General features: G+C 73.7%; 47 protein-coding genes and 1 tRNA gene (2 of these 48 running past the window's edge). 26 read left to right on the top strand and 22 right to left on the bottom strand.

Annotated features, from left to right (window positions below):
- From thrB to DEJ43_RS25075, 6 genes are all read right to left on the bottom strand, one after another.
- Positions 1-849: the 5' portion of a homoserine kinase gene (thrB, locus tag DEJ43_RS25100; protein WP_015036193.1), read on the bottom strand. The gene continues 69 nt to the left of window position 1, outside the view; 849 of the gene's 918 nt are visible here — the first part of the coding sequence; its start codon is at positions 847-849; its stop codon lies off the left edge, out of view.
- 304 nt (positions 850-1,153) lie between these two features.
- Positions 1,154-2,224, bottom strand: a complete 1,071-nt coding sequence (thrC, locus tag DEJ43_RS25095) for a threonine synthase (RefSeq protein WP_015036192.1) — start codon at positions 2,222-2,224, stop codon at positions 1,154-1,156.
- Between the two features lie 6 nt (positions 2,225-2,230).
- Positions 2,231-3,523, bottom strand: coding sequence for a homoserine dehydrogenase (locus tag DEJ43_RS25090; protein WP_015036191.1), 1,293 nt, complete (start codon positions 3,521-3,523; stop codon positions 2,231-2,233).
- 134 nt (positions 3,524-3,657) lie between these two features.
- Positions 3,658-5,049 carry a diaminopimelate decarboxylase gene (gene lysA / locus DEJ43_RS25085; RefSeq protein ID WP_015036190.1) on the bottom strand — a complete coding sequence of 464 codons (1,392 nt, stop codon included), beginning with the start codon at positions 5,047-5,049 and terminating at the stop codon, positions 3,658-3,660.
- 12 nt (positions 5,050-5,061) lie between these two features.
- The gene (gene nrtL, locus DEJ43_RS25080) at positions 5,062-6,024 is read right to left on the bottom strand and encodes an ArgS-related anticodon-binding protein NrtL (protein WP_015036189.1); all 963 of its coding nucleotides are present in this window, start codon (positions 6,022-6,024) and stop codon (positions 5,062-5,064) included.
- Between the two features lie 77 nt (positions 6,025-6,101).
- A complete protein-coding gene (locus DEJ43_RS25075; protein WP_233448080.1) occupies positions 6,102-6,551 on the bottom strand; it encodes a response regulator in 450 nt (149 codons plus the stop codon).
- A 205-nt stretch (positions 6,552-6,756) separates the two neighbouring features.
- Between DEJ43_RS25075 and DEJ43_RS25070 the strand changes: the two genes are divergently transcribed.
- Positions 6,757-6,828: transfer RNA gene (locus DEJ43_RS25070), tRNA-Arg, on the top strand.
- Between the two features lie 79 nt (positions 6,829-6,907).
- Here the strand turns inward: DEJ43_RS25070 and ku are convergent.
- Entirely contained in the window at positions 6,908-7,948 is a 1,041-nt protein-coding gene (gene ku / locus DEJ43_RS25065) for a non-homologous end joining protein Ku (RefSeq protein WP_015036187.1), read from the bottom strand.
- A gap of 60 nt (positions 7,949-8,008) precedes the next feature.
- Between ku and ligD the strand changes: the two genes are divergently transcribed.
- The 7 genes from ligD (at position 8,009) to DEJ43_RS25030 (ending at position 17,873) form a co-directional block, all read left to right on the top strand.
- Positions 8,009-8,893, top strand: a complete 885-nt coding sequence (gene ligD / locus DEJ43_RS25060; protein ID WP_015036186.1) for a non-homologous end-joining DNA ligase — start codon at positions 8,009-8,011, stop codon at positions 8,891-8,893.
- The gene (locus DEJ43_RS25055; RefSeq protein WP_015036185.1) at positions 8,890-10,071 is read left to right on the top strand and encodes an ATP-dependent DNA ligase; all 1,182 of its coding nucleotides are present in this window, start codon (positions 8,890-8,892) and stop codon (positions 10,069-10,071) included. Before ligD ends, DEJ43_RS25055 begins: the two co-directional genes overlap by 4 nt.
- Positions 10,072-10,393: 322 nt before the next feature.
- Complete coding sequence (locus DEJ43_RS25050; protein ID WP_015036184.1) at positions 10,394-12,505, top strand: hypothetical protein; 2,112 nt, start codon at positions 10,394-10,396, stop codon at positions 12,503-12,505.
- Between the two features lie 344 nt (positions 12,506-12,849).
- Positions 12,850-13,668, top strand: a complete 819-nt coding sequence (locus DEJ43_RS25045) for a hypothetical protein (RefSeq protein ID WP_015036183.1) — start codon at positions 12,850-12,852, stop codon at positions 13,666-13,668.
- Positions 13,665-14,945: a sensor histidine kinase gene (locus DEJ43_RS25040; RefSeq protein WP_015036182.1), complete on the top strand. Its 1,281-nt coding sequence runs from the start codon at positions 13,665-13,667 to the stop codon at positions 14,943-14,945. The genes DEJ43_RS25045 and DEJ43_RS25040 overlap by 4 nt, the downstream gene beginning before the upstream one ends.
- A 79-nt stretch (positions 14,946-15,024) precedes the next feature.
- Entirely contained in the window at positions 15,025-16,401 is a 1,377-nt protein-coding gene (locus tag DEJ43_RS25035) for an FtsW/RodA/SpoVE family cell cycle protein (protein WP_015036181.1), read from the top strand.
- Entirely contained in the window at positions 16,398-17,873 is a 1,476-nt protein-coding gene (locus tag DEJ43_RS25030) for a penicillin-binding transpeptidase domain-containing protein (protein WP_015036180.1), read from the top strand. Before DEJ43_RS25035 ends, DEJ43_RS25030 begins: the two co-directional genes overlap by 4 nt.
- Before the next feature lie 39 nt (positions 17,874-17,912).
- Here the strand turns inward: DEJ43_RS25030 and DEJ43_RS25025 are convergent, their stop codons facing one another.
- Positions 17,913-18,794: a hypothetical protein gene (locus tag DEJ43_RS25025; RefSeq protein ID WP_145953718.1), complete on the bottom strand. Its 882-nt coding sequence runs from the start codon at positions 18,792-18,794 to the stop codon at positions 17,913-17,915.
- Positions 18,795-18,894: 100 nt separating this feature from the next.
- The gene (locus tag DEJ43_RS25020; protein ID WP_015036178.1) at positions 18,895-20,004 is read right to left on the bottom strand and encodes a ferritin-like domain-containing protein; all 1,110 of its coding nucleotides are present in this window, start codon (positions 20,002-20,004) and stop codon (positions 18,895-18,897) included.
- A gap of 248 nt (positions 20,005-20,252) precedes the next feature.
- Between DEJ43_RS25020 and DEJ43_RS25015 the strand changes: the two genes are divergently transcribed.
- The 4 genes from DEJ43_RS25015 (at position 20,253) to DEJ43_RS25000 (ending at position 23,929) form a co-directional block, all read left to right on the top strand.
- Positions 20,253-21,197 carry an AurF N-oxygenase family protein gene (locus DEJ43_RS25015; RefSeq protein ID WP_015036177.1) on the top strand — a complete coding sequence of 315 codons (945 nt, stop codon included), beginning with the start codon at positions 20,253-20,255 and terminating at the stop codon, positions 21,195-21,197.
- Positions 21,198-21,349: 152 nt separating this feature from the next.
- Positions 21,350-22,072 carry a TetR/AcrR family transcriptional regulator gene (locus DEJ43_RS25010; protein WP_041662869.1) on the top strand — a complete coding sequence of 241 codons (723 nt, stop codon included), beginning with the start codon at positions 21,350-21,352 and terminating at the stop codon, positions 22,070-22,072.
- 28 nt (positions 22,073-22,100) lie between these two features.
- The gene (locus DEJ43_RS25005; RefSeq protein ID WP_015036175.1) at positions 22,101-22,409 is read left to right on the top strand and encodes a hypothetical protein; all 309 of its coding nucleotides are present in this window, start codon (positions 22,101-22,103) and stop codon (positions 22,407-22,409) included.
- Positions 22,410-22,483: 74 nt separating this feature from the next.
- Positions 22,484-23,929 carry an NlpC/P60 family protein gene (locus DEJ43_RS25000; protein WP_015036174.1) on the top strand — a complete coding sequence of 482 codons (1,446 nt, stop codon included), beginning with the start codon at positions 22,484-22,486 and terminating at the stop codon, positions 23,927-23,929.
- A gap of 20 nt (positions 23,930-23,949) precedes the next feature.
- Here the strand turns inward: DEJ43_RS25000 and DEJ43_RS24995 are convergent, their stop codons facing one another.
- From DEJ43_RS24995 to DEJ43_RS24970, 6 genes are all read right to left on the bottom strand, one after another.
- A complete protein-coding gene (locus DEJ43_RS24995) occupies positions 23,950-24,477 on the bottom strand; it encodes a DUF6584 family protein (protein ID WP_015036173.1) in 528 nt (175 codons plus the stop codon).
- Between the two features lie 65 nt (positions 24,478-24,542).
- Positions 24,543-25,778: a styrene monooxygenase/indole monooxygenase family protein gene (locus DEJ43_RS24990; protein WP_015036172.1), complete on the bottom strand. Its 1,236-nt coding sequence runs from the start codon at positions 25,776-25,778 to the stop codon at positions 24,543-24,545.
- A gap of 38 nt (positions 25,779-25,816) precedes the next feature.
- Positions 25,817-26,446 (bottom strand): GTP-binding protein, encoded by a 630-nt coding sequence (locus DEJ43_RS24985; RefSeq protein ID WP_041664197.1) that lies wholly within the window; start codon positions 26,444-26,446, stop codon positions 25,817-25,819.
- Between the two features lie 88 nt (positions 26,447-26,534).
- Complete coding sequence (locus DEJ43_RS24980; RefSeq protein WP_041662867.1) at positions 26,535-26,957, bottom strand: DUF742 domain-containing protein; 423 nt, start codon at positions 26,955-26,957, stop codon at positions 26,535-26,537.
- A gap of 5 nt (positions 26,958-26,962) precedes the next feature.
- Positions 26,963-27,454, bottom strand: a complete 492-nt coding sequence (locus DEJ43_RS24975) for a roadblock/LC7 domain-containing protein (RefSeq protein WP_015036169.1) — start codon at positions 27,452-27,454, stop codon at positions 26,963-26,965.
- Entirely contained in the window at positions 27,451-30,354 is a 2,904-nt protein-coding gene (locus DEJ43_RS24970) for a sensor histidine kinase (RefSeq protein WP_015036168.1), read from the bottom strand. The genes DEJ43_RS24975 and DEJ43_RS24970 overlap by 4 nt, the downstream gene beginning before the upstream one ends.
- A gap of 359 nt (positions 30,355-30,713) precedes the next feature.
- On the opposite strand from DEJ43_RS24970, the gene DEJ43_RS24965 reads away from it, so the two are divergent.
- Positions 30,714-31,505 (top strand): hypothetical protein, encoded by a 792-nt coding sequence (locus tag DEJ43_RS24965; RefSeq protein ID WP_041662865.1) that lies wholly within the window; start codon positions 30,714-30,716, stop codon positions 31,503-31,505.
- Positions 31,506-31,509: 4 nt separating this feature from the next.
- Here DEJ43_RS24965 and DEJ43_RS24960 read toward each other — a convergent pair whose 3' ends face one another.
- On the bottom strand, positions 31,510-32,100 hold the full coding sequence (locus tag DEJ43_RS24960; protein WP_015036166.1) for a MarR family winged helix-turn-helix transcriptional regulator: 591 nt from the start codon (positions 32,098-32,100) through the stop codon (positions 31,510-31,512).
- A 266-nt stretch (positions 32,101-32,366) separates the two neighbouring features.
- Here DEJ43_RS24960 and DEJ43_RS24955 point away from each other — a divergent pair, with 266 nt between their 5' ends.
- Together DEJ43_RS24955 and DEJ43_RS24950 are read left to right on the top strand one after the other, a co-directional pair.
- Positions 32,367-33,197, top strand: coding sequence for a lysozyme (locus DEJ43_RS24955; protein WP_015036165.1), 831 nt, complete (start codon positions 32,367-32,369; stop codon positions 33,195-33,197).
- A gap of 191 nt (positions 33,198-33,388) precedes the next feature.
- Positions 33,389-34,276, top strand: coding sequence for a lytic polysaccharide monooxygenase auxiliary activity family 9 protein (locus tag DEJ43_RS24950; RefSeq protein ID WP_015036164.1), 888 nt, complete (start codon positions 33,389-33,391; stop codon positions 34,274-34,276).
- A gap of 53 nt (positions 34,277-34,329) precedes the next feature.
- On the opposite strand, the gene DEJ43_RS24945 is transcribed toward DEJ43_RS24950, so the two are convergent.
- Positions 34,330-34,938: a DUF4240 domain-containing protein gene (locus tag DEJ43_RS24945; RefSeq protein WP_071892500.1), complete on the bottom strand. Its 609-nt coding sequence runs from the start codon at positions 34,936-34,938 to the stop codon at positions 34,330-34,332.
- 122 nt (positions 34,939-35,060) lie between these two features.
- On the bottom strand, positions 35,061-37,472 hold the full coding sequence (gene lon, locus DEJ43_RS24940; protein WP_015036162.1) for an endopeptidase La: 2,412 nt from the start codon (positions 37,470-37,472) through the stop codon (positions 35,061-35,063).
- A 130-nt stretch (positions 37,473-37,602) separates the two neighbouring features.
- On the opposite strand from lon, the gene DEJ43_RS24935 reads away from it, so the two are divergent.
- The 11 genes from DEJ43_RS24935 to DEJ43_RS24885 all read left to right on the top strand — a co-directional run bounded on the left by DEJ43_RS24935 (position 37,603) and on the right by DEJ43_RS24885 (position 50,352).
- Positions 37,603-38,256 (top strand): GNAT family N-acetyltransferase, encoded by a 654-nt coding sequence (locus DEJ43_RS24935; RefSeq protein WP_015036161.1) that lies wholly within the window; start codon positions 37,603-37,605, stop codon positions 38,254-38,256.
- A 44-nt stretch (positions 38,257-38,300) separates the two neighbouring features.
- Positions 38,301-38,912, top strand: a complete 612-nt coding sequence (locus tag DEJ43_RS24930) for a hypothetical protein (protein ID WP_015036160.1) — start codon at positions 38,301-38,303, stop codon at positions 38,910-38,912.
- Between the two features lie 56 nt (positions 38,913-38,968).
- Complete coding sequence (locus DEJ43_RS24925) at positions 38,969-39,559, top strand: RNA polymerase sigma factor (protein WP_015036159.1); 591 nt, start codon at positions 38,969-38,971, stop codon at positions 39,557-39,559.
- Positions 39,556-40,701, top strand: a complete 1,146-nt coding sequence (locus tag DEJ43_RS24920) for a hypothetical protein (protein WP_015036158.1) — start codon at positions 39,556-39,558, stop codon at positions 40,699-40,701. The genes DEJ43_RS24925 and DEJ43_RS24920 overlap by 4 nt, the downstream gene beginning before the upstream one ends.
- Entirely contained in the window at positions 40,698-41,495 is a 798-nt protein-coding gene (locus tag DEJ43_RS24915) for an ABC transporter ATP-binding protein (RefSeq protein ID WP_015036157.1), read from the top strand. The genes DEJ43_RS24920 and DEJ43_RS24915 overlap by 4 nt, the downstream gene beginning before the upstream one ends.
- A 31-nt stretch (positions 41,496-41,526) precedes the next feature.
- On the top strand, positions 41,527-42,849 hold the full coding sequence (locus DEJ43_RS24910) for a hypothetical protein (RefSeq protein WP_015036156.1): 1,323 nt from the start codon (positions 41,527-41,529) through the stop codon (positions 42,847-42,849).
- Positions 42,846-43,457 (top strand): hypothetical protein, encoded by a 612-nt coding sequence (locus DEJ43_RS24905; RefSeq protein WP_015036155.1) that lies wholly within the window; start codon positions 42,846-42,848, stop codon positions 43,455-43,457. The genes DEJ43_RS24910 and DEJ43_RS24905 overlap by 4 nt, the downstream gene beginning before the upstream one ends.
- Positions 43,458-43,665: 208 nt before the next feature.
- Entirely contained in the window at positions 43,666-44,337 is a 672-nt protein-coding gene (locus tag DEJ43_RS24900) for a spermidine synthase family protein (protein WP_015036154.1), read from the top strand.
- A 71-nt stretch (positions 44,338-44,408) separates the two neighbouring features.
- Entirely contained in the window at positions 44,409-45,146 is a 738-nt protein-coding gene (locus DEJ43_RS24895) for a response regulator transcription factor (protein ID WP_015036153.1), read from the top strand.
- 29 nt (positions 45,147-45,175) lie between these two features.
- Positions 45,176-46,261, top strand: coding sequence for a HAMP domain-containing sensor histidine kinase (locus DEJ43_RS24890; protein ID WP_051026157.1), 1,086 nt, complete (start codon positions 45,176-45,178; stop codon positions 46,259-46,261).
- Positions 46,262-46,551: 290 nt separating this feature from the next.
- A complete protein-coding gene (locus DEJ43_RS24885; protein ID WP_015036151.1) occupies positions 46,552-50,352 on the top strand; it encodes a multifunctional oxoglutarate decarboxylase/oxoglutarate dehydrogenase thiamine pyrophosphate-binding subunit/dihydrolipoyllysine-residue succinyltransferase subunit in 3,801 nt (1,266 codons plus the stop codon).
- An 83-nt stretch (positions 50,353-50,435) separates the two neighbouring features.
- On the opposite strand, the gene fxsT is transcribed toward DEJ43_RS24885, so the two are convergent.
- From fxsT to DEJ43_RS24865, 4 genes are all read right to left on the bottom strand, one after another.
- Entirely contained in the window at positions 50,436-53,459 is a 3,024-nt protein-coding gene (gene fxsT / locus DEJ43_RS24880; protein ID WP_015036150.1) for an FxSxx-COOH system tetratricopeptide repeat protein, read from the bottom strand.
- Between the two features lie 58 nt (positions 53,460-53,517).
- Positions 53,518-54,798: an HEXXH motif domain-containing protein gene (locus DEJ43_RS24875; RefSeq protein ID WP_015036149.1), complete on the bottom strand. Its 1,281-nt coding sequence runs from the start codon at positions 54,796-54,798 to the stop codon at positions 53,518-53,520.
- A gap of 87 nt (positions 54,799-54,885) precedes the next feature.
- Positions 54,886-55,083: a hypothetical protein gene (locus tag DEJ43_RS24870; RefSeq protein WP_015036148.1), complete on the bottom strand. Its 198-nt coding sequence runs from the start codon at positions 55,081-55,083 to the stop codon at positions 54,886-54,888.
- A 148-nt stretch (positions 55,084-55,231) separates the two neighbouring features.
- Positions 55,232-57,671 carry the 3' portion of an SAV_2336 N-terminal domain-related protein gene (locus tag DEJ43_RS24865; protein ID WP_015036147.1) on the bottom strand. 833 nt of this gene lie beyond the right edge of the window, so 2,440 of the gene's 3,273 nt are visible here — the last part of the coding sequence; the start codon falls outside the window, past its right edge — the gene reads right to left on this strand; it ends in the stop codon at positions 55,232-55,234.

The following is a 57,671-nucleotide window of genomic DNA, read 5'->3' as shown; positions in this document are numbered from 1 at the left end:
GCCCGCGAGGCGGGCGACCTTGTCGGCCGTCCCGTGTTCGGCCAGCGCGAGGACCGTGGGGCCCGCGCCGGAGATGACCGCGGGGACGCCGTCCGCCCGCAGCCGGTTCACCAGGGCGATGCTCTCGGGCATCGCGGGAGCGCGGTACTCCTGGTGCAGCCGGTCCTCGGTGGCCGCGAGCAGCAGCTCGGGGCGGCGGGTCAGGGCCTCGACGAGGAGGGCGGCGCGCCCGGCGTTGGCGGCGGCGTCCACGTGCGGGACGGTGCGCGGCAGGAGTCCGCGGGCGGTCTCGGTCAGCACCGGCTTCCCGGGGACGAAAACCACCGGAACGATGGAATCCGAGGGATCCATCCTGATCGCCCGCGCGGCACCGGACTCGGTCCAGGCGAGCGTGAATCCGCCGAGCAGACAGGCGGCGACGTTGTCGGGGTGGCCCTCGATCTCGGTGGCCAGTTCGAGGAGGGCCGCCTCGTCGAGCCTGGCGTCCCCGCCTATGGTCACGGCGCGGGCGGCGACGATGCCGGCGCAGATGGCGGCGGAGGAGGAGCCGAGGCCGCGGCCGTGCGGGATGCGGTTGGCGCAGACGACCTCGAGGCCGCGGGGCTGTCCGCCGAGCAGGTCGAAGGCCGTGCGCAGGGAGCGTACGAGCAGGTGGCTCTCGTCGCGCGGGAGCGTCTCGGCGCCCTCGCCGGCGATGTCGACGTGCAGCCCGGAGTCGGCGACCCGGACGACGACGTCGTCGTAGAGCCCCAGCGACAGGCCGAAGGCGTCGAAGCCCGGACCGAGATTGGCGCTGGTGGCGGGGACGCGCACCCGTACGGCGGCGGCGCGGAACGCTGGACCGGCCATCGCTCGATGACTCTCCTTGATTGCGACAACGGGTTGTTCGGGAACAGCGGGTGGTGCGGGAGAAGCAGGTGTTTCGAGAGAAGTACGGGAAACCCGGGGGCCGTTTCGGCCACGGAGGCGACAACGGCAACGACACGACGCATATGCGTCGGGGCGGGTTCGGTACAGCCTATCGAAGGAAGGTTCTGCCGCGACATAGGGCGCACAGGAGGCGCACGATGCGTGTCGCGAGCCAACCTGTGCGCCTATGTACGTTCCTGATCGGGTTTCGATCAGCGTGTTTCCCCGGGCGGAGGGGTGAGGATCAGGCCAGACCGAGGCGCTCGGCGGCGGCGGCCGCGTCGACCGGGACGGTGACCGGCTGCGGCGCGCCGGCGACGGCCCAGTCGGGGTCCTTGAGGCCGTTGCCGGTGACCGTGCAGACGATCCGCTGGCCGGGGTCGACCTTGCCCTGCGCGGCGGCCTTCAGCAGACCGGCCACCGAGGCGGCCGACGCGGGCTCCACGAAGACGCCCTCCTGCGAGGCCAACAGGCGGTAGGCCTGCAGGATCTCACGGTCCGTCACCTCGTCGATGAAGCCGCCCGACTCGTCGCGCGCGGCGATCGCGTAGTCCCACGAGGCCGGGTTGCCGATCCGGATCGCGGTGGCGATCGTCGACGGGTCCTTGACGACCTCGCCGCGCACCAGCGGGGCGGAGCCGGAGGCCTGGAAGCCCCACATGCGCGGGCGGTGCGTCGCGAGGCCGTCCGCGGCGTACTCGCGGTACCCCTTCCAGTACGCCGTGATGTTGCCGGCGTTGCCCACGGGCAGCACGTGGATGTCGGGCGCGTCGCCCAGCATGTCCACGATCTCGAAGGCCGCGGTCTTCTGGCCCTCGATGCGGACCGGGTTCACCGAATTGACCAGCGCCACCGGGTAGTTCTCGGAGAGCGCGCGGGCCAGGGTGAGGCAGTCGTCGAAGTTGCCGTCGACCTGGAGGATCTTCGCGCCGTGCACGAGGGCCTGGCCCATCTTGCCGAGCGCGATCTTGCCCTGCGGCACGAGGACGGCCGACACCATCCCGGCGCGCACCGCGTAGGCCGCGGCGGAGGCGGAGGTGTTGCCGGTGGAGGCGCAGATGACGGCCTGCGCCCCCTCCTCCTTGGCCTTGGAGATGGCCATGGTCATGCCGCGGTCCTTGAAGGAGCCGGTGGGGTTGGCGCCCTCGACCTTGAGGTGCACCTCGCAGCCCGTGCGCTCGGAGAGGACCTGAGCGGGTACGAGCGGCGTGCCGCCCTCACGGAGCGTGACGACCGGCGTCGTGTCCGTGACCGGAAGGCGGTCCCGGTACTCCTCGATGATGCCGCGCCACTGGTGGGTGCCCTTGTGGGTCATGGGTCCTTACTCCCCTTCAACACGCATGATGCTGGCGACACCGCGCACGGTGTCGAGCTTGCGCAGCGCCTCGACGGTCCCGGAGAGGGCGGCGTCGGGCGCGCGGTGGGTGACGACGACGAGGGAGGCCTCGCCGTCCTTGCCCTTCTGGCGCACCGTATCGATGGATACGCCGTGCTCGGCGAAGACCGTCGCGACCTGGGCGAGGACGCCCGGCTTGTCGGCCACGTCGAGACTGATGTGGTACCGCGTGACGACCTCGCCCATGGAGCTCACGGGCAGCTGGGTGTACGCGGACTCGCCGGGGCCCGTCGCCTCGTTGAGACGGTTGCGGCAGACGGCGACGATGTCGCCGAGTACGGCCGAGGCGGTCGGCGAGCCGCCCGCCCCGGGGCCGTAGAACATGAGCTGCCCGGCGGCGTCGGCCTCGACGAAGACCGCGTTGTACGCCTCGCGGACGGAGGCCAGCGGGTGGCTGAGCGGGATCATCGCCGGGTGCACGCGCGCGGTGACGGACTCGCCGTCGGCGGCCCGCTCGCAGATGGCGAGCAGCTTGATGGTGCAGCCCATCTGCTTGGCGGAGGCGAAGTCGGCGGCGGTGACCTCGGTCATGCCCTCGCGGTAGACGTCGTCGAGGCGCACGCGCGTGTGGAAGGCGATGCCGGCGAGGATGGCGGCCTTGGCGGCGGCGTCGAAGCCCTCGACGTCGGCGGTCGGGTCGGCCTCGGCGTACCCGAGGGCGGTGGCCTCGTCGAGCGCCTCGGAGTAGCCGGCCCCGGAGGTGTCCATCTTGTCGAGGATGAAGTTCGTCGTGCCGTTGACGATGCCCATCACGCGGTTGATCTTGTCCCCGGCGAGCGACTCGCGCAGCGGACGGATGAGCGGGATGGCGCCGGCCACGGCGGCCTCGTAGTAGAGGTCCTGTCCGTGCTCCTGGGCGGCGGCGTACAGGCTCGCGCCGTCCTGGGCCAGCAGCGCCTTGTTCGCCGAGACGACGGAGGCGCCGTGCGCGAAGGCGGTGGTGATGAGGGTGCGGGCCGGCTCGACCCCGCCGATGACCTCGACGACGACGTCGATGTCGCCCCGTTTGACGAGGGCGGTGGCATCGGTGGTGATCAGCTCCGCCGGGATGCCCGCACGGACCTTGTCGGGGCGGCGGACCGCCACGCCGGCGAGCTCGACCGGGGCGCCGATGCGCGCGGCGAGGTCGTCGGCGTGCGTCGTCATGATGCGCGCCACCTCTGAGCCGACCACTCCACAGCCCAGCAGCGCCACCTTCAGCGGACGCGTACGCATCATCCGACCTCTTTCCCGTCCTGCTTCGTATCTCTACGGTTTCGTATCTCTACGCGGAACCAGTCTCACTCACCGGACGGGGGATTCCGCCCCTCGTCCGGATCCTGAGACATCTATTTCATCACTCGACTATTTCATCACCCGACGTCGAGACGCAGGAGATCTTCCTCCGTCTCGCGCCGCACGATGACCCGCGCCTCGCCGTCCCGGACGGCCACGACCGGCGGCCGCTGCGCGTGGTTGTAGTTGCTGGCCATGGAGCGGCAGTACGCGCCGGTGGCCGGCACGGCGATGAGGTCGCCGGGCGCCAGGTCCGAGGGCAGGAAGGCGTCCCGTACGACGATGTCGCCGCTCTCGCAGTGCTTGCCGACGACCCGGGAGAGCATGGGCGCGGCGTCGCTGGTCCGCGAGACGAGGCTGACGCTGTACTCGGCGTCGTAGAGCGCGGTGCGGATGTTGTCCGACATGCCGCCGTCCACGGAGACGTACGTCCGCAGCCCCTCCAGCGGCTTGACCGTCCCCACCTCGTACAGGGTGAAGGCGGTGGGGCCGACGATGGCGCGCCCCGGCTCGACGGAGATGCGGGGGGTGGCGAGACCGGCGGACTCGCACTCCCGCGTGACGATCTCACCGAGGGCCTTGGCGATCTCGTGCGGCTCGCGCGGGTCGTCCTCGGAGGTGTACGCGATGCCGAGGCCGCCACCGAGGTCGATCTCGGGCAGCTCCACGCCGTGCTCGTCGCGGACCTCGGCGAGCAGCTGGACGACGCGCCGCGCGGACACCTCGAAGCCGGCCATGTCGAAGATCTGCGAACCGATGTGCGAGTGGATGCCGATGAGCTCCAGGCCGTCGAGCTTCAGCGCGCGCCGGACGGCCTCGGCGGCCTGCCCGCCGGCCAGCGCGATCCCGAACTTCTGGTCCTCGTGGGCGGTGGCGATGAACTCGTGGGTGTGGGCCTCGACGCCGACGGTCACCCGGATCTGCACCCGCTGCCGCTTGCCGAGCGACTGCGCGATGTGCGCGACGCGCACGATCTCCTGGAACGAGTCGAGCACGATCCGGCCGACCCCGGCCTCGACGGCCCTGCGGATCTCCGCCTCGCTCTTGTTGTTGCCGTGGAAGGCGATGCGCTCGGCGGGCATCCCGGCGGAGAGGGCCGTGGCGAGTTCGCCGCCGGAGCACACGTCGAGGTTCAGCCCCTCCTCCTTCAGCCACCGCACGACGGCCCGCGAGAGGAACGCCTTCCCGGCGTAGAAGACGTCGGCGTCCTTGCCGAAGGCCTCGGCCCAGGCGCGGCAGCGGGCGCGGAAGTCGGTCTCGTCGAGGAAGTAGGCGGGCGTCCCGAACTCCTCGGCGAGCGCGGTGACGCCGATCCCGCCGACGGTGACGACGCCCCGCTCGTCCCTGGCGACGGTCCGCGACCACACCTTGGGGTCGAGGGCGTTGAGGTCGGCGGGGGGCGCGGTGTAGTGGCCCTCGGGGAGGACGTCGGCGTGGCGGGGCCCTGCGGGGTGGGCGGAACGACTCATGACGGGGCTCTTTCAGATCCGATCGGGTGCGCTGATGCCGAGCACGGAGAGGCCACCGGCGAGCACCGTCCCGGCGGCTTCGGCGAGCGCGAGCCGGGAACGGTGGGCGGCCGAGGGTTTCTCGTCGCCGAGCGGCAGGACCGTGTGCTGGAACGCGAGCAGCGCGTCGGCTACGGCTTCCAGGTGCCGGGCGACCCGGTCGGGGGCGCGGTGGCGGGCGGCGGCGAGCAGGACGACGGGGTGGTCGCCGAGGACGCCGAGCAGTCCGGGTACGGGGACGGGGGTCTCGTACGCGGGCCCGAAGCCGAGCTGCGCCGCGTTGACGAGCAGCCGCCGGGCGCGGGAGTGGGCGTACCGGACGCGGAAGAGGGAGTTGCGCTCGTGCTGGACGAGCAGGGGCGCCGGGTCGAGGGGCCGGTCGCCCGGGGCGGCCCGGAGCAGGGACCACCGCGCGGCATCGGCACCGAAGGTCTCGTCCCGGTACGCCCCGGGACGCACGTGGATCCGCTCGTCGCCGCCGAACGCGGCGTCGGCGCCCTGGGACCGGAGCAGCCGCAGGACGGTCCGGCCGACGAGCAGGGCGCGCGACTCCGTCACCTCGGCGAGGCGGACGACGGTCCCGGCGAGGGCGGTCCCGCTCCCGTAGGAGGTCCCGGCCTCGCGGATGGCGTGGACGAGTTCGGCGCCGGAGTCGCGGCCGAGGACGAAGTTCAGGAACCCGGGGCCGGTGACGGCGACCTCCCGGAGCCCGGGGACGTCACGGAGCCGCTCCTGCAGGATGCCGGCCACGTCGAGGGCGGTGCGGCCGGAGGGCCGCGCGAGGGTGAGGGCGATGCTGCTTGCGTACTCCCCGGTCCCGCCGGGCCGGGCCCGCTCGACCTTGACGCGCGCCGGGACGTCGACCCGCAGCACGCCGTCGTCGACCGCGTCGCGCACGGCGCGCAACACGGTGAGGGAGAGGTCCGCGGGGGTCACGGGACAAGCCTAGGGGAGGAGGGGGGTCCCTACGCGAACCGGTTTCGCCATCCGGGCAGCCGGGTACGGGGGCGGCCTCAGCGCGGGGTGGTGGAACTTCCGGCACGGCGGGGATCGCGGCGGGGATCGGGGCGGCCGTCGACCGCGGCCGGTTCCTCTCCCCCGTCGGGCCCCGCCGCCTCCGGCCGCTCGCGCCGCTCACGGTGCATCAGCTGCCGGACGACCCGTACGAGCTCGGCCGGTTCGAAAGGCTTGGCCAGGAAGGCGTCGACACCGGAGGCGGCCCCGCCGGCCACCTCGTGCTCACCACAGGCACTGATGATCGCGACCGGCAGATGACTGGTCCGGGGATCGGCCCGCAGCCGCTCGGCGGTCCTGATCCCGTCCAGTCGGGGCATGACGACGTCCAGGGTGACGACATCAGGACGAACCCGATGAACGACATCCAGACACTCGGCACCATCGGCCGCGGTCACGACCTCGAACCCCTCGAGTTCGAGATTGACCCTGATCAACTGCCGGATCACCTTGTTGTCGTCGACAACGAGCACCCGACCGGACACGCCTGACACACGAACGAGAGTAGGCGGCCCCGAACGGCTGCGTCCGGGTTTTACCCACTTCTGACCCGTGCGGGGGACCACCCCCCTGATGACACCCCGGAAATACCTGTTCACAGCCACTCCCGCGGAGCTGGTAGGGTTCTACCCGTCGCCGCCGAACGCGGCGGACGCCCCCGTAGCTCAGGGGATAGAGCAACGGCCTCCGGAGCCGTGTGCGCAGGTTCGAATCCTGCCGGGGGCACTTCGCAGAAGTGCCACACAGACCCCGTCGACAGCGGAAACGCTGCGGACGGGGTCTTGTCGTATGTGCCGGGCGCCGGTCAGGCCGTGCGTTTGCGGGGGGTTGCCTTCTTCGCCTGGGTCTTCTTCGTCTGGGTCTTCTTCGCGGTGGACTTCGCCGTCGACTTCGTCGGGGTCTTCGCCGTCGTCTTCTTCGCCGTCGACGTCGACTTGCGTGCCGGGGACGCCGTCTTCTTCGCCGCCGTCTTCGCCGTCGACTTCTTCGTGTCCGTCGACTTCGGCGTGCGCGTACGGCCCTTCAGCGGGGTGACGTCCGCCGACTCGCCCTCCGGCTCCTCCCCGCGTGCCTGCTTCGCCGCCCGGACGCTGTTCTCCAAGGCCGCCATCAGGTCGATCACCTGGCCACCGCCCGGCTCCTCCGGGCTCGGGGCCGCGACCCCCTCGCCGCCCTCCGCCTTCGCCGCGATCATCTCCTCGACCGCCGTGCGGTAGTCGTCGTGCAGGGTGCTCATGTCGACCTCGCCGAGCGTGGCCATCAGGGCGTCCGCCAGGTCGAGTTCTGCGTCCCGCACGCTCACCGGGTTCTCCGGGGCCACGCCCTCGGGGGCCCGGATCTCGTCCGGCCAGAGCAGGCCGTGCATCGCGATCACGTCGTCGACGACCCGGAGCATGCCGAGCCGTTCCCGTCCCCGCAGCGCGTACTTGGCCACCGCCACCTTGTCGCTGCGCTTCAGCGCCTCACGGAGCAGGGTGTACGGCTTGGCCGCCGGGACACCGTTCGCCGAGAGGTAGTACGCGGCGTCCATCTGGAGCGGGTCGATGTCGCCGGCCGGCACGAAGGCGACGATCTCGATCGTCTTCGCCGTGGGGAGCGGCAGCGCGGCCAGATCCTCCTCGGTGATCGGGATCATGGTGCCGTCGGCGTCCTCGTACGCCTTGCCGATCTCCGCCTGGGAGACCTCCTCGCCGTCGAGCTCGCACACCTTCTTGTAGCGGATGCGGCCGCCGTCCTCGGCGTGGATCTGGCGGAAGGAGACGGAGTGGCTCTCGGTGGCGTTCACCAGCTTGATCGGGATGCTCACCAGCCCGAAGGATATGGCGCCGTTCCAGATGGATCGCACGATTCATTCCCTCCGGGTGGGATAAGGACGATTTGTCGCCAATCGTGGGATTCTCATCGTATGACGCCGATCACAGAGGTGGAGGGACGGCGCCTGGCGCTGAGCAACCTGGCGAAGGTGATCCACCCGGTCACCGGGACCACCAAGGGCGAGGTGCTCCACTACTACGCGACCGTCGGCCCCGCGATCCTGCCGCATCTGCGGGATCGTCCGGTGTCCTTCCTGCGCTATCCGGACGGTCCGGACGGCCAGCTGTTCTTCACCAAGAATCCTCCGCCCGGCACACCCTCCTGGGTGAGGACCACCCCCGTGCCCCGCTCCGAGGACCCCCGCGCCCGGCAGGTGGTGATCGAGGACCTGCCTTCGCTGATGTGGGCGGCCAACCTGGTGGTGGAGTTCCACACGCCCCAGTGGCGGGCCTCCTCCCCCGCCGTCGCCGACCGGCTCGTCTTCGACCTCGACCCCGGGCCGCCCGCGACGGTCGTCGAGTGCTGCCGGGTCGCGCTGCACCTGCGCGAGCGGCTCGCGGCGGACGGTCTCGAGGCCTACGCCAAGACCTCCGGCTCGAAGGGGCTGCACCTGCTGGTGGCGGTCGTCCCGACGCCGTCCGCCGACGTCTCGGCGTACGCGCGCCGGCTCGCCGTCGAGGCGGAGGCCGCGCTGCCGGGTCTCGTCACCCATCGGATGGCCAAGGCCCTGCGGCCCGGGAAGGTCTTCGTCGACCACAGCCAGAACGCCGCCGCCAAGACCACCGCCACCCCCTACACCCTGCGGGCGCGGGCCCGGCCGGCCGTCTCGGCGCCGGTCACCTGGGACGAGGTGGCCGACTGCGCCGACCCCGAGTCCCTCGTCCTCCTCATGGACGACATCGCGCCACGTCTGGAGCGGTACGGGGAGCTCCTGGCGCCCCTTTTCGCGCCCGAGCACGCCGGGGAGGTCCCATGAGCCGGGCTCCGGACGGCATCCGGGGGGACCACGGGGCGGGCGCCGGGGCGGGCGCCGGGGTGGGCGCCGGGGTGGGCTCCTGGGGGCCGTCCGGCGCGGCCGGCGCCGGCGGGCCGGAGGGGGGTGGCGGCGCCGGGCCCGCCCGGAACGGTGGCCCCGGCCGTGCCTCTGCCGCCCCTGCCGCCTCTGCCCGAGGACCCGAAGGCGGCAGCGGTGACCCCGCCGACGGCCCCGGCCCCGCCCGTGACCCCGGCCGGGCGGGCCGCGGGCCGGCCGCCGGGCGGGGCGGGCTCGTCGTCCACCCGCCCGTCGGCGTCATGCGGCCCCGGGCCGCCGACGAGCTCCCCCCGCAGGCCGCGCCGCCCCGGGAACTCCAGTACTCGCTCAAGCTGGACGGCTTCCGCGCGCTCGCCTTCGTCCTCGACGACGGCAAGGTCGTGCTGCAGTCCCGCTCCCGCCGCGACCTCGCACCCGAGTTCCCCGGGATCGCCGCGCACCTGGCGGACCAGCTGCCGCCCGGCGTCGTCCTCGACGGCGAGCTCTGCGCGTACCGGGACGGGCGGCTGAGCTTCACCGACCTGCTGCGGTCGCCCGCCGACCGGGCCCGTGCGGGCGTCCCGGTCTCGTACATCGCCTTCGACCTGCTCGCCGTACCCGGGCGTGACGTGCGCGGTCTTCCGCTCCGTACCCGCTGGGAGCTGCTCGGCGCGGCCCTGAGCGAGGCCGAGCCGCCGCTCCAGCGGGTCCTCGCCACGCTCGACGAGGAGACCGCGCGCGGCTGGTTCCGCGACCTCCAGGACGCCGGGGTCGAGGGGATCGTCGCGAAGACCCTGAGCTCGACCTACCGCGCGGGCTCCACCTGGGCCTGGCGGAAGATCCGCCACACGGACACGAGCGACGGGCTGCTGCTCGGCGTCGTCGGCCCGCCCGGCCGGCCCCGGTCGCTGCTCGTACGGCTCGCCGACGGTCGTACGGTGCCCACCGCGCCCCGGCTCACCCCGGCCCAGTCCCGCGAGGTCGGCGCCCTGGCGGGTGACCGCGCCGGGCCCCTCGTCCAGGACCCCGAGCACGGGCCCGTGCGGTGGGTCGATCCGCCGCTCCCCGTCGAGCTGCGGCAGCTGGCGGTGCGGCAGCGCCAGGACTACGCCACCTTCATCCGGGTCCGGTCGGAGGGGTGAGGCGTCGGCGCCGGGCCCCGGAGGGGATCCCGGTCGTCCGCATGCCCCGGTACTCCCCGTGCCCCGGCCGTTCGCCGGCCGAAGCGTCGCGGGCCGAGGCGTCGCCGGCCGAGCGGCGGCCCGCCGCGCCCTCGCCCGCCCGCCGAGCCGCGTCCGCCGCCGCGTACTGAGCGCAACTACCCTGCTCCGTACCGTACATGGCGCAAAGAGGCCGCAACTCGGGGTCCGTGCGCAGCCGGTGTCGCCGGTAAGGCCTTGCTGTCCGTCCCGTGGTGCACACTTGCTGCCTGGTACAGCGCTCACGGGGAAGGCGGCCTGGCAAATGCTGACGGGGATCGAGGAGGTCGACTGGGCCTCGTTGGGGCATGCGTACGGCCCCGCGGACGACGTGCCGGAGCTGCTCCGCGGACTCGCCTCCGCCGATCCCGCGGAGCGGGAGACCGCCCTCGACGGCATGTACGGGGCCGTCCACCACCAGGGCGACGTCTACGACTCCACGCTGGCCTGCATCCCCTTCCTCCTCGAACTCGTCGCCGACCCCGCCGTCCAGGACCGCGGCTCCATCGTCGAGCTGCTCACCAGCATCGGCGGCATCGAGCTCGACGACGACGAGGAACTGCTGGACGAACTCGACCCGGACGACGAGGAGTTCATCCCCGCCGCCAACTATGCGATGGCCGCGGCCGCCATCGCCGCCGGTGCCGACGTCTTCCTCGGGCTGGTCGCGGACCCCGACCCCGAGGTGCGGCTCGCCGCGCCCTGCGCGCTCGCCTCGCTGCACCCCGAGCCCGCCCGGGCGCTCTGTCTGCTGCGCGAGCGGCTCACCGTCGAGCGGGACACCGAGGTGCGGCTCGCCCTCGTCGCCGCCGTCGGCCGGATCGCCCTGCGGCACGCCTCGCTGCGCGCCGAGACCGTCGACTGGCTCGGCTGGCTCGCCCGCGCCGCCCAGGACCCGGGGCTGCGGCTCGCGGCCCTGGCCCAGCGGGCGCGCTGCGCGCCCGCCGACATCCCGGACGACGTGGTGCCGTGGGTGACGGGCCTCCTGGAGGAGATCAGGGTCGCGGCGCAGGGTCCGGCCGCCGGGTCCGTCGAGCGGGGGGCCACGCCGACGCTCATCGGGCAGGTCCGGGAGCTGCTGGAGGAGCACGCCGCCGGGCGTCCGGCCCCCTGGACGGAGGAGCTGCTCCGTACGCTGCACGCCGCACTCGACGACCGGGTGGACGACCGGATCGCGCTGATCCTGGCGCAGCTGCGCAGCCCCGACTGGGGGCAGCGTTCGGACGCGATCTGGTTGTGCGGCGGGTTGATACGGATCTGGCGCGGGCGGTACGAGGAGGTCGTCCGGCTGGTCGGCGCCCAGCTCAGCGATCCCGAGCCGCGGCTCCGGGAGGCGGCGACCTCGTTCCTGGAGCGGCTCTTCGAGCTGGGCGCCCCCGCCGCCGACGCCCTCGCCGCCCGCCTCGCCCCGACCGGGCAGGGCGCCGGGCGGGGCGCCGGGAGCGGTCAGACCGGGTTCGTCGGGCGGTCCGGGCGCGACGGGGCGCTCCTCGCGCTCGCCCGTGCGGGCGACACCCGTGCCGTGCCGCTGCTCGCCCGGGCCCTGGAGGAGCGCGAGGTGCGGCGCGAGCTGCTGTACGCCATGGACGGCCTGGGGCCGAGCGCGGCGATGCTCGCCCCGCTGCTGCGGCGCCGGCTCGCCGAGGTCGAGCTCGACGAGCGGCTGCACGACCGGGCGGCGCCCCTGCTGTTCGCGCTGGGGGCGGTACGGGGCTCCCAGGCCGTGCCGGAGGTCCTGCGGGTCCTGCGCGGCGCGCCGTCGAACCGGCGCGACTGGGTGCGGGAGGCCGCTCTGCGGACCCTCGCGGCCTTCGGCCCGGCCGCCGAGGCCGCCGTACCGGACATGAGAAGACTCCTGGCGGCCGAGTCGGCCGCCGTCGCCACGGCGGCGGCGCTCGCCCTGTGGTCGGCCGAGGGCGACCGGGGCGAGGTGCTGCCCGCTCTGGAGCGCTGGCTGCGGCCCGGCACCTCGGGTGCCGACTGGTGCGCGGCCGCACAGGCCCTCGGCGAGATCGGTCCGGCCGCCGCCGTGGCGGCGCCCGCCCTCCGGCCGGGGCTCACCTCCCGGGACCTGTGGGTGCGGGTCCGCAGCGCCGCGGCCCTGTGGCGGGTGTCCGGGGACGCGGCGGCGGCCCTGCCGGTGCTGCTCGCGGCCTGGGAGGAGAACCGGCACGCGCGCATGGACATCGCCGAGTGCCTGGCGGAGATGGGCCCGGCCGCGTCGGGGGCGCAGCTGGTGATCCTCACGGAGCTGACCCGCCGGCGCCGTCACAACGCCCGTGAGGGCGCCTCGGGCAGCCATGACATCCACCTCGACGAGAAGCTCCTGACCGTGTGCCGGGCCGCGCTGGCGCGGATGGAGCGGGGGGCGTTCTAGGGGGTGTGATCGGCGCGGGGGTGGTGTGGGCCGTGGGTGCCGAGGTGGCCCCGGCGCCGGGCGCGGCGCGCCGCCGCGCGTAACCTGCGCTCAGCCCCGAGGGCCCGGCGTCCGGCGCTCGAAGCCTGCGCGCGCCCCCGCGCCGTCGGCCTCCCCGCCCCGGCGGCCGCCCGGCGGCCCCCGGCGTGCCCCGCCCGCCGGTCAAACGGCGGCCGCCTGTCACCCGGTGTCCGCCGGACAATCTCATGAGTAGACAAAAAGGACTTCTCTCCGAATAAGGTCTACTGGAGTGGGCCCGGACACCGGGCCCGCCCCCCGTACGGAGCCGAAGGAGCCGGAGCAGAGTGAGACCGCGCGGACGGAAGGTCGCCGCCGGTGTCCTGTGTGCCCTCGTGCTCGGCGGCGGGCTCGGCGGAGGACTCGTCGGCTGCGGGCGGAGCGAGGGCGGGCTCGCCAGCGCCGGCCCCACGCCGACCGCCGTGGGGCCGGTGCGCCTCTGGCCCGATCTGCCGCCCGCGACGAATCCGCCGGTCGACTACGGGGAGTCCGACACCCAGCGGGTGCCCGGGATCGACGTCCCCGACAACGACGTCCACTCCCTCGACGCCGTCGCGGTCGTGGCCGCCGAGGTGCGCGCCCATCCCGGCACGTACTCCGGCGCCGACGGGCTGTACGAGCAGACCGCCCGGGCGATCCTGGCCTGCGGCACGGCGCCGGCCGCCTGCCCGGTCATGCGGCCGTACTACCGCGACCTCACCGGCAACGGCCGGGACGAGCTGATCGTCGGCATCCGGATGCCCGACCAGCAGGTCGGGGTGCGGGTCTACCTCGCCGAGAACGGCGGCCTCACCCGCATCATGGCCACCGTCGACCAGGTCATCAGCGTGGAGCTGGCCGGCCGGGACCTGATCATGCGGGTCGGTTCGGCGGGCATCCCCGGCTACGAGTACCGCACCGCCTGGTCCTGGGACGAGCAGCAGCACAGCATGCTGCCCACCCGGGACGAGATCGTCCGGGTGAAGCCCGCGGGCTCCGGGCCCTCGACCGTGCCCGCGCCCCGCCTGGTGAGCCCGACCCCGACGCCCACACCGGGCTCGCCGGACGGGCTCACCGACGGTCCCGCACCCGTGCCCGCGCCCGTCCCCGTCGAGCCGAGCCCGTGAGGGCGCCCCGGCTGCCCGCCTGGACCGCGACCCTCACCTGGAAGGCCGCGGTCTTCATCGCGGTGATGTGCTGCGCCCTCGCCGCGCTGCTCGGCGTCCTGGTCCACGTCTCGGTGACCGGCCAGACCGTGAACGACTCCCGCGAGAAGGCCCTCGCGCGGCTCACCGACGTCACCCGGCTCTACGAGGCGGGCGAGCCGCTCCCCCGGTTCGCCGGGGTCGACCCGGCCGGGCTGCCGTCCTCGCTGCGGGCGCTCGCCGTCCGCGGCGAGCGCGGCACGATGGTCACCGACGACCAGGGCCGGCCGACGATGTGGGCGGCGGGTCCGGCGGACGGCCGCGCCCTCGCGGTACGCGTCGACTACACGCAGAGCGCCGAGACGATCGAGGCGCTCGACCGGTCGATCCTCGGCTCCTCCGTCCTCGCCATCGGCGCGACGCTGCTCGTTGGCGCCTTCGCGGTCACCCGGGTCACCCGGCGGCTGCACCTCACCGCGCAGGTGGCCCGCCGGATCAGCGCGGGTGATCTCGACGCGCGCGTCGCCGATCCCCGTACGAAGGACCCCTCGCGGCCGCAGGACGAGGTGGCCACGGTGTCCGGGGCGCTCGACACGATGGCCTCCTCGCTGCAGAGCAAGCTGCAGAGCGAGCAGCGGTTCACCGCCGACGTGGCGCACGAGCTGCGCACCCCGCTGACCGGTCTTTCGGCGGCGGCCGAGCTGCTGCCCGAGGGGCGGCCCTCGGAGCTGGTACGGGACCGGGTGCGGGCGATGCGCGGGCTCACCGAGGACCTGCTGGAGATCTCCCGGCTCGACGCCCGCACCGAGACCGTGGACCTGGCCGTGCACGAGCTCGGTCCGCTCGTGGAGCGGGTGGTGCGGGCGATGCGCGCCTCGGGCACGGAGACCGGGGTGCGGATCGTGCGGGACGCGACCGTGGAGACGGACCGGCGGCGTCTTGAGCGGGTGCTGGGGAACCTGATCGCGAACGCGCACAAGCACGGGGCGCCGCCCGTGGTCGTGACGGTGGACGGCCCGGTGGTGTCCGTGCGGGACCACGGGCCGGGCTATCCGGCGTATCTGCTGGAGTCGGGGCCGCAGCGGTTCCGTACCGAGAGCGGCGGCAAGGGGCACGGCCTGGGGCTGACGATCGCGGTGGGGCAGGCGGCGGTGATCGGCGCGGAGCTCGTCTTCGCCGAGGCGGAGGGCGGCGGCGCCGAGGCGCTGCTGCGGCTGCCCGAGTACGTGGCCCTCATGGACCCCGGGGCGGAGGACTGACCGCGGGGACGGAACGGTGCTGCACGGCACACCGTCACACAAAAGGGACATAGGGCATACCGCTTGCTACGTTGCGGCCATGACCGCACCGCGCACGGACGCTCCCCCGCCGGGGGTTCGCCTGCCGAAGCGCCGCGGCGTGGAACTCTCCCTCCTCGTCTGCGCCGTCCTCATCTCCGTCTGCGGCTACGCCGAGGTCGGCCTCGCCCGCAGCGGAGCCGTACCGCCGGACGCCGTCCGCTACGGAGCCGGGCTCGGGCTGCTCGCGCTCGTCGCCCATCTCGCGGTCCGGTTCCGGGCCCCGTACGCCGATCCGCTGCTGCTGCCGATCGCGGTCCTCCTCAACGGCCTCGGCCTGGTGCTGATCTACCGCCTGGACCTGGAGACGCCGAACGACCAGGCGGCGGCGACGCAGCTCGTCTGGTCGACGCTCGGGGTGGCGCTGTTCATCGTGGTCGTCCTGCTGCTCCGCGACCACCGCACGCTCCAGGGGTACGCGTACGTGTCGGTGGCCGCCGCGCTCGCCCTGATGATCCTGCCGATCTTCTTCCCCGCCGTGAACGGGGCGAAGATCTGGATCCGGATCGGCGGTCTGTCGTTCCAGCCGGGCGAGTTCGCCAAGATCCTGCTCGCCGTCTTCTTCGCCGCGTACCTCGCCGCCAACCGCAACGCGCTCGCGTACACCGGCCGCCGGATCTGGATCTTCCAGTTCCCGACGGGGCGGGTGCTCGGGCCGATCGTGGCGATCTGGCTGCTGAGCGTCGGGGTGCTCGTCCTCGAACGGGACCTCGGCACCTCGCTGCTCTTCTTCGGCCTGTTCGTGATCATGCTGTACGTGGCGACCGGCCGCACCGGCTGGATCGCGGTCGGACTCGTCCTGGCCTCCGCCGGGGCGTTCCTCGTCGGCTCGCTCGAACCCCACGTCCACAGCAGGGTGCAGGACTGGCTCGACCCGTTCGCCTCGATCCGGGCCGGGGACGGGCCGGGGCAGCTGGCCCAGTCCCTGTTCTCCTTCGCCGCCGGCGGGATGCTCGGCTCGGGACTCGGCCTCGGCCACTCCGTCCTCATCGGCTTCGCCACCAAGTCCGACTTCATCCTGGCCACCGCGGGAGAGGAACTGGGACTCGTCGGCCTCACCGCGCTGTTCCTGCTGTACGCGCTGCTCGTCGCCCGCGGCTACCGCGCCGGCCTCTCCCTGCGCGACCCCTTCGGGCGGCTCCTGGCGATCGGGCTCGCCTCGATCGTGGCGCTCCAGGTCTTCGTGATCGCGGGCGGGGTGATGGGGCTGATCCCGCTGACCGGCATGGCGATGCCGTTCCTCGCCCAGGGGGGTTCGTCGGTGGTGACCAACTGGGTGATCGTGGCGCTGCTGATCCGGGTCAGCGACTCGGCGCGCGCGCCGCAGCCGGACGACGCCGACACGGGGACGCTCGCGCCGGTCAAGGAGGCCGCGTGATCCGGTACGCCCGGCGGGCCGCCGCGCTCTGTCTGGTGCTGCTCGTGGCGCTGCTCGTCAACTCCGCCCGGGTGATGGTCTTCGAGGCCGAATCGCTCGACGACAACCCGGCCAACCGGCGGATCGCGATCAACCGCTACGCGCAGCCGCGCGGCGAGATCGTCGTCGACGGGAAGCCGGTCACCGGCTCCCGCGACAGCGGACAGCAGCTGCGCTGGGAACGGACCTACCGGCAGGGGCCGTTGTACGCGCCGCTGACCGGCTACTCCTCGCAGACGTACGGCACCACCCTGGTCGAGCACGCCGAGGACGACGTGTTGTCGGGCACCGAACCGATGCTGGCGCCGCTGCCCCTCTGGAACGACCTCACCCGGGGCCGGCAGCCCGGCGGGGACGTCGTGACGACGATCCGCGCCTCGATGCAGGAGGCCGCCTTCCGGGGACTCGACGGCAAGCGGGGCGCGGTCGTGGCGGTGGAGCCGCACAGCGGCCGCATCCTGGCGCTGGTCAGCTCGCCCTCGTACGACCCCGGTGTCCTCTCCGGTACGGGCCCGGGCGTCAAGGAGGCCTGGCGGCGGCTCAACACCTCGCCGAACCAGCCGATGCTGAACCGGGCGCTGCGGCAGACGTACCCGCCGGGCTCCACGTTCAAGATCGTGACGGCCGCGGCGGCGCTCGACGCGGGAGTGGTACGGGACGTGGAGGCGCCGACCGACACCCCGGACCCCTTCGTGCTGCCCGGCACCCGGCAGGTGCTGCCGAACGAGGCGACGGGCTGCGGCGACGCGTCCCTCGCGTACGCGATCCAGTGGTCGTGCAACACGGTGATGGCCGGCCTCGGGGTGGAGGTGGGCCTGGCCGGGATGGTCGACGCGGTGGAGCGCTTCGGCTTCAACGACACGGCGCTCCGCGTGCCGTCCTGGGTGGCGAAGTCCAACTTCGACCGGGAGATGAGCCCGGACCAGCTGGCGCTCTCGTCGATCGGGCAGTTCGACACGACGGCCACGCCGCTGCAGATGGCGATGGTCGCGTCGGCCGTCGCCAACAACGGGGAGATCGCCCAGCCGTACCTCGTCGACCGGACGACGACCTCGGGCGGGACGACCGTCGACCGCACCGGCCGCCGCAGTTACCGGCAGGCCATGAACCCGGCCACCGCGATGCAGCTCCAGCGGCTGATGCTGAAGGCCGTGGCGGACGGCACCGGGACGAACGCGGCGATCCCCGGGGCCCGGGTCGGCGGCAAGACCGGCACGGCCCAGCACGGCTTCGGCAACACCGGTACTCCGTACGCCTGGTTCATCGCCTGGGCCCAGGCCGAGGACTCGGCCCAGCCGGCGGTCGCGGTGGCGGTCGTGGTCGAGGACGCGGAGGCCGCGCGGACGGACATCAGCGGGGGCGGGAGCGCGGCCCCGATCGCGAAGGCGGTGATGGAGGAGGCCTTGCGCCTCGAGGCGAAGGCGCGGGGGTGACCGGGGCGTGGCCCGCCTCCGATCACCCCGCCGGCCGTGTCAGGCGATCGGCTTGCGGATCTCCGCGCGGATCTTGGCCGTCTTCCCGGCGAGCGCGGCCAGGTCGACGCTCTTCGGGTCGGCCGTGGCCGCCGCGTCGCCGACGAGGGCGACGGCGGCGGCGGTGTTCTCGTCGCCCCAGGCGCACATGACCAGCGTGATCGTGCTGATGCCGTCCTTGGACTTGGTGATCTGGCAGCTGACCTTCACGTCGGAGCCGGCCGGGGTGAACTCCGTGGGCTTCACGACGAGGGTGGAGCCCTTGTCCGTGGCGGCGCCCCTGAGGATCGAGGCGCGGGTGGCGTCGGGGTCCTTGATCTGCCCGTACATCCCGGAGAGGACGAGGACGTCCCCGTCCTTGCCGCTGTACTGCGCGACCGCCGCCTTCGCGTCCTTCACCGTGAAGTCGGGGGTGTCCTCGATCTCCTTGCCCTTGCTGTCGGAGAGGTCGGACAGGAGGGTGTACTCGCCGTCGAGGAGGGTCTGGGCGACGACGAGCTTGTGCGTCGCCGCGGGGAAGGGGCCGGTGACGCCGTCGAGCCCGGCCTTGACCCCGTAACCGATGCCGCCGACCAGGACCAGGGCGCCGACGACGATGGCGACGATCGCGCCGGCCGAGAGCTTCTTCTTCGGCGGCGGCCCCATGGGCGGCTGCCCCCAGGCCCCGGCGCCGGGCCCCTGGTACTGCGGCGGCACGCCGTGCTGCGGGTACCCCTGCTGCGGGAAGCCCGGCTGGGGGGCGCCCTGTTGGGGGTGGCCCGGGTGGCCCGGCGGCGGGAAGCCCTGCGGGGCGCCGCCGTACGGGCCGGGCTGCTGCGGGGGCGGTACCGGCCCGCCGTACGGGTTGTGGGGCGGCTGGTTCGGCGGTGGCGGCATGCTCATGACGGGCACGCTACGTCACCCGTACGACAACCAGCTCTTCCGGGTGGGGGCGGGGGCCTGGTCCGGGCGCCGATCGGCCCGGTCCGGGCGTCGGTCGGGGTCAGGCCTCCGCCGCCCCGGCCGCGATCGCGTCCGCCACCTCCGTCACCCGGGCCCGCTCCTCCTTCGCGAAGCGCTCCGCGTCGAGCCGTTCCGCGATCTCCTCGTCCTGCGTCATGAGGAGGTCGAGGTTGGAGTCGCCGAGGTCGAAGACGCCCATGTCGAGGTAGGCCTTCTGGAGGCGCTCGCCCCACAGGCCGATGTCCTTGACGCAGGGGACGATCCGGCTGAAGAGCAGCTTGCGGAAGAGGTGCAGGAACTCGCTCTGCTCGGTCAGTTCCTCGGCCTCCTTGCGCGGGATGCCGAAGTTGTCCAGGACCTCGACGCCGCGCAGCCGGTCGCGCATCAGGTAGCAGCCCTCGATGACGAACTCCTCGCGCTCGCGGAGTTCGGCGTCCGACAGCTGCTTGTAGTAGTCGCGCAGCGCCATCCGGCCGAAGGCCACGTGCCGGGCCTCGTCCTGCATCACGTACGCCAGGATCTGCTTGGGCAGCGGCTTGTCGGTGGTGTCGCGGATCATGCCGAAGGCGGCGAGGGCGAGGCCTTCGATGAGGACCTGCATGCCGAGGTACGGCATGTCCCAGCGGGAGTCGCGCAGGGTGTCGTCGAGCAGGCTCCGGAGGTTGTCGTTGATCGGGTAGAGCATGCCGATCTTGTCGTGGAGGAAGCGCCCGTAGATCTCGGCGTGCCGGGCCTCGTCCATGGTCTGGGTCGCCGAGTAGAACTTGGCGTCCAGGTCGGGCACGGACTCGACGATCCGCGCGGCGCAGATCATGGCGCCCTGTTCACCGTGGAGGAACTGGCTGAACTGCCAGGAGGCGTAGTGCCGGCGCAGGTCGCCCTTGTCCTTCTCGGTCATCTTCGCCCAGTGGCGGGTGCCGTGGAGGGTCAGCACCTCGTCGGGGGTGCCGAGCGGGTCGTACGGGTCGACGTCGAGGTCCCAGTCGATCCGTGTCGCGCCGTCCCACTGCTTGTCCTTGCCCTTCTGGTAGAGGGCGAGGAGGCGCTCGCGGCCTTCCTCGTACTCCCAGGAGAAGCGGGCGGCGCCGGTGGCCGGCACCTGCCAGCCCGGGGCGGACGGGGCCGTGGTGTAGAGGTCGCGCGTCGACACTGACGCCTCCTTGGGGGGTCGGGCCTTTCCCGTGGTGCGAGTCCTCGGCCAGGCTCACACGGTGGTAGACGGATCGTCAACAAGTCGCGCACAGGGGATTGACGGTCCTACTGACGGGCAGTCTGATAAGAGGTGACCACTGGTAACCATCCACCGGTGTTCTGCCGCCGGCAGCCGTCCTCCGGTGACCGGTCACCGGCGGCCACCTCTCGATCCTCCCGACGGCGAGCCCAGCGAGGTACGCGACCATGACCCCCTTCACCGAGTCCACCGAGCCCGACTTCAGCCTCCTCCGGGACGCCCTGGGGCCGCTGCGCGACCGTGAGCAGGTCGCCGAACGGCTCCTGGAGTCCTCCCGCAAGCACTCCTACGACCCGGACACCGAACTCGACTGGGACGCGCCGTTCGAGGACGGCAAGTGGTTCTGGCCGCCCGAGCTCGTCTCCCTCTACGACACCCCGCTGTGGCGCCGGATGTCCGAGGAGCAGCGGATCACGCTCTCGCGGCACGAGGCGGCCTCGCTCGCCTCGCTCGGCGTCTGGTTCGAGATCATCCTCATGCAGCTGCTCGTCCGGCACATCTACGACAAGTCGCTGACCAGCCATCACGTGCGGTACGCGCTGACCGAGATCGCCGACGAGTGCCGGCACTCGATGATGTTCGCCCGGCTCATCCGGCAGGGCGGCACCCCCGCGTACCCGGTGCCGAGGCTCTACCACAACCTCGCCCGGCTCCTGAAGACCGTCTCCACCACCCCCGGCTCCTTCGCCGCCACGCTGCTCGGCGAGGAGATCCTCGACTGGATGCAGCGGCTCACCTTCCCCGACGAGCGGGTGCAGACCCTGGTGCGCGGGGTGACGCGCATCCACGTGGTCGAGGAGGCGCGGCACGTGCGGTACGCCCGTGAGGAACTGCGCCGCCAGATGATCACGGCACCGCGCTGGGAGCAGGAGTTCACCCGGCTGAGCTGTGGCGAGGCCGCGCGGGTCTTCTCCACCTGCTTCGTCAACCCGGCGGTGTACGAGGCGGTGGGCCTGGACCGGCGCGAGGCGGTCGCGCAGGTGCGGGCGAGCGGGCACCGGCGGGAGGTCATGCAGTCCGGCGCGCGGCGGCTGACGGACTTCCTCGACGACATCGGGGTGCTGCGGGGGCCGGGGCGTCGGCTGTGGAAGTCCTCGGGGCTGCTGGCCTGAGGGGTGACCTCGTCCGTGGGGCCCCTCCGGACCTCCTCGTCTGTGGGACCCCCTCCGGACCTCGTCCGTGGGCACCCTCCGGAGCTCGTCGAGCCGAGGGGCCCCACGGCGTCGCGGAACGCGTGCCCGCGGCGCACGGATACGCTGCGGGCATGACAGGTGCCGCCACGCCCGCGTACCGCAGGCTCAGTGTCGAGGAGCGGCGGGGGCAGCTCCTCGACGCCGCCCAGGGCCTCTTCGCCCACCAGGCGCCCGAGGACGTCTCGCTCGACGACGTCGCCGAGGCGGCCGGCGTCTCGCGCCCCCTCGTCTACCGCTACTTCCCCGGCGGCAAGCAGCAGCTGTACGAAGCCGCCCTGCGGTCCTCCGCCGACGCCCTGAACCACTGCTTCACCGAGCCGCCGGAAGGGCCGCCCACCGAGCGGCTCGGCCGGGTGCTCGACCGCTACCTGGCCTTCGTCGACGAGCACGACGCCGGGTTCAGCGCCCTGCTGCGGGGCGGCAGCGTCGCCGAGACCTCCCGGACGAGCGCGATCGTCGACGAGGTCCGGCGGGCCGCCGCCGAGCAGATCCTCGTCCACCTGGGGGTGGAGCGCCCGGGCCCCCGGCTCAACATGCTGGTCCGGACGTGGATCGCCGCCGTGGAGGCGGCCTCCCTCATCTGGCTCGACGAGGAGAAGCGGCCCCCGGCGGCGGAGCTCCGGGAGTGGCTCGTCGACCACCTCGTGGCCCTCCTCGCGGCGAGCACGGCGAGCGACGAGGAGACGGCCCGGGTCGTCGGACGGCTCCTCGCCCAGGAGACCCCCGAGGGGCCGGTGGCGCGGCTGGCCCGCCGGGTGATCCCGGTGGTCGGCCAGGCGGCCCATCTGCTGTGAGATCGCGGCCGGAGGGGACACTGGAGGGGTGAGAAGCCAGAACACGCCCTTCCGTGGCGGTCCCCTCGACGGCCGGGTCCTGCCGATCCTGCTCGGTCCGACCGGCCACCCGCCGAAGTGGTACGAGGTCCCGGTCCCGGCCCACGAGGGCCGTCCGCCGACCCTCTACACGTACCGGCGCGAGCCCGCGGGGTACACGAAGCGGCTCGGACTGCAGCGCGGCTGGGTGTACGAGTACGCCCCCGAGGGCCGCGAGCGGCGCGAGCTGAAGTGGCCGTGGTCGAAGCCGGCCACCGGCGGCGGGGGCCCCGCGAAGGGCGCTGAGCCGAACGGGTGAGGCCACCGGACGCGCCCCCATTCGTACGGTAATCGGTTGAACTGACGCGTCATCATCCCGGTGGAGGTGGTGACGTGTCACGAAGGCTGCTGCGTACGGTCTGCACGGGGGCGCTCGCCGCGGCGACCGCGCTCACCGGGGTCGCCCCGTCGGGCGCCACCACCGCGCCCCGCCCCCCGGCCGACCCCCCGGCCCCCACGGTCCCCCCGGCGCAGGCCCCCATCGCCTGGGCCGACCCCGCCGCCGAACCGGTGGGCCCGGTCGACCCCGCCGCCGACCCCGCCGAACCGGCAGGCCCCGAGCCCCAGGAACCCGACGGGGCCGCCGAGCCTGCGCGGCAGGAACCCGGCGACCCTGTCAGCCCCGGGGCCGCCGACGACGCCCCAGGCGCCAGCGTCGACGCCCCCGATCCGGTCGCCGCCGAGGCCCCCGTCCCCACTCCCCCGGCCACGGACGCGCCCGGCGAGACCGACGACGCCGCCGCCCTCCCTCCCCCCGGCGGCGACTCCGTCTCCGCGCTGCTCACCCGGATGCGGACGCTCTACCGGCAGACCGAGGAGGCCACCGAGCGGTTCAACGCCGCCGAGGAGGCCCTGAAGCTCCAGGCCCTCGACACCAAAAAGGTCACCGCCCGGCTCACCGCCGCCCGGACCGCCCTCGCGAAGGAGCGGGCCGCGGCCGGGCGGATCGCCCGGGAGCAGTACCAGGGCACGTCCGAGTTCTCCGCCTACCTGCGGCTGCTCTTCGCGCCCGACCCGCAGTCCGCCATGGAGCAGGGGCAGCTGATGGCACGCGCCTCGCGGGACCGGGCGACGGCCGTGCCCCGGCTGGAGAAGGCCGAGCGGCAGGCCGCCGACCTGGCGCGCGCGTCACGCAAGGCGCTCGACCGGCAGCAGACCCTGGCCGCCGCGCAGCGCAAGCGGCGCGACGAGGTGCGGGGCAGGCTCGCCGAGGTCGAGAAACTCCTGGCCGGGCTCTCCACGGACCAACTGGCCCGGCTCACCGAGCTGGAGCGGACCCAGACGGCGGGCGCGCAGCGCGAACTGCTCGGCTCCGGCGTCCTGGACGGCCCCCGCACGCCCTCCCGGGCGGGCGCGGAGGCCCTGCGGTTCGCGGTGGGCCAGATCGGCAAGCCGTACGAGTGGGGGGCGGAGGGCCCGGAGACGTACGACTGCTCGGGGCTCACCCAGCAGGCCTGGGCGGCGGCCGGCCGGGAGCTGCCGCGCACCAGCCAGGAGCAGTGGGCGACGCTCCCCCGGGTCCCGCTGTCCGAACTCCGCCCCGGGGACCTGGTGGTCTACTTCCCGGGCGCGACCCATGTGGCCGTCTACCTCGGCGAGGGTCTGGTGGTGCAGGCGCCGCGGCCCGGCGGGAAGGTGAAGGTGTCACCGATCGCGGCGAACCCGCTGCTCGGGGCCGTACGCCCCGATGAGGGCGGGGAGGCGCTGGCCTCGTACACTCCGCCGCCGCTGCCCGCGGGGGCGAGGGACGGCGGCGACGAGGGCTACGACCACGCCTGAACCGCCGTCGCCCCGGCGCGCTACTCGAGGAGGGACATGAGCCCGAGCACCCAGAGCGCCCCGTTCACGACGACGCCCGCCGTGATGCCGGTGCCCACGAGTACCCCGGCCACCGTCCAGCCGCGCTCCTCGGGCACCCACTCCTCGCCCCTGTCCCGCGCGGAGGAGGCGGGGTCGTCCCAGTCGACGGGCCGCCCCAGCCGCTCGGCGCAGGCGGTCCGCAGGGTCATGAGCTGCTCCTCGGCGAACGCGTTCGCCGCCAGCGCCTCGGGGCCGCGCCAGGCGAGGGCCTTCATCCGCCACCCGGGAGTCCGGTAGCGCGCCTCGAAGGCGGCGGTCTCGTCCGGGCTCCGGTCCTCTTCGAGGTACATCCAGCGCCCTGCCTCGGCCGCGTCCCCGTACAGCCGGTACACCTCGGCGAGCCGACGCCGCAGCGTCAGGTCGTGCGGAAACGAGGAGACCAGCCCGCGCAGCCGCTGACGCGCCATGGGGACCCGGCCGGCGGCGAGGTCGGCGTCCACGCGGGCAAGGGTGTGCGAGGGAGACATGCCGACATGATCGGCCACCCCAGGCGACGGATCGACCCCTTTTCCGCCACCGCCCGACCCCCGGGTCAGGCCCCCGCGACCTCCGCCAGGTACGCGTTCGTCTTCTCGGGGTCGAAGAAGAAGTTCTCGAAGTCCGCCGGGTCGTTGAAGCCGTTCGCGAAGCGGTCCGCGACCGGCTGGAGTTCGCCCGCCGCGCCGATCAGGTTCAGGACGTGCTCCGGCGGGACGCCCAGCATCGCGTTCGTCCACTTGGTGACGTGCTGGGCGGTGGTCCAGTAGCGGTCGAAGGCCGACTGCATCCACTCCTCGTCGAACGGCTTGTCGCCGTGTTCGACGATCGCCGCGAGGTAGGCGGCGGCGCACTTCGACGCCGAGTTCGAACCCTGGCCGGTGATCGGGTCGTTGGCGACGACGACGTCCGCGACGCCCAGGACCAGGCCGCCGCCGGGCAGCCGGCCGATCGGCTTGCGGACGGTCGGCGCGTACCGGCCGGCGAGCGTGCCGCCCGCGTCGGTCAGCTCGACCCGGGTGGCGCGCGCGTACTCCCAGGGCGTGAACTTCTCCATCAGCTCCAGGGTCAGCGCCAGGTGCTCGGAGGGGTCCTTCACGCCCTGGAAGACGTCGAGCGGGCCGCCGGGGACGCCCTCCCAGAAGAGGATGTCGGCGCGGCCGCCGGTCGTCAGGGTCGGCATCACGAACAGCTCGCCGACGCCGGGGACCAGGTTGCAGCGCACCGCGTCGAAGTCGGGGTGCTCGGGGCGCGGGCCGAGACCGTGGACGTACGCGACGGCCAGCGCGCGCTGCGGCTCGGCGTACGGCGAACGCGAGGCGTCCCGGCCGAACATCGAGACCAGCTCGCCCTTGCCCGCCGCCACCAGGACGAGGTCGTAGTTGCGCGAGAAGTAGTCCAGGTCGCCCACGGCCGCGCCGTGGATCACCAGCTGGCCGCCGCGCTGGGCGAAGGTCTCCATCCAGCCGGCCATCTTGACCCGCTGGTCGACGGACTGGGCGTACCCGTCGAGCTTCCCGACCCAGTCGATCGCGCGGCCCGCGTCCGGGGCGGCGACGGAGACGCCGAGGCCCTCGATCCGCGGGGCCTGGGACTCCCAGAAGTTCAGGCCGAGGTCCCGCTCGTGCTGGAGCGCGGTGTCGAACATGCACTGGGTGGACATGACCCGGCCGGAACGGATCTCGTCCGCCGTCCGGTTCGACATGAGGGTGACCTCGTACCCCTGCGACTGGAGTCCGAGGGCGAGCTGCAGACCGGACTGGCCGGCGCCGACTATGAGTATCTTCCGCATGGGTGGTGCTCCTGGCGTGACGGGGCGAGCTGAGCGATCTATTCGGGGGTGTGTTCCAGCGCGTGCGCGACCATCGCGAGCAGGCTCTCGACGACGCTGTACCGCTTGCGCGCGTCCATGATCACCACGGGCACGTGGGCGGGTACGGTCAGCGCCTCCCTGACGTCGTCCGCCTCGAACAGCTCGGTGCCCTCGAAGTGGTTGACGGCCACGATGTACGGCAGCCCGCAGCTCTCGAAGTAGTCCAGGGCCGGGAAGCAGTCCGTGAGCCGGCGCGTGTCGGCCAGCACGATCGCGCCGATCGCGCCGCGCACCAGGTCGTCCCACATGAACCAGAAGCGCTGCTGTCCCGGCGTACCGAAGACGTACAGCACCAGGTCGTTGTCGAGGGTGATCCGGCCGAAGTCCATCGCCACCGTGGTGGTGAGCTTGTCCGGGGTCGCGCTGAGGTCGTCGGTGTCCTCGCTCGCCCGGGTCATCAGCGCCTCGGTCTGCAGCGGGGTGATCTCCGAGACCGCGCGGACGAAGGTGGTCTTGCCGACGCCGAAGCCGCCCGCGACGACGATCTTCGTCGCGATCGGGGCGCGGGTGTGGTCCAGCTGCCAGTCCTGCGCGCCGTCCTCGGCGTCCGGGCCGTCGGTCCGCTCGGCGGTATCTCGGCGGAACAGATCGGTTTCGGGCGCCTGGGGCTGCGCGGGAATGCCCGCCACCGCCGGGGAGTCGGTGACGACGTCGGAGACGTCGCCGGCGGTGGCGTCAGAGACGACGGAGTCCACTCAGCACCCTTTCGAGGAGCGCGCGGTCGGGCTGGCCGGTGCCGTGACCGGTCCCGTACACACGGATCTTTCCCTGGTCGGCCAGGTCACTGAGCAGCACCCGGACGACCCCCAACGGCATCTTCAGGAGCGCCGAGATCTCCGCCACGGTCCGCATCCGGCGGCAGATCTCGACGATGGCCCGCATCTCCGGCATCAGACCCCGGGCACTGGGCCCGCCGTCCGTCAGTACCTTGCGCGCGGCGGACGCCTCGAGCGCGGCCACGAAGGTCTCGACGAGCAGGACATGGCCGAAGCGGGTCCGCCCGCCGGTCAGCGAGTACGGGCGCACGCGCGCGGGGCGGCGTCCGTCGCCCCGTACGGGCAGCCGGTGGGCGCGGGGCCCCGGGTAGGCCGACGACACTGACGTCACTGGGTGCTCTCCATCGACTTGCGCAGCTCGCTGCGGACTTCGGGGGTGAGTACGTGACCGGCGCGGCCCACGAAGAGCGCCATGTGGTACGCGACGACGCTCATGTCGCAGTCGGGCGTGGCGTGCACGCCGAGCAGCGAACCGTCGCTGATCGACATCACGAACACGCTGCCCTCCTCCATGGCCACCATCGTCTGCTTGACCCCGCCGCCGTCCATCAGGCGGGCGGCGCCGATGGTCAGGCTGCCGATGCCGGAGACGATCGTGGCCAGGTCGGCGCTGGAGCCGCGCGGCCCGTCAGGACGGCCGGCTTCGGCGGCGGCCGTCGTGCTCTGCTGGACGGCCGGGTCCGACGAGAGCAGCATCAGGCCGTCGGAGGAGACCACGGCGACCGAGCGGACCCCGGGCACCTCCTCCACCAGATTCCCCAGCAGCCATTGCAGGTTGCGGGCTTCCGTACTCAGTCCGAACGTTCCCGTCGCGGTCAACTGCGTGCCTCCTCGACTGTGTCCCCCGTCATCTCCTCTGTACGTGCAGTCCTTACGGCTTCTGTCCGCGCCGTGTCCAACTCCGCCTCCACGTCGCGGCGCCCGGCCTTGGCGCCCTGGTGGAAGCCCCCGAGGCGGCGGCGCAGGGCCTCCGCGTCCACGCCGCCCCGGCGGGGGGTGGCGGCCGGTCCGGCCGGCCGGACCACCTGCGGGGTGCGCTTGGGCAGGCCCTTGTCGGTGACCCGCTCCCACTGTGCGGTGCGCGGCCCGGGAACCGGCTGGTCGGTGACCGGCTCGGGGGCGGGGGCGGGGGGCGCGGGCTCTTCGTGCGCGAGGTCCGTGGCCACGTCCGCCGCGCGCTCGTGGGTGTCCGGCTCCGGCGGCGGGTCGGGCAGCCGGACCTGGAGGGTCGTCTCGGAGACGCTCTCGGCGGGGTACGCAAGCTCCGGCTCGGGTGCCTCGTAGGCGGGCGCCGGGTCGTACGGGGGCTCGGGCTCCGGTGCGCACGCGGGCTCGGGCTCCGGTTCCGGTACGTACGCGGGCTCCGGCTCCGGTACGTACGCGGGCTCCGGCTCCGGCGTCGGCTCCGCCGCGAGGAAGGCGCGTTCGGCCGCTTCCACCAGCGGGTCCGTGAACCCGTCCCGGTTGCGGGACGGCAGCGCGTTGGAGTTGGCCTCCGCAGCCGAGCCGGGCAGGTGGAAGGTGGGGGCCGCGCCCGGGACCCGTACCGGCTCGGTGACGGCGGTCGGCGGGGCCGTGGGCAGCAGGGGCTGCGGCAGGACCACGACGGCGGCCGTCCCGCCCGGCTTCTGCTCGCGCAGCTCGACGCGGACGCCGTGCCGGGCGGCGAGCAGGGCGATGACCCGCATGCCGAGGCCCTCGCCCTCGAACGCGGCGGGATCGGCGTCGGCCAGGCGCGCGTTGAGCTCGGCGAGCCGGGAGGCCGTCATGCCGATGCCCGAGTCCTGGACGGAGAGCATCACCTCGCCGGACTCCAGGAGCCAGCCGGAGAGCTGGACCTCGGCGTCGGGCGGCGAGAAGGAGGTGGCGTTCTCCAGGAGTTCCGCGACCAGGTGGCTCAGATCGTCCGCCGCGAAGCCGGCGACCTGCGCGTGCGGCGGCAGGGACTGGATGGTGACGCGCTCGTACCGCTCGATCTCACTGACGGCGGCGCGCAGCACGTCGACGAGCGGGACGGGTCCGGCGTGGCCGTGGACGTGCTCGTGGCCGGCGAGGACGAGGAGGTTCTCGCTGTGGCGGCGCATGACGGTCGCCATGTGGTCGAGCTTGAAGAGGGTCGCGAGGCGGTCCGGGTCCTGCTCGCGCTCCTCCAGCTTCTCGATGACGCCCAGCTGCCGCTCGACGAGGCCGAGGCTGCGCAGCGAGAGGTTGACGAAGGTGTGGTGGACGGTGCCCCTGAGCCCTTCGAGGTCGGCGGTGAGGAGCGCGACCTGCCCCTGGAGTTCGGCGCGCTGGGTGGCGAGCTCGGTGCCGAGGGTCTCCTTGGCGGCGGCCAGGTCGGCCGTCGCGTCGGCGAGCCGCTCGGTGAGCCGCTCGTTCTGCCCGGCGAGGCCGGAGAGTTTGCCGTGCAGGGTGTTGAGGGAGCGGACGACCTGGGCAAACTCGTCGTTGCGGCCGGTGAAGCGGACCGGCTCCTCCGTGTGCGGCGCGGGGGCGGCGGAGAGCCGTGCGGCGCCGATGCGGAGGACGGCGAGCGGCCGGGTGAGGGTGCGGGCGACGTAGGTGGAGATGCCGACGGCGACGAGCAGACAGCCGCCGAGGAAGGCGAGGCGCAGTTCGAGGGCGGTGACGTCGTCGTCGCGGAGCGCGCCGAGCCGTTCGACCCGCTCGGCGGCGAGGGCGGACTCGACGCCCCGCATCTGCTCGATGCGGGCGGAGAGGGCGGCCTCCAGGGCGGCCGGGTCGGTCGCCCGCTCGGTCTCCGTGAGCCGGGGCTGGTCGGTGAGGGTGGCCAGTGACCGCTCGGCGCTCTTGACGTCGGGTCCCGCGACGGTGGTGGCGAAGGAGTCGCGGGCGGCCGGTCCCGCGGCCTGGTCGAAGTCGCCGAGGGCGGCGAGTTCACGGACCCGGGCCTGCTGGGCGGCGGCGGTGAGGACGTCCCGGGCGCGCTCGGCCTCGGCGGCGCCCGCGGGCACGTCGGGGACGTAGCTGTCGGTCTCGGGGTCGTAGTGGACGTCCCCGGTGGCCTTGGGCTGGTGCACGGAGAGCGCGGCGAGGAGCAGGCCGCGGGCGGCGGAGGCCTGTTCGACGGCGCGGCCGAGGGCGGCGGGGGCGCGGGTGGCCTCGGTGAGCGAGGTGTCGGCGGCGCGGGCCGGGGTCTTGTCGGCCAGCTCCTCGGCGAGGGCCTGGAGCTTGGTGATGGCCTCCGAGTACGCCCGGTGGGCCTCGAGGGCCGTGCCCTTGGTGAGCGCGTTGCGGCGGACGGAGGGGATTCCGGCGAGGTCGCGGCGGAGCTCGGCGGAGGCGGCGGGCCTGATCTCGTCGATCTGGCGGTCGACGCGGGTGGAGCGGGTGCTGGTGATCTGGCGCTTGTGCTTGGCGTCGCCTGACTGGTTGTCGCGGCCCGCGGCGATGTAGGCGACGACCTCGTCGCGCTCGTCGGCGAGGGAGTGGGCCAGGGTGACGGCCTGCCGGTCGAGTTCGGCGAGGGTGACCAGGCGCTGGGAGTCGGTGAGTTCGGCGGAGGCGGCGAGGATCGCGGGGGCGCCGGCGGCCAGGACCGTGATGCCGACGAGGGCGACGCCGGCGACGAGGCGGTTGCGGACGCGCTTGGGCCGGCCGGCGGGCGCGGGGGCCGGGGTCGCCTCCACCGCACCGGGGGTCTGGCTCCGCGTGCCGTTCTTGCTCCGAGGCCGCTTCATCTGCACCGGTGCTCGCATTCTTGACTCGTCCGCCCACAAAGCAGAGGTGACGGCCGGTCACATGGAGCGCCCCCACCCCTGGTACGGCTTCCGACCATTCCAGCGCTTTCGGTAAGGGGGCGCGCATCGGCCGCTCCGCCACCCGAACGAGTGAACAACACTCATGAGTTGGCGAACAACTTCTCCGGACCGGTTCCGCGGGCCTCGGCGGGCCTTCGGTTGGATCTTCCGGGCGGCCTTTGGCAGGATGCCCGCCCGCAGCTTCCCGGAGGTGGCTGTTCCGCCTCTGTCCGGGCCGCCGCCGGGTTGGTACAGGCCATTTCCGGTCATTTGTAGGTCCGGTGAAGGAGATCGGGGGGCCGGGCACACTGGATGTCATGCGCAGCGACGTCGCCTCCCTCCCCGGCAGCCCCGAACGCCCCAACGAGGACTGGGCGGCCGCCGCTCTGCCCGCCTCCGGCGGCGGGGGGACCGTCGTCCTCCTCGACGGCGTCACCCCGCCCGTGGGCGACGACGGTTGTGTGCACTCCGTCCCGTGGTTCACCGCGCGACTCGGTGGGGCTTTGACCGAACTGTCCGCTTCCCGGCCGGACATGTCGCTGTCCGAGATCCTGTCGCTGGCAATCCGGCGCACCGCGGATGCCCACCGCGACACCTGTGACCTTTCTCACGTCCGTACGCCCCAGGCGACCGTGGTCCTGGCGCGCTGGGACGCCTCCTCGGTCGAGCACCTCGTCCTCTCCGACTCCGTCCTGCTCCTGGAGTCCCCGGACGGGGCGGTGCGTGCCGTGCTGGACGACCGGCTCGACCGGGTGCCGGACGAGATCCTGCGCTCGCTCGCGGCGACGGACCGGCTGCGGAACCACGAGGGCGGCTTCTTCACGGCGGCGGCCGACCCGGCGGTCGCGGTGCGGGCGGTGACCGGCTCGACCCCGCGTGCGGAGGTACGGTCCCTGGCCGCGCTCACGGACGGGGCGAGCCGCTGGGTGGAGCTGTTCGGCGAGGGCGACTGGGCGGAGTGCCTGGGCGTGCTGCGCAAGGAGGGCGCGCTCGGGCTGCTCCACCGGGTGCGGGCCCTCGAAGCGGCGGACGAGCGGGCGGGCGGGGTGCGCCGCTGGAAGCGGCACGACGACGCGACGGCGGTCTACACGGAGCTGCGGGAGGGCTGAGCGCTCAGCCCTCGGCTCTGACGTTGAAGTGGTTCAGGAGGCGGGCGAGTTCGGCGACCTCGGAGCGGTCCCAGTCGGCGAGCTTGCGCACGTACCGCTCGCGGCGGGCGTCCCGCACGTGCCGGAAGCGGTTCCGGCCCTCCTCGGTGAGCCGCACCAGCGAGGCGCGCCCGTCGGCGGGGTCGGGGTCGCGGGCGACCAGGCCGAGGTCTTCGAGGGCGCGGAGCTGGCGGCTCATGGTCGCCTTGCCGACGCCGAAGTACCCGGCGAGTTCGGTGGCCCGCTGGGGGCCGGCGTCGTCGAGGCGTACGAAGAGGCCGTAAGCGGCGGGTTCCAGCTCGGGGTGGACCTCGCGGGCCATCTCGCCGGACTGGGCGCGGGCGCGCCGCAGGAAGACGGCAAGTTCGCGTTCGAGCGCGAGGAACTCGCGGTCGACCCCGGCGGGCGGAACGTCGGCGGCGTCACCGAGGGCGGTCGGCCCGGGTTCGCCGCCGGGGGCCGGGGCGGCGGTGGGCGGCGCGGGCTCGCCGCCGGGGGTCGGGGAGGCGGTGGGCGGCGCGGCCTTGTCTTCACTTCCCGTACCGCTTGCGTGCACGTCGGCACCTCCCGCAGGTTCCCCGGCGGCCTGGCGGCGCTTTTCGCGCCACTTCCAGCCGCTGAAAGTTTCTTTCGGCCGAGGCCCATCGCCGCAGCTCCTTCAGTATTTCGCAGGCGTAGACCAACGGCGGCATCCAGGCCCCCTTCCGCCGGCCGGGTCTACGTGCGTAGCGTCGTCCCCGACGTCATCCATGACATGTCCACACCAGGACTGTCAGCCGGCACCCGACACCCCTCCCCCCTCGATCCTTTCGGAGGCACGCAATGCGTGTGCACAGATCCGGAACGACCCTCGCCGGTGCCGCACTCGCGGCCCTGACCCTCCTCCTCCCCCTCGCCGCCTCCGCCGGCGCCGCCCCGGACCCGGGGGTCCGCCCGGCGCCCGCCCGCGGCTCCGCCAGCATGGGCATGGGCGTCCTCGCGCACGACGGGCAGGGCGCCGCCCCCGGCGCCGCCTCCGCCCTGGCCGTCCAGACGGAAGGCGTGGACGTCTCCAGCCACCAGGGGAACGTCGCCTGGTCCACCCTGTGGAACAGCGGCGTCAAGTGGACCTACGTCAAGGCGACGGAGGGCACCTACTACAAGAACACCTACTTCAACCAGCAGTACACCGGCTCGTACAACGTGGGCATGATCCGGGGCACGTACCACTTCGCCACCCCGGACACGACGACGGGCGCGGCCCAGGCCGACTACTTCGTCAACAACGGCGGCGGCTGGTCGAAGGACGGCAAGACCCTGCCGGGGGTCCTCGACATCGAGTGGAACCCGTACGGCGCGACCTGCTACGGCAAGACCCAGGCCGGCATGGTGGCCTGGATCCGCGACTTCGTGAACCGGTACAAGGCGCGGACCGGCCGGGACGCCGTCATCTACACGGCGACCAGCTGGTGGACCCAGTGCACCGGCAACTCCTCCGCCTTCGCCTCGACCAACCCGCTGTGGATCGCGCGGTACGCCGCGACGGTGGGCGAACTCCCGGCCGGCTGGCAGTACTACACGATGTGGCAGTACACCTCCTCCGGCCCGACGGTCGGCGACCACAACCACTTCAACGGCGACCTGTCGCGGGTGCAGGCGCTCGCCAACGGCTGACGGCTCCCGCACGACGAGCGGCCCCCGGGTGTGCGGCACCCCGGGGGCCGCTGCGGCTTTTTCCGTCCGCTCCCTTGCCTATTGGTATGGACCAATGCGAGTCTCTACGACGATCGCCCGGGACTCAACTTCCGTTCGCTCAGCGCGCGTTGCTCGTTCCGTCCTCCCCACGCACGAGAGAGAGCCCCCGCATGCCGTCCACCCGCCGCACCGCCGCCGGCGTCGCCGCCCTGTCCGCCGCTGCTGCCCTCGTCACCCTCACCCCCACCACCGCGAGCGCCCACGGAGCCGTCTTCAACCCCGTGAGCCGGGTGGCCGCCTGTTACGCCGAGGGCCCCGAGACCCCCAAGTCGCAGGTGTGCAAGGACCTCGTCGCCGACTCCGGCACCCAGCCGCTCTACGACTGGAACGAGGTCAACATCGCCAACGCCGCCGGACAGCACCAGGCCCTCATCCCGGACGGCAAGCTCTGCTCGGCGAACCGCGAGAAGTACCGGGCCCTGGACTGGGCGCGCACCGACTGGCCCTCGACGCCGGTCACCGCGGGCTCCTTCGCCTTCAAGGTCCGGGTGACGGCCGCCCACTCCGGCACCATGACCGTCTACATCACCAAGCCGGGCTTCGACCCCACGCAGCCGCTGAAGTGGTCGGACCTGGACGCGACCCCCGTCGCCGTCCACAACACCACCCGCACCGCCACCGACGGCTACTACAACTTCACCGGCAACCTCCCCGCCCGCACCGGCCGCCACATCATCTACAAGGTGTGGCAGCGCAACGACAGCCCCGAGGCCTTCTACAGCTGCTCGGACGTCACCTTCGGCGGTACGGCGGCGGGGCAGGCCGCCAAGACCCAGGCCCAGGCCCCGACCGAGGCGAAGATCGCGGCCGGCGCGGCCCTGTCCACCGTGAGCCACGCGGGCCACGGCGGCGACGAGCAGGCCCCGGCCCTCTCCGCCGAGGCCACCGCGGCCCCCGCCTCCCCGCTGCCCATGGCGCTCGCGGGCGCGGGCGCCCTCGCCGCCTTCGGCGCGGGCAGCCTGCTCCTGGGCCGCCGCCGGAACTCCTCCGCCTCCTAGGCGCCCGGACCCGTCCGGCTCATGGGAACTCCGGGAATGCCGTCCCCGGAGCCTCAGGAGCCGGACGCGCCGAGCGGGAAGAGGGCGGCGAGCCGGGGTATCGCCATCCCCTCCGGACGAGACCCCCGGGGCGCGCCGCCCTCTTCCCACTCCCCCGCGTCGCCGGTGAGTTCGTCCGCGAGCTCCTCGGCGGCCTCCTCCACGGCGTCGAGGAACTCCTCGCCGTCGTCGTCCTCCTGGCCGGTCAGCTCGTCGAAGGCGTCCTGGGCGACGTAGTCGAGCTCCTCCCACTCCGGCCACTCGTCGTCGTCCCACTCGCCCCGGAGCCGGCCCACCAGGGCCCGTATCTCCGGGACGTCGGCCAGCGCGTCCGGGTCGGCGACCACCGACTCGTACACCTTCCGCCCCTGGCCGACCAGCCAGAGCGTGAAGTAGTGGAAGCCGTCGTCGGTGCAGCCCCCGCTCTCGATCCGGTCCGCCGCCCGCCACAGCGCGCGCGAGCCGGCGGCCTCGCACGCGTCCTCCAGGCGCACCTGGAACTCCACGCTCTCGGCGGCCGGTCGCCGGAGCAGCTCCGTGCGCAGCCACTCCAGCCGCTCGTCCCGGTCACCGGGCCGGCGGCTCAACTCGTCGATGAGAGCCCAGAAGGCGTCTTCGTTCATGCGTACGAGCATGACACCCCCGACTGACATCCGGGTGAAGAATTACCTCCGGGTACGCGGCGCCCCCGGACACGGCGGAGCGGGGCGCCCTCCGGGGGCACCCCGCTCCGGTCCCGCGTGCGTTACGCGGCCGCTCCGACCGGCACCGCGGCCGGCGCCAGCGCGATCTCCAGGACCTGCCGGACGTCGGTCACCGGGTGGACCTCCAGCTTCTCCAGGATCTCGGCCGGGACGTCGTCCAGGTCGGCCTCGTTCCGCTTGGGGATCACGACCGTGGTGATGCCCGCCCGGTGCGCGGCGAGCAGCTTCTGCTTCACGCCGCCGATCGGCAGGACCCGGCCGGTGAGGGAGACCTCTCCGGTCATGGCCACGTCCGTGCGGACCAGGCGCCCGCTCAGCAGCGAGGCGAGGGCGGTCGTCATGGTGACGCCCGCGCTCGGGCCGTCCTTGGGGACGGCGCCCGCCGGGAAGTGGATGTGCACGCCGCGGTCCTTCAGACCGGTGACGGGCAGCTCCAGTTCCGCGCCGTGCGAGCGGAGGAAGGAGAGCGCGATCTGCGCCGACTCCTTCATCACGTCGCCCAGCTGGCCGGTGAGGGTCAGTCCGGCGGCGCCGGTCTCCGGGTCGGCCAGGGAGGCCTCGACGAAGAGCACGTCGCCGCCCGCCCCGGTCACGGCGAGTCCGGTGGCGACACCGGGCACGGCCGTCCGGCGCTCGGCCGGGTCCTGGGCCGACTCCGGCACGTGGTGCGGCCGTCCGATGAGCTCGCGCAGGTCGTCCGGCGTGACCGTGAACGGCAGTTCGCGGTCCCCGAGTTCGTGCTGGGCCGCGACCTTGCGGAGCAGCCGGGAGATGGACCGCTCCAGGGTGCGGACGCCCGCCTCGCGGGTGTACTCGCCGGCCAGCTTGCGCAGGCTGGCGTCCTCGAGGACGACCTCGCCGGGCTCCAGGCCCGCGCGCTCCAGCTGCCGGGGCAGCAGGTGGTCACGGGCGATGACGACCTTCTCGTCCTCCGTGTAGCCGTCGAGCCTGACCAGCTCCATGCGGTCGAGCAGCGCCTCCGGGATGGCTTCGAGGACGTTGGCCGTGGCCAGGAAGACGACGTCGGAGAGGTCGAGTTCGACCTCCAGGTAGTGGTCGCGGAAGGTGTGGTTCTGCGCCGGGTCGAGGACTTCGAGGAGGGCCGCCGCGGGGTCGCCGCGGAAGTCGGAGCCGACCTTGTCGATCTCGTCGAGCAGGACCACCGGGTTCATGGACCCGGCCTCCTTGATGGCCCGGACGATCCGGCCGGGCAGGGCTCCGACGTAGGTCCTGCGGTGACCGCGGATCTCCGCCTCGTCCCGTACGCCGCCGAGGGCGACCCGGACGAACTCGCGTCCCATCGCGTGCGCGACGGACTCGCCGAGCGAGGTCTTGCCGACGCCGGGCGGGCCGACGAGGGCGAGGACGGCTCCGCCGCGGCGGCCGCCGACGACGCCGAGGCCGCGCTCGGCACGGCGCTTGCGGACCGCGAGGTACTCGGTGATCCGTTCCTTCACGTCGTCCAGGCCCGCGTGCTCGGCGTCGAGCACGGCGCGGGCGCCGCGGATGTCGTACCGGTCCTCGGTCCGCTCGTTCCACGGCAGTTCGAGGACGGTGTCCAGCCAGGTGCGGATCCAGGAGCCCTCGGGGGACTGGTCGCTGGACCGCTCCAGCTTCTCGACCTCCTTGAGGGCGGCCTCGCGGACCTTCTCCGGCAGGGCGGCGGCCTCCACGCGGGCCCGGTAGTCGTCGGACTCGTCGCCCTCGGCCTCGCCGTTGAGGTCGCGGAGCTCCTTGCGGACGGCTTCGAGCTGGCGGCGGAGCAGGAACTCGCGCTGCTGCTTGTCGACGCCCTCCTGGACGTCCTTGGCGATGGTCTCCGCCACGTCCTGCTCGGCGAGGTGCTCGCGGAGCTGGGCGGTGGCGAGCTTGAGACGGGCGACCGGGTCGGCGGTCTCCAGGAGCGCGACCTTCTGCTCGACGGTGAGGAAGGGGGAGTAGCCGGAGTTGTCGGCGAGGGCGCCGACGCCGTCGATCTGCTGGACGCGGTCGACGACCTGCCAGGCGCCGCGCTTCTTCAGCCAGGTGGTGGCCAGCGCCTTGTACTCCTTGACCAGGTCGGCGACCTGGCCGGGCAGCGGGTCGGGCAGGGTCTCCTCGACGGTGCTGCCCTCGACCCAGAGGGCCGCGCCGGGTCCGGTCGTACCGGCGCCGATGCGGACGCGGCCGATGCCGCGGATCAGGGCGCCGGGGTCGCCGTCGGACAGCCGTCCGACCTGCTCGACGGTGCCCAGGACGCCGGTTCCCGCGTAGGTCCCGTCGACGCGGGGCACGAGCAGCACGCGCGGCTTGCCCGTGCCGGGCCGCGCGGCGGCCTGGGCGGCCTCGACGGCGGCCCGCACGTCGGTGTCGGACAGGTCGAGCGGCACCACCATGCCGGGCAGCACGACCTCGTCGTCGAGCGGCAGCACGGGCAGAGTGAGCGGCACGGACGGCTTGGAGTCAGAAGCCATGATCTCCCCTTCGGCAGTCAAGTTGAGCTATGCCGACTCAATGCATGTGAGCCCATGAATGTTCCCGGACGGCTGTTCGCTCTGAGCGATCACTCTCGCGCGGGCCACTTTTGGCCGATGTAATGAGCGCATGGATATTGCAGCTCTTACATCGGCATGGGTGGCGGGCTGGACCGTCTCTCGGGGGACCCCGGCCGCCGTCGGCCGGCCCTGGGGGTACCGGATCGACGTGGGGCTGCCCCGGCACGTCGTCCGGCACGTCCTGCCCGCCCCCGACGCCACCACGGTCACCGCCCTCTGCACCCGGCTGACCACCCCGTACACCTGGCTCAAGATCATGGCCGGGCCCGAGGACGCGCAGCAGTGGATCACCGAGGGCTGGACGGTCCCCGACGACCCCGGCTTCATGATGATCAAGCCGCTCGACCCGGGCGCCCGGCCCGCCCCGCCCGAGGGGTACGCGCGCACCACCGAGGTCAAGGACGGTGTCATCCGGGTCCGCGTCCTCGCACCCGACGGCACCCTCGCCGCCCGCGGCCAGATCGCCCCGACCGGATCCACGGCGGTCGCCGACCAGATCGAGACCGACCCCGCGCACCGGCGGCGCGGCCTCGGCGCCAACGTCATGCGCACCCTGGAGGCGGCCGCCGCGCAGGCCGGCGCCGAGACCGGGGTGCTCGCCGCGACCACGGACGGCCTCGCGCTGTACGACTCCCTCGACTGGCGCTACCAGGGCCCGCTCACCGGCATCGTCCGGGACGGAGACCCGGCGGACCGAACCTGACCGACGGGCTGCGCGCGGCGCCCCTCACCCGGCATGCTCGGTCCATGGCGCGAGGGGTGCGGGGCGTACGGGGCGTACGCGGGAGATGGTGCGGGGCGCTGCTTCTGGCCGGGGTCCTGGTCGGCGGCGCGAGCGGCTGCGGGACGGGGGCGGAGCCCACCGGCGGCGGGACGGCGACGGGAACGAGCCGCACGGCGTCACCGGCCACGCCCGCGAGCGGGACGGCGGCCCCGGGGACGGCGACGAGCGGCCCCGCGTCACCTCCCCCGGGCGGGCCGGCCACGGCAGGCACGGGCACGGCGGAGCCCCGGCCGGGCGCGGTCCTCGTCGAGGTCGTCGTCAACGGCGGCCTCGCCGGCGTCCGCAACCAGCTCGTCATCCACTACGACGGCTCCTGGACCAGCCGTTCCGGCCGCAAACCGCCCCGCACCGGCCGGCTGACCCCCGCCGAGGCCGCCGAACTCCGCGCCGCCCTCGAGGACCCCGCGTACGCCCGGGTCCCCGAGCGGCCGACGGGCGGCCCGGTCGCCGACGGCTTCCAGTACTTCGTGACGTACCGCCACCGGCTCGTCGTCGCGGGCGACGGCGAGCGGCCGCCCGCCCTCCGGCGGGTCTTCGCCGTGCTCCCCGACGGCGGCCCCCCGACCACCCCCTGACGGGCCGTCCCCCGGAACGGAGAACCGAACCGGGGCGCCCGGGCGATAGAGAGGGCGTGAGACTGTTGCGCCCCGCAGGGGGAGGCCCCTCCGGGGGCGACGAGGACGACGACGCGGCGCTGCTCCGCGCGGTCGCCCGGGGGGACACCGAGGCGCTCGCCGTGCTGTACGACCGGCACGCCGGCTGGCTGCACGCCCGCCTCACCCGGCGCTGCCCGGACCAGGAGACCGTACGGGAAGTCCTCCAGGACACCTTCGTCACCGTCTGGCGCTCCGCCGGGGCGCACCGGGGACGGGGCGAGGCCGGCGGCTGGATCTGGGTGATCGCCGCACGGCGCCTGGTGGACGCCCAGCGGGTCCGCGCCCGGGCCGAGCGCGTCACCGTGAGCGCCGAACCGGCCGTCACCGCGCCCTCCGCCGAGGACCGGGTGCTCGCGGGCCTGGAATACGGGGAGGTGGGCGCCGCCCTCGACCGGATGTCGCCCGAGCTCGCCGAGGTCCTGCGGGCGACCGTCGTCGACGGCCTGACGACCCGCGAGACCGCCCGGCTGCTCGGGATACCCGAGGGCACCGTCAAGACCCGGGCCCTGCGCGCCCGCCGCGAGCTCCGCGCGGCTCTCGGATCGCCCCTGGGAGGCACCGCATGACGGCACCGCACGCCCCGGGAGCCCCGTGGCACGTCTCCGACGCCCTCGCGCGCCGGTACGCCGACGGGACGGCCGCCGAGACCGACGCCTGGTCCGTGGAGAAGCACGTGGAGGCCTGCGGGCGGTGCGCGGCCCGGGTCTCCGCCGCCGTACGGACCGGCGCGGCGGGCCCCACCCTGGCGGCCGTACGCACCAACCTCCTGACCACCCTGGGCCACCGTCCCGGCGCCCGCCCGGCTGGGAACCACGCCGCCACCCCGGCCGGAAGCCACCCGCGAGAACGCGGGGCGAGTCCGGCCGGACGTCCCGGCACCGGCCCGGCCGGGGACCACGCCGCCGCCCCGGCCAGGCGTCCCGGCGCCCGCCCGGCTGGGAGCCACGCCGCCACCCCGGCCGCGAGCCCGGCCAGGCGTCCCAGCACCGAGCCGGCCGGAAGCCCCACGACCACCCCGGCCGCAAGCCACCCGCCGGAGCACGTCCCAAGCCCGGCCGGGCACCCCCGTGCCCCCCGCTTCTCCCCCGCTCCCCTCTCGCGGTGGGCGCGGCTCTGGTGGGCTGTGGGGCCCGCGCTTCGGGGGGCCTGGGTGGTGGCCGTGGTGTTGGTCGTCGGGGGGGCCTTCGGGCTCGCCCACGGCGCCGGGTTCCAGGGTGCGCGGAGCCTGCTGCTCGCCCTCTCCCCCGTCCTTCCGCTCGCCGGAGTCGCCGTCTCGTACGGGCGGCACGCGGACCCCCTGTACGAGATCACCGCCGCCACCCCCTCCGGCGGGCTGCGGCTGCTGCTCACCCGTACCGCCGCCGTCCTCGCCGTGTGCGTGCCGCTGCTGACCGCGGGCGGGGCGCTGCTGCCGCCGGTGGCCGGGTTCCCGGGGGCCGCCGCCTGGCTGCTGCCCGGCCTCGCCCTGACCCTCGCCGCGCTCGCGCTCGGCAGTTTCGTCGGCTGCCGGGCGGCCGCCGTGACGCTCGGCGGCGGCTGGCTGCTCGCCGTCGCGGGCCCGCTGCTCGGCGGGCCCGCCACCAGCAGCACCCTCGTCCCGTACTTCTCCGGCCCCGCCGCACAGGGGAGCTGGGCCGCCGCCGCGCTCGCCTGCGGAGCCCTCCTCGCGCTGCGGCGCCGTTCCTTCGACCACCTGGAGCCCCGGTGAACCCCTCGACCGCCGTCGCGGTGAGCGGACTGACCGTCCGCCACCGCCGTACCGTCGCCCTCGACCGGCTCGATCTGACCCTCGGCCCCGGCGTGCACGGTCTCCTCGGCCCGAACGGGGCCGGCAAGACCTCCCTCATCAGGGTCCTCGCGACCGTCGCCGCGCCCTCCTCCGGCCGGGTGGAGCTGCTCGGCGCCGACGCCACGAGCCACCGCGAGCGCACCGCCGTACGGCGCCGGCTCGGCTATCTGCCGCAGGAGTTCGGCTACTACCCCGCCTTCACCGTGCGGGAGTTCGTGGCGTACGTCGCGTGGCTCAAGGAGGTGCCCGCCGGGCGGGTCCCCGAGGCGGTGGAGCGCGCGGTGCGGCAGGTCGGGCTCGCCGACCGGATCGACGCGCGGATGAAGACCCTGTCGGGCGGCATGGTCCGGCGCGCCGGGATCGCCCAGGCCATCGTGAACGAGCCGGAGTTGCTGCTGCTCGACGAGCCGACGGCCGGTCTCGACCCGGAGCAACGAGTGGACTTCCGTGCGCTGCTGCGGGAGTTGGGCACGGAGGCGACGGTGGTGGTCTCCACGCACCTGGTGGAGGACGTGGCCGCGGCCTGCACCGACGTCGCGCTGATCGAGTCGGGACGGCTCGCCTTCCAGGGGACGACGGCCGAACTGACTGTACTGGGAGGGGAGTCGGCCGACGGGGACGACTCCACGACGCACGCGGTCGAGCGCGGCTACACGGCCGCCCTGCGCGCCCACCGGGCCCCGGCCCGGGACGCGAAAGAGGCCCTCCGATGACCGCCGCCTCCCGCCCGAAAGGGGCCCTGCGATGACCGCCACCCTCACCCCGCCCCGTACCGCCGCGCGGCCCGCCGCCGCCCCGAGGCCCCTGGTCGTCGAGCTGCGGAGGGGGCTCGGGCCGTGGACGGGGGCCGCCGTCGCCGTGACCGTCCTCGTCACGATGTACGGCAAGGCGCCCGGCTGGCAGGGCCGCTGGGCCGACGCCACGAACATGCTGCACGTGGCCGCCGTGCTGCTCGGCGGGCCGCTCGCGCTCGCGGCGGGCTGCTGGCAGGGGGGCAGGGACCGACGGCGCGGCACGACGGACCTGTGGAAGTCCGTCCCCCGCTCCCCGCTGCGCCGTCTGTTCGTCGCGGTCGCGCCCTCCGCGCTGTGGCCCGCGGCCGGGGTGCTCCTGGCCGACGCGGTCTGTCTCCTCGCGACGTGGCCGTACGTCTCCGGGGGCCGTCCGTTCCTGGAACTCCTGGCCGCCGACGTGGTCGCCGTCGCCGCCCTCGGCGCGGTCGGCCAGGTCGTCGGAGGGGTGGTCCGATGGCGGCTCACGGCCCCGCTCCTGGGGATCGTGGGGTACATGGGGCTCATCCTCGGCGCGTACGCGGAGGGCCCCGTCCGCTGGCTCGGTCCCGCCGCCGAGCACCAGTTCTCCTGGGACCGGCCGGTGTGGTGGTTCGGTCCGGTGTCGGCGGCCTGGACGGCGGGGCTCGCGCTGACCGCGCTGCTGGCGTACGGGCTCCGCCCGGCCCGGCGACGGCTGCTCGCCCTGGTGCCGCTGGCCGTGGCGGTCGCCGCCGCGGGAGCGGTCCTGCGCCTGCCGCCGGACGAGGGGCCGTGGCGGCACGACCCCGCCCTGGCCCGCCCGGTCTGCGACGACGGGACGCCGCAGGTGTGCCTGACGGCCGTGGACGCCGGGCTGCTGCCGGAGGTGTCGGCGGCGCTCGCCCCGCTGAACGCGCGCCTCAGGGGGCTGCCCGGCGCCCCGGCCCGCTGGGTGGCCGGCCCCTTCGGGCCCCCTCGGCCCGGTGACGTCGAGCTGCCGAACGCGGCGGCGGACGCGACGCGCGGGCGGCTCACGCGGCCGGACCTGTTTCTGAACTCGGCGGTGTCGTGGCTGTTCTCGGACACGTGCGGGCAGGGTGACATGACGGGGGCGGACGCGGAGCGGGCGAGCGCCGTCAACCTCGCCGTCGTCGAATGGCTGGCGCCGACGCCCGAGGGCTACGGTCCCGATCCGACCGCCGCCCAGCCGTTCATCGACCGGCTCCGCGCCAAGTCCCCGGCCGCCCAGCGCGACTACCTCACCCGCTATCTGGCGGCGAACACCTGCCACCCGGACGAGGTGCCGGTCCCGTGAGCGCCCCGCTGGTCCTCTACCTGCGCTCCCGCGCCCTGCCCGGCGCGCTGGCCGCGGTCGCCGGCTGCGCCGTGGCCGCCGCCTGCGCGGCCCGGTGGCTCGAGTCGCTGCCCGAGTTCGACCACACGGCCCGGCTGCCGGTCGTCGTCTTCGGCCCGCTGCTCGCCGCGGCCTCGATCGCCACCAGCCTGCACACGCCGAGCGACGAGCTGGACCGTACGGCGGTCCGCGCGTGGTGGCCCCGGCGGCTGGCGCACCTCCTCGCCCCGGTGGCGCTCGCCGTCCTGCTGTTCGCGCTTGCGGTGCCGGGGCACGCGGAGGAGTTCGGCGCGCTCGCCGCCGTACGCAACACGCTGGGGCTCACAGGTCTTGCGGCGGGGGCCGCGGCGCTGGTCGGCGCCCGGTTGAGCTGGCTTCCGCCGGCCTTCCTCGTGGGCACGGTCTATCTCGCGGCGCCGTCCCGGCCGGGCGGCGGGGCGCAGTGGTGGGCCTGGGTGATGCAGCCGGGCGGGCAGGCCGGGGCGTGGACGGTGGCGCTCGGCGTCCTCGCGGCGGGCACCGGCCTCTACGCGTGGCGCGGCGCGCGGCGGGTGACCGGCGAGGGCTGAGACCCGCTCCCGCGACGCCGGTCGCCCGCCGCCCGTACGGCGACGGCCGGCGCCGGAGGCCGGGTGCGCCGCCATCTCCCCGTCGCCGTAACCCCTTTGCGGTCGCCGCCGTCGCCCCGTAACGCGTTTGTCGTCGCCCCCGTCGCCCGATAAGGATGGGACGAGACCGGACAGACCGACTGACGAGCCGAGAGCGGAGAGACCGCCCATGTCAGCACCCGTGACCCTCGACCGCCGTGAAGGACCGCACGGAGAGGTCGTACTGCGCCGCCGCGCCGAGCACTTCGAGATCATCGCCAACGGAACGTTCCTGATGGACACGTCCGACGGCCGCTCCGAGCGGCTCCTGATCGACGCGGCGCAGGCCGCGCTGCCCGAGGAGGTCCGCGCCGGCGCCGCCGTCCTCGTCGGCGGGCTCGGCGTCGGCTTCTCCCTCGCCCACGCCGCCGCCGATCCCCGCTGGGGCCGGATCGCGGTCGTCGAGCGGGAGGAGGCGATCATCGACTGGCACCGGCAGGGGCCGCTCGCCTCGATCTCCGGGGCCGCCCTGGCGGATTCCCGGACCGTGATCCTGCACACGGACCTGATGGACTATCTCCGCACCTCGCCGGACACCTACGACGCGCTCTGCCTCGACATCGACAACGGGCCCGACTGGACGGTCACCGAGGACAACGAATCCCTGTACGCCGCCGAGGGATTGGCGGCCTGCGCGGCCCGCCTCAACCCCGGCGGCGTGCTCGCCGTATGGTCCGCCCGGCCCTCCGCCGATTTCGAAGGGTCCTTGCGGAATGCCGGATTCAGCGGGGTACGGACGGAAGAGATCCCCGTTGCCCGGGGCGTCCCCGACGTGGTCCACCTCGCCGTCCGTCCCGGATAACTCCTGGATAGCCGGGACGCCGCCGGTGCCTCTAGGCTGCTGCACCGACAACGGCGACGCGAGGCGGGGCAATGGAGCAGACACACACCACTCACCACGGTGCGGCGGCCACTCCGGGGGCCCAGCGCCGGGTGCTCGTGGTCGAGGACGACGCGACGATCGTCGAAGCGATCTCCGCGCGGCTGCGCGCCGAGGGCTTCCTCGTCCAGACGGCGACCGACGGTCCCGCCGCCGTGGACGCGGCCGAGGCCTGGCAGCCGGACCTGATGGTCCTGGACGTCATGCTGCCCGGCTTCGACGGCCTGGAGGTGTGCCGCCGGGTCCAGGCCCAGCGGCCCGTCCCGGTCCTCATGCTGACCGCCCGCGACGACGAGACCGACATGCTGGTCGGCCTCGGCGTGGGCGCGGACGACTACATGACCAAGCCGTTCTCGATGCGCGAGCTGGCCGCCCGGGTGCACGTGCTGCTGCGCCGGGTGGAGCGGGCCGCACTGGCCGCCGTGACGCCGCGCAGCGGCATCCTGCGCCTCGGCGAGCTGGAGATCGACCACGCGCAGCGCCGGGTCCGGGTGCGCTCCGAGGACGTGCACCTGACCCCGACCGAGTTCGACCTGCTGGTCTGCCTGGCCGGCACCCCGCGGGCGGTCCTCTCCCGCGAGCAGCTGCTCGCCGAGGTCTGGGACTGGGCGGACGCCTCGGGCACCCGGACCGTGGACAGCCACATCAAGGCGCTGCGCCGGAAGATCGGGGCCGAGCGCATCCGCACGGTCCACGGCGTCGGCTACGCGCTGGAGACCCCGGCGCTGTGAGCCGGCGGGGGCCCGGGTGGCCGAGGGAGCTGCGGGGGCCCGACGGCGGGCCGCGCCGCCGGATCGCGATCTCGATCAAGACCAAGCTGGGCGCGCTCGTCGTCGGAGCGGTCCTGCTGACCTCGTGTCTCGCCCTGGTGGCGATCCGCACGTCCACCGAGTTCCGCTACATCACGATCTTCGCGATGATCGCGACCCTGCTGATCACCCAGTTCGTGGCGCAGTCCCTGACGGCACCGCTCGACGAGATGACCACGGTGGCGGGCACGATCTCGCGGGGTGACTTCACCCGGCGGGTGCGGGGCGCGGACCGGCGCGACGAGCTGGGCGACCTGGCCTCGACGATCAATCGCATGGCGGACGACCTGGAGGCAGTGGACCGGCACCGCAAGGAGCTGGTCGCCAATGTGTCGCACGAGCTGCGCACCCCGATCGCCGCGCTCAGGGCCGTACTGGAGAACGTCGTGGACGGGGTGTCCGAGGCGGATCCGGAGACCATGCGGTCGGCGCTGAAGCAGACCGAGCGGCTGGGCCGTCTGGTGGAGACGCTGTTGGACCTGTCACGTCTTGACAACGGTGTCGTGGCGCTCAGGGCGGGCCGTTTCGAGGTCTGGCCGTACCTCTCCGGAATTCTGCGGGAAGCGAACCTCGCCGCCTCGCAGCGCGGTCTGTCGTCGACGTCCGGTCTGCACAACCGCACGGACGTGCATCTGCACCTGGACGTGTCGCCGCCCGAGCTGGTCGCGCACGCGGACGTGGAGCGGCTGCACCAGGTGATGGCGAACCTGATCGACAACGCGGTGAAGCACTCGCCGCCGCACGGCCGGGTCACGGTCAGGGCCCGGCGCGGGCCGTACCCGGACTCGCTGGAGCTGGAGGTCGAGGACGAGGGTCCCGGCATCCCGGAGTCGGAGCGGCACAAGGTCTTCGAGCGGTTCAACCGGGGTACGGCGACGCGTCGGCAGGGCCCGGGGAGCGACGGCGGCACGGGTCTCGGTCTCGCGATCGCCCGCTGGGCGGTGGATCTGCACGGCGGCGGGATCGGGGTGGCCGAATCGTCACGTGGCTGCCGAATCCGGGTCACTCTTCCGGGCAGCCTTCCGCCGAGAGATTGACGTAGGGTTCGAACCGGACCGGCTCGTTCTGCGTGTCTGTGGAGGAGACCTCCGCGCACCTGAGCGGGACCTGGTCAGAGGTGCGGTCGAAGCGGGCCGTGCCTGCGCTTCTCCCTACCCTCACACATGCGGAACCACGCTTGTTTCCCGCCATTCACGGCCCCGAAACACCCCGTCAAGTGTGACTTGCGCGACGTTGGCGCTCCCCGCCTGCACCTCTCGGCCGGACAGGCGTAGCCTTTATTTCCGCTGTCCATCACCTTGTGAAGCGGAAGAGGGCGGTTGCCGCCGTGTCGTCTCAGTCCCCCAGTACCCCGAGCTCCCCGACCGACCAAGACGGGCAGGGCCAGAACCCTGCTACCGCCTTCGGTGCCAATGAGTGGCTCGTCGACGAGATCTACCAGCAGTACCTCCAGGACCCGAATTCGGTCGATCGTGCCTGGTGGGACTTCTTCGCCGACTACAAGCCCGGAGCGTCGGAGACCCCGACCGCCCCGGCGCCCACCACCCAGAGCGCGCCCGCCGCGCAGCAGGCGGGCCCCGCACAGGCCGCGCCTGCCGCTCCGGCCGCCGTTCCGGCTCCCGCCGCCGCCCCGGCCGCTCCGGCCCCGGCCCCCGTGAAGCCCGCCGCGGCCCCCGCGCCGGCCGCCGCGAAGCCGGCCGCCGCCGCTCCGGCCCCGGCGAAGGCCGCTCCGGCCGCCGCGCCGAAGACCGAGGCCCCCGCCGGCCCCGAGCTGATCACGCTGCGCGGCCCCGCCGCCGCGGTCGCGAAGAACATGAACGCCTCCCTGGAGGTGCCGACGGCCACGTCCGTCCGCGCCGTCCCGGTGAAGCTGCTCTTCGACAACCGGATCGTGATCAACAACCACCTGAAGCGCGCCCGGGGCGGGAAGATCTCCTTCACGCACCTGATCGGCTACGCGATGGTGCAGGCGATCAAGGCCATGCCGTCGATGAACTACTCCTTCGCGGAGAAGGACGGCAAGCCGACCCTGGTCAAGCCGGAGCACGTGAACTTCGGTCTCGCGATCGACCTGGTGAAGCCCAACGGCGACCGCCAGCTCGTCGTCGCGGGCATCAAGAAGGCCGAGACGCTCAACTTCTTCGAGTTCTGGCAGGCGTACGAGGACATCGTGAAGCGGGCCCGCGTGGGCAAGCTGACGATGGAGGACTTCACCGGCGTCACGGTCTCCCTGACCAACCCCGGCGGCCTCGGCACCGTCCACTCCGTGCCGCGCCTGATGCCCGGACAGTCGGTCATCATGGGCGTCGGCTCGATGGACTACCCGGCCGAGTTCCAGGGCACCTCCCAGGACACCCTGAACAAGCTGGGCATCTCGAAGGTCATGACCCTGACCTCGACGTACGACCACCGGGTCATCCAGGGCGCCGCCTCCGGCGAGTTCCTGCGCGTCGTCGCCAACTTCCTCCTCGGCGAGGAGGGCTTCTACGACGAGATCTTCAAGGCCCTGCGCATCCCCTACGAGCCGGTCCGCTGGCTCAAGGACATCGACGCCTCGCACGACGACGACGTCACCAAGGCCGCGCGCGTCTTCGAGCTCATCCACTCCTACCGGGTCCGCGGCCACGTCATGGCCGACACCGACCCGCTGGAGTACAAGCAGCGCAAGCACCCCGACCTGGACATCACCGAGCACGGCCTCACCCTGTGGGACCTGGAGCGGGAGTTCGCGGTCGGCGGCTTCGCCGGCAAGTCGATGATGAAGCTCCGCGACATCCTCGGCGTGCTCCGCGACTCGTACTGCCGCACCACCGGCGTCGAGTTCATGCACATCCAGGACCCGAAGCAGCGCAAGTGGATCCAGGACCGCGTCGAGCGCCCGCACTCCCGCGTGGAGCGCGAGGAGCAGCTGCGGATCCTGCGCCGGCTGAACGCCGCGGAGGCCTTCGAGACCTTCCTGCAGACCAAGTACGTCGGCCAGAAGCGCTTCTCCCTGGAGGGCGGCGAGTCCGTCATCCCGCTGCTCGACGCGGTCATCGACTCGGCCGCCGAATCGCGCCTCGACGAGGTCGTCATCGGCATGGCCCACCGCGGCCGGCTGAACGTCCTGGCGAACATCGTCGGCAAGTCGTACGCGCAGATCTTCCGCGAGTTCGAGGGCAACCTCGACCCGAAGTCGATGCACGGCTCCGGCGACGTCAAGTACCACCTGGGCGCCGAGGGCACCTTCACCGGTCTCGACGGCGAGCAGATCAAGGTCTCCCTGGCCGCGAACCCCTCGCACCTGGAGGCGGTCGACCCGGTCCTGGAAGGCATCGTCCGCGCCAAGCAGGACGTCATCAACAAGGGCGGCACGGACTTCACCGTCCTGCCCGTCGCCCTGCACGGTGACGCGGCCTTCGCCGGCCAGGGCGTCGTCGCCGAGACGCTGAACATGTCGCAGCTGCGGGGCTACCGCACCGGCGGCACGGTCCACATCGTCATCAACAACCAGGTCGGCTTCACCGCCGCCCCGGAGTCCTCGCGTTCCTCGATGTACGCGACCGACGTGGCCCGCATGATCGAGGCGCCGATCTTCCACGTGAACGGCGACGACCCGGAGGCCGTGGTCCGCGTCGCGCGGCTCGCCTTCGAGTTCCGCCAGACGTTCAACAAGGACGTCGTGATCGACCTCATCTGCTACCGCCGCCGCGGTCACAACGAGGGCGACAACCCGCAGTTCACCAACCCGCAGATGTACAACCTGATCGACAAGAAGCGTTCGGTGCGCAAGCTGTACACCGAGTCGCTCATCGGTCGCGGCGACATCACCCTCGAAGAGGCGGAGCAGGCGCTCCAGGACTTCCAGGGCCAGCTGGAGAAGGTGTTCGCCGAGGTCCGCGAGGCCACCGCCGCCCCGGCGACGGCGACCGTGCCGGACGCCAAGGCCGCCTTCCCGGTCGGCGTCACCACCGCGGTCTCCGCCGAGGTCGTGAAGCGGATCGCCGAGTCGCAGGTCACCATCCCGGAGCGGATCACGGTCCACCCGCGTCTGCTGCCGCAGATGCAGCGCCGTGCCGCCTCCATCGACGACGGCACCATCGACTGGGGCTTCGGCGAGACCCTCGCCATCGGCTCGCTGCTGATGGAGGGCACCCCGGTCCGGCTGTCCGGCCAGGACTCCCGCCGCGGCACCTTCGGCCAGCGTCACGCGGTCCTGGTGGACCAGGAGACCGGCGAGGACTACACCCCGCTGCTCTACCTGACCGACGACCAGGCCCACTACAACGTCTACGACTCGCTGCTCAGCGAGTACGCGGCGATGGGCTTCGAGTACGGCTACTCGCTGGCCCGCCCGGACTCCCTGGTCATCTGGGAGGCCCAGTTCGGTGACTTCGTCAACGGCGCGCAGACCGTCGTCGACGAGTTCATCTCCTCGGCCGAGCAGAAGTGGGGCCAGACCTCCGGCGTCACGCTGCTCCTGCCGCACGGCTACGAGGGCCAGGGCCCGGACCACTCGTCCGCGCGCCCGGAGCGCTTCCTCCAGATGTGCGCCCAGGACAACATGACGGTCGCCATGCCGACGCTGCCGTCGAACTACTTCCACCTGCTGCGCTGGCAGGTCCACAACCCGCACCACAAGCCGCTCATCGTCTTCACCCCGAAGTCGATGCTGCGTCTGAAGGCCGCGGCGTCCAAGGTGGAGGAGTTCACCACCGGCGGCTTCCGCCCGGTGATCGGTGACGCGACGGCGAACCCGGCCGACGTCCGCAAGGTCGTCTTCTGCGCCGGCAAGGTCTACTACGACCTGGAGGCCGAGCGGCAGAAGCGCGGCGACACGGAGACCGCGATCATCCGCCTCGAGCGCCTGTACCCGCTGCCGGGTGCCGAGCTCCAGGCCGAGATCGCCAAGTACCCGAACGCGGCGAAGTACATCTGGGCGCAGGAGGAGCCGGCGAACCAGGGTGCCTGGCCGTTCATCGCGCTCAACCTGATCGACCACCTCGACCTGGCGGTCGGCGCGGACATCCCGGCGGGCGAGCGCCTGCGCCGGATCTCCCGTCCGCACTCCTCCTCCCCGGCGGTCGGCTCGGCCAAGCGCCACCAGGCGGAGCAGCAGCAGCTGGTCAACGAGGTCTTCGACGCCTGATCGTCGTACCGCGTCGTCCGACGTGAGGAGGCCCGGCACCCCCGAGGGGGTGCCGGGCCTCCGGCGTTCCGTCCCGCCGTACGTCAGAGGTTGGCCTCGAAGTCCCAGTACGGGCGGTTGCGCTGGCGTGCCGAGAGGGTGTGCGGGTGCTGGGCGCCGAGCGTCCTGGTGAGGGTGAGCAGCGCGTCCTCCTCCAGCTTCCCCGCCTCGTCGGTCTCGCGCAGGCCGCGCAGGTCGGTGGCGAGCGCGACCTGGCAGGAGAGGGTCAGCGGGTGTTCGTTGCCGAGGGCGTGCCGGGCCCTGCGGAGGGTGTCGCGGCTGAGTTCGGCGGCCTCGTACACCCGGCCGTTGAAGTTGCGGGCGGCGGTGGTGTTGAGGGCGCAGCCGAACACCCAGGGGTGGTCGGAGCCGAGGGTGGCGGTGAGTCCGGCGAGTGCGGACTCCAGCATGGTGAGGGCGGCGGCCCGCTCGCCGGAGGCCTGCATCACCAGGGCCGTGTTGGCGAGGACGCCGGTGGAGACGGGGTGGGCGGGGCCGAGGAGGGCGCGGTAGCCGGCCTCGGCCTCGGTGATGAGTTCCCTCGCCAGGTCGAGGTCGCCGTGTTCGCGCAGGAAGTTGGCGTAGTTGGTGACGGCCGACAGCGTCACGTAGTGGTCGCGGCCGTACGCCTGTTCCAGGTGCTCGAGGACGCTCGCCATCATGGCGCCGATGTCCTGCTGGAAGCCGCCCTCGCGGCGGCGGCAGAGCGCCAGCTGGCTCTGCGCGTACAGGGTGTGGAGGTGCTGGGGTCCCAGGATGCGTACGTGCAGCCGGACGTTGGCCTCCTGGCGGCCGAGGGCCTCGCGGTAGCGGCCGAGCAGCCGGAGGTCCTGGGCGACGGCGTTGTTGGAGTTGAGCGTGGAGGCGTGGTGGGGGCGCAGGACGGCCTCGCAGCGGGCGAGGGTGTCGGTGTCCTGCTCGTAGGCCTCCTGGTAGCGGCCGAGCATGCGCAGCACCACGCCGAGGTTGTGGCGGGCGACCAGGGTGAGGAACTGGGTCTCGCCCAGCAGGTCGCGGGCTTCGGCGAGGGCTTCGCGCTGGAGCTGTTCGGACTCCTGGTACTGGCCGAGGAAGCGGAGGTCGCGGGCGATGGAGACCTTGGTCTGGAGCTCGCCGAGCTGGTCGGTGTTCTCGGCTGCGGCGAGCCGCTCGCGCTGGGCGAGGTCGAGATCGTACGCCTCGCGGAAGCGGCCGTAGCGGCGCAGGATGTCGCCTTCGAGGGTGGTGAGTTCCTGCATGTGCGGGGCGAGGGGCTCCATGAAGGCGGTCCACTCGTGCCGGATGCGCTGGGCGAGCCGGATGCCGGCCTTGTACTCGCCGCTGCGGTCGCAGAAGCGGAGGCAGTTGAGGACGGCGACCTGGATGCGGGGGTCGGTGCTGCGCAGGGCGCCGGAGGGTTCCAGGTGGGGCAGGAGTTCGGAGTAGCGGGGCCAGTGCCGGCTGTCCGTGGGGTTGCCCGGGTCGGCCTCGGCGAGGAGGGTGCGGACGGCCTTGCGGTGGGCGTCGCGGTGCTCGCCGTCGGTGAGGCGGGCGACGATGTCGTGCACCAGGCGGTGCATGTGGATCGACTCCTGGTGGGGGCCGATGTCGTCGGTGGTGACCGGGCCGCGGGTCTCGCGGGTGAGCACGGAGAAGTTGACGAGGGTGTCGAGCGCCCGGGTCCAGGCGGGCAGGTCGGTGGCCATCCAGCGCAGGTCCTCGGGCAGTTGTGCCTGGGGGTAGGCGCGGACGATGCCGAGGGGGATGCGGCCGGGGGCGAAGGAGGCGCACAGGCTGAGGATGTCGATGGCCTGCGGCTGGGAGAGACGGAGCCGGTTGATCAGTATCGACCAGGAGGTGAGGGAGGCGTTGGGCATGCCGTCGCCCGGGGAGGGCTCGTCGACGGTGGAGAGGCGTCCGTCGCGGACCATGCGGAGGTATTCGGCGGCCTCCATGCCGGACTCGCCGAGCCAGGCGGCGGCCTGGACCAGCGGCAGGGGTACGTCTCCGAACTCGGCGGCCACCTCGTCGGCCTCGGCCGCGTTGATCTGCGGGGCGCGGCGCATGAGGTAGCCGGTGGACTCGCGCCGGTCGAAGCCGGGGATCTCCAGGACGTCGGTGTGCTCGCGCCAGCCGCGGTTGCGGGAGGTGATCAGGACGTGGCCCGGGCCCTGGGGCAGCATGACGTCGATGCCGTCGGTGTCGTCCCAGCCGTCGAAGACGACCAGCCAGCGGGCGTGCGGGTCACCCCGGCGCAGAGCCTCGCGGACGGCCCGGATGCGCTCGCCGGGCTCGCTGCCGGTGGGCAGGTTGAGCTTGACGGCGAGTTCGCCGAGGCGGTCGCGCTGGACGTTGCGGTCGTCGGAGTTCACCCACCAGATGACGTCGTAGTCCGGGCTGAACCGGTGGGCGTACTCGGCGGCGATCTGTGTCTTGCCGATGCCCGACATGCCGAGGAGGGTGCAGGCGGCGCTGCCCCGCTCGGCGTCCATGAGCCGCTCCTGAAGGGTGGTCAGGAGGTCGTCGCGGCCGGTGAACCGGGGGTTGCGGCGGGGGATGTCGCCCCAGATCTCCGGCGGGTTGTCGGGGTAGCGGGCCAGGGCGGCGGCCGGGATGCGGCGGCCGGCGGACCTGCGGGGCTCGATCGCGAGCCGGCCGAGCAGCCGGGCCTCCGCCTCCTCCTCGCCGACGCCCCAGAGGCTGACGGGTTCGAGGACGGCGGTGGAGGGGAGCAGGGTGCGGTTGGTGAGGTTGACGGCGGCGAAGCGCTCGGCGTGGGCGGCGACGAAGCCGCGCAGGACGTCGTTCCATTCGCCGGCCGGCCGGGGGCCGAGCTCGAAGAACCAGTCGTTGAGGACGAGGAGGACCTGGCCGCGGGCGAGCAGCAGGTCGCCGAGGGAGTCCTCGAGGGGGACCTCGCGGGGCGGGTCCCAGCGCTGGAGGGTGGCGCGTACGCCGTGGGCTTCGAGGCGCTGGTTGATCCAGGCCGCCCAGGGGCGGTGGTACCCGGGGAAGACCACCAGGACGTGCTCGGGGGCGGCCCTGCCCCCGTGGCTCTCCGCGCCCCCGCCCGACCGCTGTTCCGCCATCTGTACGTCTCCCGTCCCGCTCACGCGCAACGCAGTGTCATGTGCCGTGGGCACAGTGTTACCCACGGGCCCTGGGGCTCGCGCCGAGGCTCGCATGGAGCTGCCTCATTTGCCGGGCGAACTCCCGGCCCTCATTGGTCAGTTCATCGGATTCAAGCAGCATCGCCAAGGCTTCACCCACCTGATCGTGGACATGGTCGAACTGCTGAGCGGCCCGGGCGCCCCACGCCCCCGGTACGCCCGGGGCGTCCCTCGCCCGCCACCACAGATCGGCCAACGCCAGGTGGGCGTACGCCCCTTGGAAGACCCCGGCGACCGGACGCGCGTCGGTGCGCCAGCCCACCCGGTACAGCGCGGCGGTGGAGCCGGGGCGATAGAGCGGCACCAGTTCGTGCAGGGTGGACAGCTTGCTGTGGTGCAGCTCGTGGACGAGCGTCTCCGCCATGTCGCAGGCGCCCGCCGAGGGCGTCATCAGGACGGCTCCGGGGGCGACGCTGAGCGTGGCGCCGACGGAGCGCGGACCCTGCGGCCGCAGCGGGACGAGCGCGCCGACCGCCCGCCCGACCTCGGCCGCCCGGTCCCGGTCGGTCCGCCGCAGCAGCTCCCGGGCGGCCCGCCAGTGCCCTGACCACACGGCGTGGTCCACATCGGGCCGCTCGGCCGCGAACCGGGCCGGGGTCCCGACCCCGCCGGGCGGCACCCGGTACGGGTCGAGGTCGTCGAGCCGGGTGGCGCCGCCGGACAGTCCGCGCAGTCCGCGCCAGCCGGGGCCGCTGCCGGTCACCGCGCCGGTACGGCCGTCGGCGAGGCGCAGCAGGGCCGCCGGGGCCCCCGAGGCGCCCTCGGAGCGGATCCGTACGACCTGGGCACGGGAGGTCAGCCGGACGGGGCCGGGCGCCACCAGGACGCTGCCGACGCCCGGGAGCGAGAGCACGCCGCCGGGGGCCCGGACCAGCAGGTCGAGCGGGCGGCCGGCCCGCAGGGCGGCGGTGGCGGCGATCAGTTCGAGGCGGGCCAGGTGCCGGTCGAGGGCGGGGCCCACGGGCTCGGTGAGGGCGGCGGCGAGCCAGGCCCCGGTGGTCGGGTAGTCGAGGACGCCGCGGACCACGCCGGGGGCGCCGCGCTCGGTCCGTTCGAGCAGGCTCCAGGCGGTCTCGAAGCCGCGCAGCGTCTCGGGGGCGAGCTCGTCCCGGTGCCGCCGGACCCGGACGAGCAGGGCCTTGAGCAGCAGCAGCCGGCGGGCGTGCACACCGGACCGCAGGAAGGCCGCCCCGGCGGGGCCGGGCCGGGTGGCCGCGAGCGCGGCGAAGGCCGCGGGGCGCGGCGGCGCGGCGATCATTCCCGGCGCCCGGTGAATTCGGCTGGATCCGAGCGGTCGGTGCGGCCGCCGGGCCGTGCGCGCCGGGCCGCTCCGGGCCTTCCGGGGTCAGTCGACGAAGGCGTCCTCGGGCCAGGAGACGACCAGGTCCGAGGGGTGGCGCAGCACTCTCTCGACGGCCGCGCCGACGACGGCGTCGTCCATGACGCGCAAGGTCCGCAGATCGACGGCCGCGAGATCGGGCAGCTGGGGCGACCGGCCGGCACCGCGGCCGACACCGGTCGTCCACTCCGTACGCTCGAACACTCTCGGCTCCTCCTCACCGACGCTGTCCCCCACGGTCGTAGCGGCGCAGCGGTTCTTCCCGACCCCGGGAGACCGGAAACCCATTCGATTCAACTGCGCCCATTCACGCCCCCGTTATCCAGCCGATCCTCACAGGCTCTTCAGAAGCTCACCCCGTGCCGCCGCTCCAGGCCCACCAGGGGGGTGCGATCCTCCGCCGTTCCTCGGCGGACGCTCCGGCGAGGCCGCCGGGGTCCGCGCCCGTCGCGCTCTCCACCTCGCGCAGCAGGGTCCTGGTCCGCTCGACGTCCGCCCAGTCCACCTCGACGAGGCGGCCCGTGAGCCGCCGCCACTGCTCGGCGGCGGCGAGGAGCGCCGTCCTGGCCCGGCCCGGACGGCCCATCAGCAGCAGGACGGCTCCCTGGGCGTGCCGGGCCCGGGCGCCGGTGACGGTCCCGGGGTCGTCGCCGTGGGCGGTACGGGATTCCTCCCCGGCGTTCCGGTACGCGGTGAGGGCGTCGCCGATCACCCCGTCCCGCGCGGTTTCGGCCAGCTCCAGGCGCACCCGGCCCAGTTGCAGCCACACCTCGGCGCGCTCGCCCGGGTCCTGGGTGCCCCGGAGCGCCTGTTCCAGCACGTGGCGGCTCTCGAAGAGGTCGGGCAGGAAGCCGGCGCGGTGGAAGCGGAGCGCGAGGACGCTGCCGATCAGGGTCCGTGCCCTGGCCCGCTCGGGCGCTCCGGCGGGCAGCCGGGTGAGGGCCTCGCGCAGCACGCCCTCGGCACGGTCGACGGGGGCCGTGCCGGTGGCGGCCGAGGCCCGGCGCAGCAGCGAGCCGCCCCAGGTGAGCAGGAGCGGGCCGCGCTGTTCGCTGTCGGCGGGGGCGAGCAGGGTGGCTTCCTCGTAGGCGGCGTCGGCGGCGGCTCCGTCGCCCTCGGCGTCGTACAGCCGGGCGCGGGCGGTGATGAAGCGCAGCCGGAGCGCGCGGGCGTCCCCGAGGAGGGGTTCGGCGCGGTCGAGGACGGGCCCGATCCGGCCCGGGTCGGCCTCGGCGAGGTGCAGGGCGTCGGCGAGGTCGAGGAGGGCGGCGGGGCTCTCGTGGAGGGTGAGCGCGGCGGTGAGTTCGCCGGCCGCGGCGGTGCCGTCGCCGAGGGCGAGGAGGAGCCGGCCGCGGCGCAGATGGAGGGTGTGGCGGGCGGTTTCCGGCCAGCGGTCGGCGTCCTCGGCGAGGGCGGTGAGGGCGGCGTCGAGGTGGTCGGTCTCGTCGGTGTCGCGCCACAGGGCGTGGTGGACGACGGCCAGTTCGAGCCGGGCCTCGGCCCATGCCTCCTCGCCGGTGCGGCTGAGCTCCCCGGCCCGTACGAGGGTGTCGGCGGCCTGGCCGAGGAGTTCGGGGCGGCGGCCGGTGCGGCGGGCGGCGGCGGTGCCCGCCTCGGCGTACAGGGCGCGGGCGAGGACGATCCGGGCCTCGACGGGCTCGGCCGGGAGCGCCGCCTCGGCGCGCTCGCGGGCGCCGGCGAGGAGGGCGGGGTCGGACTGGTCGCGGCCCTGGGCGAGCAGCCGGCGGGCCTCGGTGAGCGGGTCGGGGGTGACGAGGTCGGGGTGGTAGAAGCGGAGCACGCGCGCGGGGATGCGGGCGAACAGCTCGGTCTCGGCGCCTTCCGGCCCGAGGGGTTCGTCGGTCGCCTCGGTCGCCTCGGGGAGATCGGCGGCCCGGCCCGGGGCCCAGGCCGTCCCCGTACCGAGGCCCGTCCCCTGGCCCGTACCGGACCCCGTGCCGGTCCCGGTCCCGGTTCCGGTCCCGGACTCGGTGTCGCCGTCGGCTCCGGCTCCGGCTCCGGTTCCGGCCAGGCGGGCGGCCGCGAGGGCCGGGAAGTTGCGCATGCCCTGGCCGAAATTCCGCTCCACGTACGCGGAACAGTGCTTGAGGACGAGCGCGGCGGCACTGGGGTCGAGCGACCCGAGGAAGTGCTGCTGGATCCCGGGCGGATAGCTGAAGCAGGGGTACGGAGTGGGGCCGGGCAGTCGCCGCAGCAGCCCGCTGAGCAGCACCTCGGCCAGTTCCATGGGGCCGGTGTCGGGCAGCATGGCCCGCTGCACGAGCTGCATGACGGGCAGGGTCAGCGGCGCGGCCGCGAGGTGGACCGCGAGTCGCAGGGCGCCGGGTGAGGCGCCGGCCCGGAAGGCGCGCAGCAGGTCCTCGTCGCTCCGGGGCGCGCGGGGGGTGCGGGGCCCGCGCGGCTCCCCCGCGCCGGGGTCGAGCCAGGCGGCCCAGCCACGGACGGCGTTGCCGCCGTGCCCGGTGTGGAGCCGGGTCCAGGAGGCGAAGGCCTCGGGCGTCGGGGTGAGCACGGGGACGGCCCGGCGGCCGGGGACGAGCGGCCCCCAGGGTTCGTCGTCGGAGCGGAAGACGGTGTGGCCGCCGGGGGTCGCGGAGCGCTGGAAGGTGCCGGGGTCGGCGGGGAGCGCGGTGCGCGGCCAGAGACGCGGCGGCAGCGGCTGGACGAGGGCGAGCGGGGCGTGCCGGGGCCACTGGCGCAGGAAGCGCTGGGCGGCGCCGCGCTGCCAGAGGGGTCCGACGCAGTCGCTGACGACGAGGGTGAGGCGGCGG

This window comes from Streptomyces venezuelae ATCC 10712, assembly GCF_008639165.1.
GTDB classification, from domain to species: domain Bacteria; phylum Actinomycetota; class Actinomycetes; order Streptomycetales; family Streptomycetaceae; genus Streptomyces; species Streptomyces venezuelae.
The sequence above is the reverse complement of the archived record's forward strand: the minus strand, read 5'-3'. Positions and strand labels throughout refer to the sequence as shown.

Bases quoted from the DNA above. Each gene is read 5' to 3' on its own strand.
- thrC (WP_015036192.1), bottom strand. From the start codon at position 2,224: ATGACCCACAAGGGCACCCACCAGTGGCGCGGCATCATCGAGGAGTAC.
- DEJ43_RS25090 (WP_015036191.1), bottom strand. From the start codon at position 3,523: ATGATGCGTACGCGTCCGCTGAAGGTGGCGCTGCTGGGCTGTGGAGTG.
- lysA (WP_015036190.1), bottom strand. From the start codon at position 5,049: ATGAGTCGTTCCGCCCACCCCGCAGGGCCCCGCCACGCCGACGTCCTC.
- ligD (WP_015036186.1), top strand. From the start codon at position 8,009: ATGACGCCGATCACAGAGGTGGAGGGACGGCGCCTGGCGCTGAGCAAC.
- DEJ43_RS25055 (WP_015036185.1), top strand. From the start codon at position 8,890: ATGAGCCGGGCTCCGGACGGCATCCGGGGGGACCACGGGGCGGGCGCC.
- DEJ43_RS25050 (WP_015036184.1), top strand. From the start codon at position 10,394: ATGCTGACGGGGATCGAGGAGGTCGACTGGGCCTCGTTGGGGCATGCG.
- DEJ43_RS25035 (WP_015036181.1), top strand. From the start codon at position 15,025: ATGACCGCACCGCGCACGGACGCTCCCCCGCCGGGGGTTCGCCTGCCG.
- DEJ43_RS25025 (WP_145953718.1), bottom strand. From the start codon at position 18,794: ATGAGCATGCCGCCACCGCCGAACCAGCCGCCCCACAACCCGTACGGC.
- DEJ43_RS25015 (WP_015036177.1), top strand. From the start codon at position 20,253: ATGACCCCCTTCACCGAGTCCACCGAGCCCGACTTCAGCCTCCTCCGG.
- DEJ43_RS25010 (WP_041662869.1), top strand. From the start codon at position 21,350: ATGACAGGTGCCGCCACGCCCGCGTACCGCAGGCTCAGTGTCGAGGAG.
- DEJ43_RS24995 (WP_015036173.1), bottom strand. From the start codon at position 24,477: ATGTCTCCCTCGCACACCCTTGCCCGCGTGGACGCCGACCTCGCCGCC.
- DEJ43_RS24990 (WP_015036172.1), bottom strand. From the start codon at position 25,778: ATGCGGAAGATACTCATAGTCGGCGCCGGCCAGTCCGGTCTGCAGCTC.
- DEJ43_RS24970 (WP_015036168.1), bottom strand. From the start codon at position 30,354: ATGCGAGCACCGGTGCAGATGAAGCGGCCTCGGAGCAAGAACGGCACG.
- DEJ43_RS24965 (WP_041662865.1), top strand. From the start codon at position 30,714: ATGCGCAGCGACGTCGCCTCCCTCCCCGGCAGCCCCGAACGCCCCAAC.
- DEJ43_RS24955 (WP_015036165.1), top strand. From the start codon at position 32,367: ATGCGTGTGCACAGATCCGGAACGACCCTCGCCGGTGCCGCACTCGCG.
- DEJ43_RS24950 (WP_015036164.1), top strand. From the start codon at position 33,389: ATGCCGTCCACCCGCCGCACCGCCGCCGGCGTCGCCGCCCTGTCCGCC.
- DEJ43_RS24945 (WP_071892500.1), bottom strand. From the start codon at position 34,938: ATGAACGAAGACGCCTTCTGGGCTCTCATCGACGAGTTGAGCCGCCGG.
- lon (WP_015036162.1), bottom strand. From the start codon at position 37,472: ATGGCTTCTGACTCCAAGCCGTCCGTGCCGCTCACTCTGCCCGTGCTG.
- DEJ43_RS24935 (WP_015036161.1), top strand. From the start codon at position 37,603: ATGGATATTGCAGCTCTTACATCGGCATGGGTGGCGGGCTGGACCGTC.
- DEJ43_RS24930 (WP_015036160.1), top strand. From the start codon at position 38,301: ATGGCGCGAGGGGTGCGGGGCGTACGGGGCGTACGCGGGAGATGGTGC.
- DEJ43_RS24920 (WP_015036158.1), top strand. From the start codon at position 39,556: ATGACGGCACCGCACGCCCCGGGAGCCCCGTGGCACGTCTCCGACGCC.
- DEJ43_RS24910 (WP_015036156.1), top strand. From the start codon at position 41,527: ATGACCGCCACCCTCACCCCGCCCCGTACCGCCGCGCGGCCCGCCGCC.
- DEJ43_RS24900 (WP_015036154.1), top strand. From the start codon at position 43,666: ATGTCAGCACCCGTGACCCTCGACCGCCGTGAAGGACCGCACGGAGAG.
- DEJ43_RS24895 (WP_015036153.1), top strand. From the start codon at position 44,409: ATGGAGCAGACACACACCACTCACCACGGTGCGGCGGCCACTCCGGGG.
- fxsT (WP_015036150.1), bottom strand. From the start codon at position 53,459: ATGGCGGAACAGCGGTCGGGCGGGGGCGCGGAGAGCCACGGGGGCAGG.
- DEJ43_RS24875 (WP_015036149.1), bottom strand. From the start codon at position 54,798: ATGATCGCCGCGCCGCCGCGCCCCGCGGCCTTCGCCGCGCTCGCGGCC.